At 54.4% G+C, this 57,671-nt stretch carries 45 protein-coding genes and 1 other annotated feature (2 of these 46 only partly in view); of the genes, 25 read left to right on the top strand and 20 right to left on the bottom strand.

Going from position 1 to position 57,671, the window contains the following annotated elements:
• Together OB87_RS14790 and OB87_RS14785 are read right to left on the bottom strand one after the other, a co-directional pair.
• On the bottom strand, positions 1–305 hold the 5' end (the start) of the coding sequence (locus OB87_RS14790) for an efflux RND transporter permease subunit (RefSeq protein WP_033570180.1). 2,842 nt of this gene lie to the left of the window's left edge; only the first 305 of its 3,147 coding nucleotides appear in the window; its start codon is at positions 303–305; its stop codon lies beyond the left edge, outside the window.
• A 16-nt stretch (positions 306–321) separates the two neighbouring features.
• A complete protein-coding gene (locus tag OB87_RS14785; protein ID WP_033570179.1) occupies positions 322–1,515 on the bottom strand; it encodes an efflux RND transporter periplasmic adaptor subunit in 1,194 nt (397 codons plus the stop codon).
• A gap of 142 nt (positions 1,516–1,657) precedes the next feature.
• Between OB87_RS14785 and acrR the strand changes: the two genes are divergently transcribed.
• Positions 1,658–2,308, top strand: coding sequence for a multidrug efflux transporter transcriptional repressor AcrR (gene acrR / locus OB87_RS14780; protein ID WP_033570178.1), 651 nt, complete (start codon positions 1,658–1,660; stop codon positions 2,306–2,308).
• 82 nt (positions 2,309–2,390) lie between these two features.
• On the top strand, positions 2,391–5,774 hold the full coding sequence (mscK, locus tag OB87_RS14775) for a mechanosensitive channel MscK (protein WP_033570177.1): 3,384 nt from the start codon (positions 2,391–2,393) through the stop codon (positions 5,772–5,774).
• Between the two features lie 47 nt (positions 5,775–5,821).
• On the opposite strand, the gene rsmS is transcribed toward mscK, so the two are convergent.
• The 3 genes from rsmS to miaE form a co-directional block, all read right to left on the bottom strand.
• Positions 5,822–5,986, bottom strand: a complete 165-nt coding sequence (rsmS, locus tag OB87_RS20000) for a pleiotropic regulatory protein RsmS (protein ID WP_072025485.1) — start codon at positions 5,984–5,986, stop codon at positions 5,822–5,824.
• Positions 5,987–6,063: 77 nt separating this feature from the next.
• On the bottom strand, positions 6,064–6,597 hold the full coding sequence (gene priC, locus OB87_RS14770) for a primosomal replication protein PriC (protein ID WP_033570176.1): 534 nt from the start codon (positions 6,595–6,597) through the stop codon (positions 6,064–6,066).
• A gap of 67 nt (positions 6,598–6,664) precedes the next feature.
• Positions 6,665–7,435, bottom strand: coding sequence for a tRNA isopentenyl-2-thiomethyl-A-37 hydroxylase MiaE (gene miaE, locus OB87_RS14765; RefSeq protein ID WP_033570175.1), 771 nt, complete (start codon positions 7,433–7,435; stop codon positions 6,665–6,667).
• A gap of 136 nt (positions 7,436–7,571) precedes the next feature.
• Here miaE and OB87_RS14760 point away from each other — a divergent pair, with 136 nt between their 5' ends.
• The 8 genes from OB87_RS14760 to hemH all read left to right on the top strand — a co-directional run bounded on the left by OB87_RS14760 (position 7,572) and on the right by hemH (position 15,872).
• Entirely contained in the window at positions 7,572–7,940 is a 369-nt protein-coding gene (locus OB87_RS14760) for a DUF454 family protein (RefSeq protein ID WP_033570174.1), read from the top strand.
• 181 nt (positions 7,941–8,121) lie between these two features.
• On the top strand, positions 8,122–8,670 hold the full coding sequence (gene apt / locus OB87_RS14755) for an adenine phosphoribosyltransferase (RefSeq protein WP_033570173.1): 549 nt from the start codon (positions 8,122–8,124) through the stop codon (positions 8,668–8,670).
• Between the two features lie 74 nt (positions 8,671–8,744).
• Positions 8,745–10,754: a DNA polymerase III subunit gamma/tau gene (dnaX, locus tag OB87_RS14750; protein ID WP_033570172.1), complete on the top strand. Its 2,010-nt coding sequence runs from the start codon at positions 8,745–8,747 to the stop codon at positions 10,752–10,754.
• Positions 10,081–10,145: a sequence feature (DnaX frameshifting element), on the top strand. Its footprint overlaps the gene before it by 65 nt.
• Positions 10,755–10,794: 40 nt before the next feature.
• Positions 10,795–11,124 carry a YbaB/EbfC family nucleoid-associated protein gene (locus OB87_RS14745; RefSeq protein WP_033570171.1) on the top strand — a complete coding sequence of 110 codons (330 nt, stop codon included), beginning with the start codon at positions 10,795–10,797 and terminating at the stop codon, positions 11,122–11,124.
• Complete coding sequence (gene recR / locus OB87_RS14740) at positions 11,124–11,729, top strand: recombination mediator RecR (RefSeq protein ID WP_033570170.1); 606 nt, start codon at positions 11,124–11,126, stop codon at positions 11,727–11,729. Before OB87_RS14745 ends, recR begins: the two co-directional genes overlap by 1 nt.
• Before the next feature lie 164 nt (positions 11,730–11,893).
• Positions 11,894–13,777 carry a molecular chaperone HtpG gene (gene htpG, locus OB87_RS14735; protein WP_161783620.1) on the top strand — a complete coding sequence of 628 codons (1,884 nt, stop codon included), beginning with the start codon at positions 11,894–11,896 and terminating at the stop codon, positions 13,775–13,777.
• Positions 13,778–14,058: 281 nt separating this feature from the next.
• Positions 14,059–14,703 carry an adenylate kinase gene (gene adk / locus OB87_RS14730; RefSeq protein ID WP_033570168.1) on the top strand — a complete coding sequence of 215 codons (645 nt, stop codon included), beginning with the start codon at positions 14,059–14,061 and terminating at the stop codon, positions 14,701–14,703.
• A 206-nt stretch (positions 14,704–14,909) separates the two neighbouring features.
• The gene (gene hemH / locus OB87_RS14725; RefSeq protein ID WP_033570167.1) at positions 14,910–15,872 is read left to right on the top strand and encodes a ferrochelatase; all 963 of its coding nucleotides are present in this window, start codon (positions 14,910–14,912) and stop codon (positions 15,870–15,872) included.
• A 62-nt stretch (positions 15,873–15,934) separates the two neighbouring features.
• Here hemH and ybaL read toward each other — a convergent pair whose 3' ends face one another.
• The gene (ybaL, locus tag OB87_RS14720) at positions 15,935–17,620 is read right to left on the bottom strand and encodes a YbaL family putative K(+) efflux transporter (protein ID WP_033570166.1); all 1,686 of its coding nucleotides are present in this window, start codon (positions 17,618–17,620) and stop codon (positions 15,935–15,937) included.
• A 481-nt stretch (positions 17,621–18,101) separates the two neighbouring features.
• Here ybaL and ushA point away from each other — a divergent pair, with 481 nt between their 5' ends.
• From ushA to OB87_RS14705, 4 genes are all read left to right on the top strand, one after another.
• Positions 18,102–19,754: a bifunctional UDP-sugar hydrolase/5'-nucleotidase UshA gene (gene ushA, locus OB87_RS14715; RefSeq protein WP_033570165.1), complete on the top strand. Its 1,653-nt coding sequence runs from the start codon at positions 18,102–18,104 to the stop codon at positions 19,752–19,754.
• Positions 19,755–20,280: 526 nt separating this feature from the next.
• Positions 20,281–20,679, top strand: a complete 399-nt coding sequence (locus tag OB87_RS19995) for a hypothetical protein (protein WP_072025484.1) — start codon at positions 20,281–20,283, stop codon at positions 20,677–20,679.
• A gap of 602 nt (positions 20,680–21,281) precedes the next feature.
• Positions 21,282–22,871 (top strand): methyl-accepting chemotaxis protein, encoded by a 1,590-nt coding sequence (locus OB87_RS14710; RefSeq protein WP_033570164.1) that lies wholly within the window; start codon positions 21,282–21,284, stop codon positions 22,869–22,871.
• A 292-nt stretch (positions 22,872–23,163) separates the two neighbouring features.
• The gene (locus OB87_RS14705) at positions 23,164–24,537 is read left to right on the top strand and encodes a glycoside hydrolase family 28 protein (protein WP_033570278.1); all 1,374 of its coding nucleotides are present in this window, start codon (positions 23,164–23,166) and stop codon (positions 24,535–24,537) included.
• A gap of 104 nt (positions 24,538–24,641) precedes the next feature.
• Here OB87_RS14705 and ybaK read toward each other — a convergent pair whose 3' ends face one another.
• From ybaK to copA, 3 genes are all read right to left on the bottom strand, one after another.
• A complete protein-coding gene (gene ybaK / locus OB87_RS14700; RefSeq protein WP_033570163.1) occupies positions 24,642–25,121 on the bottom strand; it encodes a Cys-tRNA(Pro)/Cys-tRNA(Cys) deacylase YbaK in 480 nt (159 codons plus the stop codon).
• Positions 25,122–25,138: 17 nt separating this feature from the next.
• A complete protein-coding gene (locus OB87_RS14695) occupies positions 25,139–25,951 on the bottom strand; it encodes a TraB/GumN family protein (protein WP_033570162.1) in 813 nt (270 codons plus the stop codon).
• Positions 25,952–26,182: 231 nt separating this feature from the next.
• A complete protein-coding gene (copA, locus tag OB87_RS14690) occupies positions 26,183–28,999 on the bottom strand; it encodes a copper-exporting P-type ATPase CopA (protein ID WP_033570161.1) in 2,817 nt (938 codons plus the stop codon).
• Positions 29,000–29,122: 123 nt separating this feature from the next.
• On the opposite strand from copA, the gene cueR reads away from it, so the two are divergent.
• Positions 29,123–29,545 carry a Cu(I)-responsive transcriptional regulator gene (gene cueR, locus OB87_RS14685; RefSeq protein ID WP_033570160.1) on the top strand — a complete coding sequence of 141 codons (423 nt, stop codon included), beginning with the start codon at positions 29,123–29,125 and terminating at the stop codon, positions 29,543–29,545.
• 69 nt (positions 29,546–29,614) lie between these two features.
• Here cueR and OB87_RS14680 read toward each other — a convergent pair whose 3' ends face one another.
• The 6 genes from OB87_RS14680 to ubiG all read right to left on the bottom strand — a co-directional run bounded on the left by OB87_RS14680 (position 29,615) and on the right by ubiG (position 36,298).
• Entirely contained in the window at positions 29,615–30,067 is a 453-nt protein-coding gene (locus OB87_RS14680) for an NfeD family protein (protein WP_200884309.1), read from the bottom strand.
• 5 nt (positions 30,068–30,072) lie between these two features.
• Positions 30,073–30,987 carry an SPFH domain-containing protein gene (locus OB87_RS14675; RefSeq protein WP_033570158.1) on the bottom strand — a complete coding sequence of 305 codons (915 nt, stop codon included), beginning with the start codon at positions 30,985–30,987 and terminating at the stop codon, positions 30,073–30,075.
• A 133-nt stretch (positions 30,988–31,120) separates the two neighbouring features.
• Positions 31,121–31,381 (bottom strand): class I ribonucleotide reductase maintenance protein YfaE, encoded by a 261-nt coding sequence (yfaE, locus tag OB87_RS14670; protein ID WP_033570157.1) that lies wholly within the window; start codon positions 31,379–31,381, stop codon positions 31,121–31,123.
• A gap of 5 nt (positions 31,382–31,386) precedes the next feature.
• Positions 31,387–32,517: a class Ia ribonucleoside-diphosphate reductase subunit beta gene (nrdB, locus tag OB87_RS14665; RefSeq protein WP_033570156.1), complete on the bottom strand. Its 1,131-nt coding sequence runs from the start codon at positions 32,515–32,517 to the stop codon at positions 31,387–31,389.
• A 176-nt stretch (positions 32,518–32,693) separates the two neighbouring features.
• Positions 32,694–34,982: a class 1a ribonucleoside-diphosphate reductase subunit alpha gene (gene nrdA / locus OB87_RS14660; RefSeq protein WP_033570155.1), complete on the bottom strand. Its 2,289-nt coding sequence runs from the start codon at positions 34,980–34,982 to the stop codon at positions 32,694–32,696.
• Between the two features lie 539 nt (positions 34,983–35,521).
• A complete protein-coding gene (gene ubiG, locus OB87_RS14655; RefSeq protein WP_395856997.1) occupies positions 35,522–36,298 on the bottom strand; it encodes a bifunctional 2-polyprenyl-6-hydroxyphenol methylase/3-demethylubiquinol 3-O-methyltransferase UbiG in 777 nt (258 codons plus the stop codon).
• Positions 36,299–36,634: 336 nt separating this feature from the next.
• On the opposite strand from ubiG, the gene gyrA reads away from it, so the two are divergent.
• On the top strand, positions 36,635–39,307 hold the full coding sequence (gene gyrA / locus OB87_RS14650) for a DNA topoisomerase (ATP-hydrolyzing) subunit A (protein ID WP_033570154.1): 2,673 nt from the start codon (positions 36,635–36,637) through the stop codon (positions 39,305–39,307).
• Between the two features lie 124 nt (positions 39,308–39,431).
• The gene (gene rcsC / locus OB87_RS14645; RefSeq protein WP_072025482.1) at positions 39,432–42,296 is read left to right on the top strand and encodes a two-component system sensor histidine kinase RcsC; all 2,865 of its coding nucleotides are present in this window, start codon (positions 39,432–39,434) and stop codon (positions 42,294–42,296) included.
• A 57-nt stretch (positions 42,297–42,353) separates the two neighbouring features.
• On the opposite strand, the gene rcsB is transcribed toward rcsC, so the two are convergent.
• Both rcsB and rcsD read right to left on the bottom strand, forming a co-directional pair.
• Complete coding sequence (rcsB, locus tag OB87_RS14640) at positions 42,354–43,004, bottom strand: response regulator transcription factor RcsB (protein WP_013316908.1); 651 nt, start codon at positions 43,002–43,004, stop codon at positions 42,354–42,356.
• 6 nt (positions 43,005–43,010) lie between these two features.
• On the bottom strand, positions 43,011–45,680 hold the full coding sequence (gene rcsD, locus OB87_RS14635) for a phosphotransferase RcsD (RefSeq protein WP_033570152.1): 2,670 nt from the start codon (positions 45,678–45,680) through the stop codon (positions 43,011–43,013).
• Between the two features lie 794 nt (positions 45,681–46,474).
• Here rcsD and menF point away from each other — a divergent pair.
• The 8 genes from menF (at position 46,475) to OB87_RS14595 (ending at position 55,668) form a co-directional block, all read left to right on the top strand.
• Positions 46,475–47,803 (top strand): isochorismate synthase MenF, encoded by a 1,329-nt coding sequence (gene menF, locus OB87_RS14630; RefSeq protein WP_050515724.1) that lies wholly within the window; start codon positions 46,475–46,477, stop codon positions 47,801–47,803.
• 98 nt (positions 47,804–47,901) lie between these two features.
• Positions 47,902–49,578, top strand: a complete 1,677-nt coding sequence (gene menD / locus OB87_RS14625; RefSeq protein WP_033570150.1) for a 2-succinyl-5-enolpyruvyl-6-hydroxy-3-cyclohexene-1-carboxylic-acid synthase — start codon at positions 47,902–47,904, stop codon at positions 49,576–49,578.
• A gap of 2 nt (positions 49,579–49,580) precedes the next feature.
• Positions 49,581–50,372: a 2-succinyl-6-hydroxy-2,4-cyclohexadiene-1-carboxylate synthase gene (gene menH, locus OB87_RS14620; protein ID WP_033570149.1), complete on the top strand. Its 792-nt coding sequence runs from the start codon at positions 49,581–49,583 to the stop codon at positions 50,370–50,372.
• Positions 50,356–51,213 (top strand): 1,4-dihydroxy-2-naphthoyl-CoA synthase, encoded by an 858-nt coding sequence (gene menB / locus OB87_RS14615; protein WP_033570148.1) that lies wholly within the window; start codon positions 50,356–50,358, stop codon positions 51,211–51,213. The genes menH and menB overlap by 17 nt, the downstream gene beginning before the upstream one ends.
• Positions 51,213–52,181, top strand: coding sequence for an o-succinylbenzoate synthase (gene menC / locus OB87_RS14610; RefSeq protein WP_033570147.1), 969 nt, complete (start codon positions 51,213–51,215; stop codon positions 52,179–52,181). The genes menB and menC overlap by 1 nt, the downstream gene beginning before the upstream one ends.
• Positions 52,169–53,557, top strand: a complete 1,389-nt coding sequence (menE, locus tag OB87_RS14605) for an o-succinylbenzoate--CoA ligase (RefSeq protein WP_033570146.1) — start codon at positions 52,169–52,171, stop codon at positions 53,555–53,557. Before menC ends, menE begins: the two co-directional genes overlap by 13 nt.
• A 199-nt stretch (positions 53,558–53,756) precedes the next feature.
• Positions 53,757–54,302, top strand: coding sequence for a YfaZ family outer membrane protein (locus OB87_RS14600; protein WP_033570145.1), 546 nt, complete (start codon positions 53,757–53,759; stop codon positions 54,300–54,302).
• A 172-nt stretch (positions 54,303–54,474) separates the two neighbouring features.
• On the top strand, positions 54,475–55,668 hold the full coding sequence (locus tag OB87_RS14595; RefSeq protein ID WP_033570144.1) for a nicotinamide mononucleotide deamidase-related protein YfaY: 1,194 nt from the start codon (positions 54,475–54,477) through the stop codon (positions 55,666–55,668).
• Positions 55,669–55,725: 57 nt separating this feature from the next.
• On the opposite strand, the gene OB87_RS14590 is transcribed toward OB87_RS14595, so the two are convergent.
• The 3 genes from OB87_RS14590 to tesA all read right to left on the bottom strand — a co-directional run.
• Positions 55,726–56,586 carry a co-chaperone YbbN gene (locus tag OB87_RS14590; protein WP_033570143.1) on the bottom strand — a complete coding sequence of 287 codons (861 nt, stop codon included), beginning with the start codon at positions 56,584–56,586 and terminating at the stop codon, positions 55,726–55,728.
• A 62-nt stretch (positions 56,587–56,648) separates the two neighbouring features.
• Positions 56,649–57,425 carry an SDR family oxidoreductase gene (locus tag OB87_RS14585; protein WP_033570142.1) on the bottom strand — a complete coding sequence of 259 codons (777 nt, stop codon included), beginning with the start codon at positions 57,423–57,425 and terminating at the stop codon, positions 56,649–56,651.
• A gap of 63 nt (positions 57,426–57,488) precedes the next feature.
• A protein-coding gene (gene tesA, locus OB87_RS14580; RefSeq protein WP_081977403.1) for a multifunctional acyl-CoA thioesterase I/protease I/lysophospholipase L1 crosses the window boundary here: on the bottom strand, positions 57,489–57,671 show its end. 459 nt of this gene lie beyond the right edge of the window; 183 of the gene's 642 nt are visible here — the last part of the coding sequence; the start codon falls outside the window, past its right edge — the gene reads right to left on this strand; its stop codon occupies positions 57,489–57,491.

Here is a 57,671-nt window from a genome sequence, read left to right as displayed (position 1 = left end):
ATATCCGGGTCGGCATCGGCATCAAATGTCAGCGTGATTTGCACGGTGCCCGACGAGTCACTGTTGGAGGACATATACAGTAACTTGTCGATCCCGTTCATGTTCTGCTCGATAACCTGCGTGACGGTATCTTGCAGGGTTTTCGCATCCGCACCTGGGTAGTTAGCGGTAATCTGAACCGCGGGAGGGGCGATGGTTGGGTACTGCGCAATAGGCAACTTCAGGATTGCCAGTGTCCCGGTGAGCATCACCATAATGGCGATGACCCAGGCAAAAATCGGGCGATCTATGAAAAACTTGGCCATGGATTACCGGCTCCTGTTAAGACTTAGCGGGTTGGGACTGCGGTTGCTGCTGTTGCGCGTTACCTGCGGCCACTTCCTGCGCTTTTACCTGCATACCCGGTCTGATTTTTTGCAGGCCTGTCACGATGATACGGTCACCCGGTTTGACGCCAGATGTCACCATCCATTGGTCGCCGATGGCCTGGCCAGTGGTGATTGGGTGGACTTCCACTTTATCGCCTTCACCGACTACCATCACGGTAGCATCGCCACGTGGTGTGCGGCTCACGCCTTGCTGAGGCACCAGAATCGCGTTGGGCGTGACGCCGGAATCCATCTGTGCACGGACAAACATCCCCGGCAGCAGATTGTGATCCGGATTAGGGAACACCGCGCGCAGTGTGATGGAACCGGTGGTTTCATCTACTGTGACGTCGGAGAATTCCAGTGTCCCAGGCTGGTTATAACGAGTGCCGTTATCCAGCGTCAGCTGAACCTTGGCCTTGCCATTGGTCTGTTGCAGGGTGCCGTTTTCCAATTCCTTTTTCAGACGCAGGAAATCGTTGGTGGACTGAGTAACGTCTACATAGATTGGATCCAGTTGCTGGATAGTCGTCAGCGCTGTCGTCTGCGCATTGGACACCAGCGCACCTTCCGTCACGGTGGATTTACCGACACGACCGGTAATCGGGGCCGTCACACGCGTATAGTTCAGGCTAATCTGGGCGTTGTCGAGAGTGGCTTTCGCTGCCGCTGCTGCCGCCTCGGTCTGGCGTGCGGTAGCCACTGCCTGATCGTAATCCTGCTTGCTGACATAGTTAGTGCCGAGCAGCGGTTTGTAGCGGTTAACGGTCAGCCGTGCGATCTCTGCGTTGGCCTGAGCCTGGGCCAGCGCCGCTTTGGCATTGTTATACTGTGCCTGATAGGTGGCCGGATCAATCTGATACAGCGATGTACCCGCTTTGACGTCACTCCCTTCCACAAAGTTACGCTTCAGAATAATACCGTTCACCTGAGGGCGTACTTCGGCAATACGATAGGCGCTTGTGCGTCCCGGCAGCTCGGTGACGATATTCAGATTTTGTGATTTTATCGTAACGATACCGACTTCCGGAGCGCCTCCCTGGTGGGCTCCGCCTTGAGAAGCCTGGTTGTCACATCCTGTGAGTACGAGGCCGCCAGAAAGCATCAACATAGCCGCCAGAGGCGTAAGCCTTCTGTTTTTATTCATAGATAAACCCCAAGTATCCGATTTTTAATTGACCAATGGATCACAAGCTTTTAAACCCATTGCTGCGATAAATTCAGGCTCGTGCTATGTTACATACATCCGTGAATGTATGTAAATCTCGCTTCCCTTGAAAGTCGGCGCTATGGCACGAAAAACCAAACAACAGGCTCATGAAACCAAACTTCAGATTATGGACGCAGCATTACGTCTGTTTTCCGAGCATGGCGTTTCTTCAACATCATTGTCCGATATCGCGACTGCCGCTGGCGTGACCCGCGGTGCTATTTATTGGCACTTCAAAAACAAAGCTGAACTGTTTGATGAGATATGGGCGCGATCAGAAGCTAAAGTTTCTGATTTCGAAACAGAGTATCAGGCAAAATTTCCTGATGATCCACTGCATGTACTCAGAGAGTTGCTGATTTATATATTGAGATTAACCGAGTCAGATATCCAGTGGCGCTCAATGATGGAGATCATATTCCATAAATGTGAGTTTGTCGGTGAAATGTTGCCGACATTCAATGGCCGCAGAGATCTGTATCTTGACTGCTACGAGCAAATAGAGGCCTCGTTGATGAACTGCATTCGGCAGGGAATGTTGCCGATGGACGTGAATCCCCGACGCGCTGCCGTGGTGATGCGTGCTTATCTATCCGGTATCATGGAGAACTGGCTGTTTCTGCCGACAAGCTTCGACCTGAAAAATGAAGCACCCTATCTGGTTGATGGGCTTATCGATATGTTGCGCAGCAGCCCGGCTTTACGTCAGACCAGTCGTTCAGATGCCTGATATGTATAAATACAGCCAGGCATACCTTGTCTTCCGGCAGACGTGATAAACTGCGCCATCTCTGTAAAACCGATGATGCATCATGAGCCGCCGTTCTGCCATTTCTGGTTCGTTTACCGTTTTGTTCCGTTCTTTCTTTTATCATTCTGCTCGCCGTAGCCTGCCTTATCTTTGGGTGTTTCTGCTCGGGTTGATGCCACAGTGGTCGGCGTTTGCCGCCGGTGGTGATTTACCGACCCGAACTGAGATTCAGAATCGACTTGATACCCTTAGCAAACAAAAAAGTCTGACCTCAGTAGACAAACTGACCGAGCAGGATTTAACCCAAACGCTGGATGTACTGGACTCTATTGATCGAGTCAGGCAGGAAACCAGCCAGTTGAAGCAGCAGGCGGCACAGGCACCGGCCAAACTGAAGCAAGTGAATGAAGATTTGGTGTCGCTGGGGAGTGCTGCACCGGTGTCTCAGCCATCACTGGAGTCGCTGTCGCTTAAACAGCTGGAAAATCGTCTAAATCAAACGTTGGATGATTTACAGTCCTCCCAGGAAAACCTGTCTACCTACAATAGCCAGTTGATCTCACTGCAGACCCAGCCGGAGCGGGTGCAAAGCGCGTTATATGCTGCTTCGCAACGCAGCCAGCAACTGCGTACCCAGCTCAGTGGGCTTGACCCGTCGCAGGAGCCGCTGCGGCCAAGTCAGCAGATTTTGTTGCAGGCGGAGCAGACACTGGTCGGGTTGCAAATGGACCAGCAGCGCAAAAGTCTGGAAGTGAACACCACCATGCAGGATCTGTTGCAAAAACAGCGGGATTATACCGCCGCGCAGATCGGTCAATTGGAGCACATGGTGCAGACGTTGCAGGGCGTTATCAACAACAAGCGCCTCAACCTGTCGGAGAAAACTGCCAAGGAAGCGCAGAATTCGGATGAGTTGCAGCGTATTCAGGAAAATCCGCTGGTCAAAGCGGAGATGGATACCAATCGTCAGCTCAGCCAACGTCTGATCAAAGCGACTGAAGCAGGCAATACGCTGGTTCAGGAGAGCATTCAGGTAAAAAACTGGCTGGATCGTGCTACGCAGTCGGAACGCAACCTGAAAGAACAGATTACGGTGCTGAAAGGTAGTCTGTTGCTGTCGCGCATTCTTTATCAACAACAGCAAAACCTGCCATCGGCTGATGCGATGGGCAACATCAGCACCCAAATCGCCGATTTGCGGCTGGAACAGTTTGATATCAACCAGCAACGTGATGTGCTGTTCCGTGGCGATGAATACATCCAGCAACTGGTTGTTCACAGCAATGCCACGGTAGACGCCGAAGTCACCGATGCGCTGGAGCAGATTCTGGACATGCGCCGCGAACTGCTTGACCAGCTCAATAAGCAGCTTGGCAATCAACTGATGTTGGCGATTAACCTGCAAATCAGCCGTCAGCAACTGATGAGCGTGAATGACTCGCTGCAACGGACGTTAACGCAGCAAATCTTCTGGGTCAGCAGCAATAAACCGATGGATTGGAGTTGGCTAAAGGATCTACCTTCTACGCTGAAACAGCAGATAAAAAACCTGCATTTCAACCTGAAAGGCGTGCCGCTGGGTCAGGGGTTCATGAACTCGCTGTTGCTGATCATCCCGGCGCTGATAATCGTCAGCCTGCTGTTGTGGCGGCGAAAAAGCATCGACACGTCTATGAGCACGTTGGCGGACGATGTTGGGCAACTCAAGCGTGATAGCCAGTTACATACGCCGAAAGCCATTCTGTTGTTGATTTTGCGCACATTGCCGGGCGTACTGATAATTTTGTCGCTGGGGCTATGGTTGAAGCGGACGGAGAGCCAGATCAGCAGCTTCGTCTGGCTGCTTAGCGAAAATCTGGCGTTGTTCTGGATGGTGTTCGCCACCGCCTGGTTTAGTCTCAAGCCGGGTAGCCTGAGCGAGCGTCATTTCAATATTCCAGCCTCTCGCTGCGCGCATTATCGGCGTCAGACGTTACGGCTTGGTGGCGCGCTGCTGCCGCTGATGTTCTGGTCGGTGGTGGGTGAGAAAGCGCCGTTGTACCTGGTGGATGACGCCATCGGGCAGATCATTATCGTCTGTAACCTGCTGTTGCTGACCATTCTGGTGTTCCCGGTATGCCGTGACTGTTGGCGGGAGAAGGAGCGTCACACGGTGCAGTTGATCGTGGTGACCATGATGGCCGCCATGCCGCTGTTTCTGATTGGGCTGATGTTGAACGGGTTTTTCTATACCACGTTACGACTGGCTAGCCGCTGGATTGACAGCCTGTATTTGTTGATCGTCTGGAATATCGTCTATTTCGCCACTATTCGTGGTTTAAGCGTCGCGGCCCGCCGTCTGGCGTATCGCCGCGCGGTGGCACGACGCCAGAATCTGGTCAAAGAAGGGGCGGAAGGTAGCGAGCCGGTGCCGGAAGTACCGCTGGCACTGGAGCAGATAAGCCAGCAGTCTTTACGTCTGACTACCATGGTGCTGTTTCTGGCATTTTCCGGCGCGTTTTACTGGATCTGGGCTGATCTGGTGACCGTGTTCTCTTATCTGGACAGCATCACGCTGTGGCACTACAGCACAACGAATGCCAGCGGTGCCGTATTGCAGCCGGTTACGCTAGGCAACCTGTTGGTGGCGATGGTGATTGGCGGCGTAGCCTATGTGATGACCCGCAACCTGCCGGGTTTGCTGGAAGTTCTGGTGCTGTCTCGCCTGCAACTGCGGCAAGGCACGTCTTATGCCATCACTACCGTGCTGACCTATCTGATCACTGCGGTCGGGGCCGTCTCGTCACTCAGCTCGCTCGGGGTTTCCTGGGACAAGTTGCAATGGCTGGTGGCGGCGTTATCGGTGGGGTTGGGCTTTGGTTTGCAGGAGATTTTCGCTAACTTTGTATCGGGCCTGATTATCCTGTTCGAACGGCCGGTGCGTATTGGCGATACTATCACCATCGGCTCGTTCTCCGGTTCGGTCAGCAAAATCCGTATCCGCGCCACCACGATTACCGATTTTGACCGCAAGGAAGTGATCATTCCCAACAAGGCGTTTGTGACCGAGCGTTTGATCAACTGGTCGCTGTCGGACACCATCACGCGTGTCCTGATTCGTATCGGCGTCGCCTACGGTTCTGATTTGGATAAAGTGAAAGAGGTGTTGCTGCAGGCGGCACGCGATAATCCACGCGTGATGACCGACCCGGAACCCCAGGTGTTTTTCCTGTCGTTCGGCCCAAGCTCACTGGATCACGAATTGCGCTTGTACGTGCGAGAACTGCGAGATCGTAGCTACACCGTCGATGAACTGAACCGCACCATCGATCGTCTGTGCCGTGAAAATAATATCGACATTGCCTTCAATCAGTTGGAAGTCCGCTTGCATAACGCGCAGGGCAACGAGATACAGGAAGTGTCTCGTGTACTGACGCCACCGCAGGATGGAATGGAAACCCGCTAAATCACGTTGTGAGGATATGCGCCGGAGCGGGAATACCTGCCCCGGTGTCAGGCGGGCGTCTGGTGAGAGGCGGCATCGGCCTTTAACTGGTAATCCCGCTGTACGATTTCCAGCGCCGCCAGCACCACCTTTGGTGCTATTTGGTTGTCTTCCAACAGCATAATGAGATCGACCGCCAGTTTGATTTCTGGTGTTTCATTTTCCAGCGACATGATTTTTCTACCTCGCTCCATCCTGTTCTGTTTTTTCTAAAACATAGCAGAGAATAGTGAACGAGGATCACGAAAGGTCAAAATCCCTGCTCCTGACGTTCAATCTGGCGCTCCAGCCGTGTTAGCGCCTGGCGGCAACGGGCCAGTCGGCCTTCCAGTGCCGCCAGCTCACGTTGCAGGCGTTGCTGCTCGCTGAGTTGGTTTTGGGTCGCCAGCAAACTTTCCCGATCCTGAATCATCGCCAGTAATCGACGCTCATAACCCTGATATTCCGCCAGTTTCTGATATCTGTCTTGTGGTGTCGGCGTCGCGGGTTCTTGTTCTCGCAACGGTTGGGTTGCCAGTTCCCGTTGCAGTGCCGTCACTTGCATCAGCAATTTTTCCGCCATGAACGCGACTCTGTCCTGACGTCGTTCCTGTACATATTGTTGCAGGTGTTGGTAGTTATGGCGGATCTCGTCGAGATAATCGGCCAGCCGGGTGCCGTAACAACTGAACAACTGGCGGTCAAAACGCGACCGGGGTGCCTGTCGTGCGGCGATCGGCTCGACATCTCGCGCCAGCGTATCAATCTGACGTGCCAGTACAGCCAGCAGTGCCTGTGTTTCCATGATGGCGTGTCCTCTGTCGGTCAACCGCGACATACGTCAGGCGCGGTATGTGGAATCACGGGCCGGTTCAGTGGGTGTTGAACGTCGGTTTGCCGCTGTGGAATTTGAAATCGTTGTCCGGGCTGGTGATCAGCTGTGCTTCTGTTTGCGCAAAAAAAGCGATGCGCGCGGTAATATCCTTACCCGCAATCTGCTCTGCCAGTGCCAGATAATCCTGATAGTGGCGGGCTTCGGAACGCAGCAAAGAAACGTAGAATTTGCGCACGTCTTCTTCCAGATGCGGTGCCAGCCTGGCAAAACGCTCGCAGGAGCGCGCTTCGATAAACGCGCCGATGATCAGTTTGTCTACCAACGCATCCGGCTCATGCGTTTTCATATGCTGTGTCATACCGCGGGCATAGCGGCTGGCGGGAATATTCTGATAAGAAATGCCTCTTTGCTCCATGACCTCCAACACCTGATAGAAATGGTGTAGCTCTTCTCGGATCAACATCACCATTTTATCAATCATGTCCTGACTATAGTGGCAGTTGGCCTTGGCGGTGATTTGACGGGTAACTTGTCCGCCTGCTTTCAGTGTCTGCATGTCGCCTATTTGCCGGAAAGCGAAATGCTCGAACGGAGCAATCCAGTCCTGCAATTGATGCCGACTCTCCTGATCTACCGCGTAGCGCCGGATTAGAAACAGCGCGCTCTGAGCGGCTTTCAGTTCGCATAGCAGATGATCACACAGTAATATCGGCAAATTTTCCGGTTTACGCGCTTCGTCGATCCACTCATTTGGTGTAGCAGCGGTCAGGAAAGCATGAATGGGGTCGAGAATGGAATGATCAAACATGTACGGCGGACGGATTGAGTTAACGTGGCGGTATGATACAACGATTCCTGTGGATTGCGATCGTGTCTGTTGTGGCCCGGCTCGGGTGAGCGGCAGGGAAATGAACGTTCGTGTGGAAACGCAATAGGAGGGCGAGATGTATCGAGTGGTGCTGATAACGGTGGGGTGGCTGGCGGTTGTGCTGGCTGCGTTGGGCGTGGTGTTGCCGTTGTTGCCGACTACACCGTTTCTGCTGCTGGCCGCCTGGTGCTTTGCCCGCTCATCACCGCGCTTCCACTACTGGTTGCTGTACCGCTCCTGGTTTGGCGGCTATTTGCGCCATTGGCAGCAGCATCGTGCGCTGCCGCCGGGCGTCAAAACCAAGGCGGTGCTGGTGATTATCGCGACGTTTGCCTTGTCATTGTGGCTGGTGGATATTAACTGGGTCAGGGGTCTGCTGCTGGTGATACTGGTCGCGTTACTCACCTTTATGCTGCGTTTACCGGTTATTGATCCGAAGCAATAGCCTGCGATAAAAAACACGCAGATCTGCGTGGGCTGGTTGCATTTGCCGGTCAGTTTGACTAGATTTGAGCGTTTTCGTGCGCGAGCCGCCACCGTATTTTTTATCATCAACGCCTGTAAGCGTCATGGTGACGGGCCGCGGCGGTGTTCAGTGAATATAAGGTTTTATCAGGCACAACATTATGACCGCAACTCAGCAGCCAGAATTGATTAAAAACAGTATCAAGAGTATTCCGGATTACCCTAAGCCGGGCATACTGTTTCGTGATGTGACCAGCCTGCTGGAAAATCCGCAGGCCTATTCGGCGAGCATCGACATGCTGGTTAAGCGCTATCAGGACACCGGCATTACCAAGGTGGTCGGTACTGAAGCGCGTGGTTTCCTGTTTGGCGCACCGGTAGCATTGGCGCTGGGCGTCGGATTTGTTCCGGTGCGTAAGCCGGGCAAACTGCCACGTGCAACGCTGAGCGAAAGCTATGAACTGGAATACGGCAGCGATACGCTGGAAATTCACGCTGATTCCATTACCGCCAGCGACAAAGTGCTGGTAGTGGATGACTTGCTGGCGACCGGTGGTACGATCGAAGCGACCGTGAAATTGATTCGTCGTCTCGGCGGTCAGGTGACCGACGCTGCTTTTATTATCAATCTCTTTGATCTGGGTGGGCAGCAGCGCCTCGAAAGCATGGGTATCGCCTGCTACAGCCTGGTCGATTTCCCTGGTCATTGATGACAGCAGTCTCGCCGATGGCGGCGAGACTGTGTTAGCATCACCTCCTCAATAACTCAACTGCTGCGGTATTGATGAGCTATCAGGTTCTTGCCCGTAAGTGGCGTCCCCAAACCTTTGCTGACGTGGTAGGACAGGAACATGTCCTGACGGCGTTAGCCAATGGTCTTTCGTTAGGCCGTATCCATCATGCTTACCTGTTTTCCGGTACTCGGGGTGTAGGCAAAACGACTATCGCCCGTTTACTGGCGAAAGGGCTGAATTGCGAAACCGGGATCACGGCTACGCCTTGCGGCCAATGCGACACCTGTCGGGAAATCGAGCAGGGGCGGTTCGTCGATCTGATCGAAATTGACGCGGCATCCCGCACCAAAGTGGAAGATACCCGCGACCTGCTGGATAACGTGCAATATGCTCCGGCCCGTGGCCGCTTCAAGGTTTACCTGATCGACGAAGTGCACATGCTCTCCCGCCACAGCTTCAACGCGTTGCTGAAAACGCTGGAAGAGCCGCCGTCGCATGTGAAATTCCTGTTGGCGACTACCGATCCGCAAAAACTGCCGGTGACGATTCTGTCCCGCTGTTTGCAGTTTCATCTCAAAGCGCTTGATGCCGATCAGATTCGCCAGCATTTGCAGCATGTGCTGGAGCAGGAACAACTGGCCTCGGAACCGCGTGCGCTACAATTGCTGGCCCGTGCCGCTGATGGCAGCTTGCGTGATGCATTGAGCCTGACCGATCAGGCTATCGCGATGGGCCAAGGGCAGGTCACCGCTGATGCTGTCAGCCAAATGCTGGGTACACTGGATGATGAGCAGCCGCTGGCGTTGATTGAAGCGCTGGTGAAAGGTGACGGCACCGGTGTCATGGCGTTGATGGGGCAGGCGGCGTCGCGCGGTATCGATTGGGAAGCGCTGCTGGTGGAAACTCTGACGCTGCTGCACCGGATTGCCATGTTGCAGTTGCTGCCTTCCGCATTGGGTGAAGAATACAATCAGGTCGCGCCCCGGTTGCGTGAACTGGCGCGGGTGATCCCACCTGCTGAGGTGCAGCTCTACTATCAGACGCTGCTGGTGGGGCGCAAAGAGTTGCCATACGCGCCAGATCGCCGTATGGGTGTGGAAATGACCTTGTTGCGGGCGCTGGCGTTTCATCCCAGCCAGACGATCGCTGACCCGGCTCCGGTCAGTACACCATCCGTGACGCCTGCGGTGAGTGCGCCGTTACCCGTCGAGCCGACGCGTGTGCCACCGCCAGTCAGATCCAGCGCGATGCCTGCTGCATCCGTTGATGAACCGGCGGCCAGCGCTATTCCGGCCACGGACAGCGAACCGGCACCACCAACGCCAGACAACAATTTGCCGGATGCGACCGCTCAGTTGCTACAGGCGCGTAGCCAGTTGCTGAGCCGACAGGGAAATACCCCGACAAAAAAGACTGAACCGGCGGCGTCAGGAAAAACGCGGCCGGTAAACTCGGCGCTGGAGCGGTTGGCTTCAGTGAGCGAACGAGGTCAGCAACAAATGGCGGCGAAAGCCGTGGCGCAGGAAGAGCAAAAAAAGCAGGAGGCTTATCGCTGGCGGGCGCAGAAGAAAGCCGAGCAGACTGAGAAGACGCCGGTAACGACGCCGAAGGCACTACGTTCAGCGCTGGAATATGAAAAGACACCGGAGCTGGCAGCAAGGCTGGCGGTGGAAGCCACTGAACGCGATGCCTGGGCCGCGGAAATCGATCGTCTGACGTTGCCGAAGCTGGTACAACAACTGGCGCTCAATGCGTTTAAAGAGACGCCGGAGGAGGGGATCATTCACCTGCATTTGCGTTCTTCCCAGCGCCATCTGAATTCGGCAGCAGCACAGAAAACATTGTCGGAGGCGCTGGCGACGCACTATGGGCGTCCGATTAGCCTGACGGTTACTGAAGACGATACACCGGCGGTTCGTACACCGCTGGAGTGGCGTCAGGCCATTTATGAAGAGAAGCTGGCGCAGGCGCGCCAGTCCATCATGGCTGATAATAATATTCAAACGCTACGGCGTTTCTTTGATGCGGAACTGGACGAAGAAAGTATCCGCCCCGTTTAACCTGCTGCCTGCGGCAGCCCGAAGTGGTAGAGAGAACGATATGTTTGGTAAAGGCGGTTTAGGCAATCTGATGAAGCAAGCTCAGCAGATGCAGGAAAAAATGCAAAAGGCGCAGGAAGAGATCGCTAATCTGGAAGTCACCGGAGAATCGGGCGCTGGGTTGGTGAAGGTGACCATCAATGGGGCTCACAACTGCCGTCGTGTTGAAATCGACCCCAGTCTGATGGAAGACGATAAGGACATGCTGGAAGACCTGATTGCGGCGGCCTTCAATGATGCGGCGCGTCGTATCGCCGAGGTTCAGCAGGAAAAAATGGCGTCGGTTTCCAGTGGTATTCCGCTGCCGCCTGGCTTCAAGATGCCGTTCTGATGCAAACCAGCCCGCTTCTTGAATCGCTGATGGAGGCGCTGCGCTGTTTACCCGGCGTGGGGCCAAAGTCGGCGCAGCGTATGGCATTTCATCTGTTGCAGCGTGACCGCAGTGGCGGTATGCGCCTGGCGCAGGCGCTCACCCGCGCGATGTCAGAAATCGGCCACTGTGCCGACTGCCGGACCTTTACCGAGCAAGAGGTCTGCACCATCTGCGCTAATCCGCGTCGTCAGCAGAACGGCCAGATTTGTGTGGTGGAAAGTCCGGCGGATATTCATGCTATCGAGCAGACCGGGCAGTTCGCGGGTCGTTACTTTGTGCTGATGGGACACCTGTCGCCGCTGGATGGCATCGGTCCCGGTGATATTGGTCTGGATCGGCTGGAAGAGCGGCTAGCGGCGGAAACCATCAGTGAAGTGATTCTGGCGACCAACCCGACGGTAGAAGGTGATGCAACGGCCAACTACATCGCCGAGCTGTGCGCCGAACATGGTGTGATGGCCAGCCGTATCGCGCACGGTGTACCGGTGGGCGGCGAGCTGGAAATGGTGGACGGCACCACGCTGTCTCACTCGCTAGCCGGGCGACACCCTATTCGGTTCTGATTTCTGCGGCCGTCTGTTGGCGGCCGACACATCGCTCTGGGCAAGTTGTCGGTGTGGTCAATTGCAATTCCCCCCTTGAAACCCCATCGGGTTATCCCCATTTGTTGCTTATCCTCCGTTGAATCAGCCTGAATAAATACGTATTGAGGGAAGTAATAATGAGTATGAAAGGCCAAGAAACCCGTGGCTTCCAGTCTGAAGTGAAGCAACTGCTGCACCTGATGATCCATTCGCTGTATTCCAATAAAGAAGTATTTCTGCGCGAATTGATCTCCAACGCATCCGATGCAGCGGATAAGTTGCGTTTTCGCGCGCTGTCTGCGCCGGACCTGTATGAAGGCGACGGTGAGTTGCGTGTTCGGGTATCGATCAATAAAGAACAGCGGACGCTGACCATTAGCGATAACGGCATCGGTATGAGCCGTGATGACGTGATTGACAACCTGGGTACAATCGCTAAATCCGGCACCAAGGCGTTTCTGGAGTCTCTTGGCTCCGATCAGGCGAAAGACAGCCAGTTGATCGGCCAGTTTGGGGTCGGTTTTTATTCCGCGTTTATTGTTGCCGATAAGGTGACGGTGAAAACCCGCGTGGCGGGTGCCAGCGCTGATCAAGGCGTGTTCTGGGAATCTGCCGGTGAAGGCGAATACACCATCGCTGATATCGCCAGAGCGGAACGCGGCACCGAAATCACTCTGCATCTGCGCGAAGGCGAGGATGAGTTCCTCGACAACTGGCGTGTACGCTCGGTGATCAGTAAGTATTCTGATCACATCGCCTTACCGGTGGAAATCGAATCTCGCACTGAAAGCGAAGAAGAGGGTGGGGAAGAGACGGTTACCTGGGAGAAGATCAACAAAGCCCAGGCACTGTGGACCCGCAGCAAATCTGAAATCAGTGATGACGAGTACCACGAGTTTTACAAGCACATCGCCCATGACTTTACCGACCCATTGAGCTGGAGCCACAACCGGGTAGAAGGGAAGCAGGAATACACCAGCCTGCTGTACATTCCTTCTCAGGCACCGTGGGACATGTGGAACCGCGATCACAAACATGGTCTGAAACTGTACGTGCAGCGCGTGTTCATTATGGACGACGCCGAACAGTTTATGCCGACCTACCTGCGCTTTGTTCGTGGCCTGATCGATTCTAACGACCTGCCGCTCAACGTCTCCCGTGAAATTCTGCAGGATAACCGCGTAACGCAGAGCCTGCGTACCGCGTTGACCAAGCGCGTGCTGCAAATGCTGGAGAAACTGGCCAAAGACGACAGCGAAAAATACCAGACCTTCTGGCGCCAGTTCGGTCTGGTGTTGAAGGAAGGCCCGGCGGAAGACGGTGGCAACCGTGAAGCCATCGCCAAACTGCTGCGTTTTGCCACCACCCATACCGACAGCGATGAGCAGAACGTGTCGCTGGACGATTACATCAGCCGCATGGTGGATGGTCAGGACAAGATCTATTACATCACCGCTGACAGCTATGCCGCTGCCAAGAGCAGCCCGCATCTGGAGCTGTTCCGCAAGAAAGGCATCGAAGTGCTGTTGCTCTCTGACCGCATCGACGAATGGATGATGAGCTACCTGACAGAGTTCGACGGTAAATCCTTCCAGTCGGTCAGCAAGGCCGACGAATCGCTGGACAAACTGGCGGATGAGGCTGACGAGTCGCAGAAAGAAGCAGAGAAGGCGCTGGAGCCGTTTGTTGATCGCGTCAAGACGCTGCTGGGTGAACGAGTGAAGGATGTCCGCCTGACGCACCGCCTGACCGACACGCCAGCGATCGTGACCACCGACGCCAGTGACATGAGTACCCAAATGGCGAAGTTGTTCGCCGCTGCGGGCCAGCAAGCGCCGGAAGTGAAGTACATTTTCGAACTGAACCCGGAACATGCACTGGTAAAACGTGCCGCCGATACACAGGATGACGGGCAGTTCGGTGAATGGGTCGAACTGTTGCTGGAGCAGGCACTGTTTGCTGAACGCGGCACGCTGGAAGATCCTAACCAGTTTATCCGCCGCATGAACCAATTGCTGACTGCTTGATTCTGCTTATCATGACGAGACTGAACGCTCCGGCTTGCCGGGGCGTTTTTTACACCGCGTCTGCATATATTTGCCCCAATGTTAATGGTTGGTAACTCACAGGTTGCCAATTCGTCGTCTACACTCTCAGAGTCGGCTGAAAAGTCATACGCCATCACAGATTCAGTAGTACCGCGCTCGCTGAACCGAGCCCGTTCCTTGAGGAAGCGCCTCTGGAATGGTATGGTTTAGCGTTTTTCAAATTTTTTTTAAAAAAACTACATAGCAAGGGGAATTACGCAATGCGTATTATTCTGCTGGGCGCTCCGGGCGCAGGCAAAGGTACTCAGGCTCAGTTCATTATGGAGAAGTATGGCATTCCGCAAATTTCCACCGGCGATATGCTGCGTGCGGCGGTAAAGGCCGGTAGTGAACTGGGCAAGCAGGCAAAAGAAATCATGGATGCGGGTAAGCTGGTGACAGACGAACTGGTGATTGCCCTGGTCAAAGAGCGCATCGCCCAAGATGACTGCCGCAATGGTTTCCTGCTGGATGGTTTCCCGCGTACCATTCCTCAGGCTGATGCGATGAAAGAAGCCGGTATCAATGTTGATCACGTGATCGAGTTTGACGTGGCTGACGAGTTGATCGTCGAGCGTATCATCGGCCGTCGCGTACATGCGGCTTCCGGTCGTGTGTATCACGTGAAGTTCAATCCGCCTAAAGTGGAAGGCAAAGATGATGTTACTGGTGAAGAGCTGACCATCCGTAAAGATGATCAGGAAGACACCGTACGCAAACGTCTGGTGGAATACCATCAGCAGACCGCACCACTGGTGGATTACTATCAGCAGGAAGCTGCGGCTAACCACACCCGTTACCACAAGATTGACGGCACCCGTCCGGTCAGCGACGTCAGCGCAGAGCTGGCTCGTATCCTCGGCTGATTTCGTCTTTCGGATGCGCCATCTGACTGATGGCGCTTCTTCCGGCATTCTCCCTCTGTTTTCTTCCCCTTGTATTACTTCCGACAATTGCTGGTATCGGCGTTAACCTCGCTGTCAGCCGGTTTTTCACGGCGCTGTTTCCGCTACAATGACACTCCATTCCCGTCCAAACGATGATGCCGCAGCGGCAGCAGAGGAAAACGTTGATGAAAAAAGAAAAACGCGGTGTGTTGATGGTGAATCTAGGCACACCGGATGCACCGACACCGCAGGCAGTAAAACGTTATCTGGCTGAATTTCTAAGTGATAAACGCGTTGTGGATCTGAACCGCTTACTGTGGTGTGCCATCCTGCGTGGCATTATTTTACCGACCCGTTCACCACGGGTGGCGAAGCTCTATCAGTCAGTGTGGATGGAGGCGGGATCGCCGCTGCTGGTTTATAGCCGCCGACAGCAGCAGGCGCTGGCGGCGAGCCTACCGGATATGCCGGTGGAGTTGGGCATGAGCTATGGTTCGCCGAGTTTGCAGTCCGCGCTGGATGCGCTGCTGGCACAGGGTGTCACCGAGGTGACGGTGTTGCCGATGTACCCGCAATACTCCTGCTCTACTACCGCCGCCGTGTGGGATGGGTTGGCGAAGCTGCTGAGTACCCGGCGGCAGGTGCCGGGTATTCGCTTTATCCGTGACTATGCGGAACATCCGGCCTATATCGCGGCGCTGAAACACCGCGTTGAGCAGTCATTTGCGGAGCATGGTGTGCCGGATAAATTGATTATTTCATTCCATGGCATTCCACAGCGTTATGCTGATGAAGGCGATGATTATCCTGAGCGCTGTGCCGCTACGGCTCAGGCGTTGACTGCTGCGCTCGGTTTGCCAACGGAGCAGGTGATGATGACCTTCCAGTCCCGCTTCGGTCGTGAAGCCTGGTTGACACCTTACACCGATGAAACCATGCAAGCGCTACCGAAACAGGGGGTGAAACGGGTTCAGGTCATCTGTCCCGGTTTTGCCGCTGATTGTCTGGAAACGCTGGAAGAGATCAAAGAACAAAATCGGGAGATTTTCCTGGATGCTGGTGGCGAGTCTTTCGATTATATCCCCGCGTTGAACGATGACCCGCTGCATATTGCGTTGCTGGCGCAATTGGTGAACGCATCGGCGTAAAGGCGGATGGTAGCGGTGCGGTTCGTAACGTCAGGTGCCAGTGGCACCTGACGAGCGATGGTTTAGATAGGGCTGGCTTTGGCGGCGACGATCTCGTCGACATTCAGCATGGTGATCATGGTTTCGGCGATTTCCCGCTCGCCCATGACCACGTGATCAGCACCGTGATCGGTGATGTAAGCTACTTCATCGTCATAGTGAGCCCGAGCGATGATTTTCAGGTCCGGGCGACGCGCTCTCGCCGCCGCCACAATTTCCCCGGCTTCATAGCCATTAGGAATGGTCAGCAGCAGCCAACTGGCGCAGTCAAGACGGGCAATGTCCATGATATCGGGTCGCGTGGCGTTGCCTAGCACGGTCTTGATACCCTGTTCTCTGAGTGTATCGACGCGTGTACGCGAGGTTTCAATGACTACCATCGGGACATCTGCCTGATGTAACCGGGCTCCGATCAGGCTACCTACGCGTCCATACCCCACCAGCAACGCATGATTGCACAGCTCGACCGGGATCTGTTTTTCCTCTTCTATCGCTTCTTCAACGATCTGCTCTTCAATCGTTTCATGTTTTGCCAGATAGCGTTCCAGCATGGCGAATAGCAGCGGGTTGAGCATGATCGACAAAATTGCACCCGCCAACACCAGGTTGCGGCCATTTTCCGACAACATGCCAAGGGAAATGCCCAGACCAGCCAGAATAAAAGCGAACTCGCCAATTTGCGCCAGGCTGACGGAAATGGTCAATGCCGTGCGTTTGGAATGCCCAAACAGATGTACCAGCAAAAAGGCAGCCATCGACTTGCCGATCACGATAATCAGCAGTGTACCCAGCACCGCCAGCGGTTCACTCACCAGAATCATGGGGTCGAACAGCATTCCGACGGAAACGAAGAACAGCACCGCGAACGCATCGCGCAGCGGCAGGGTATCGTGGGCGGCGCGTTGGCTCAGTTCCGACTCGTTCAGCACCATACCGGCGAAAAACGCACCCAGTGCAAACGAGACATCAAACAGTTTGACCGCGCCGAATGCAATGCCGAGCGCCATCGCCAGCACCGACAGCGTAAACAGCTCGCGTGAACCGGTACTGGCGCTTTTCGCCAGCACCCAGGGCACGACTCGTCGTCCCACCACCACCATCAGCGTAATGAACGCCACCACTTTACCCAGCGTCATCGCCAGGTCTTGTAGCAGCTTACTGGTGTTAGTGGTATCGGTTTTCAGCATGTCAGCAAAGGCTGGCAGCAGCACCAGCGTTAGTACCATTGCCAGATCTTCGACAATCAACCAGCCAATGGCAATTTGCCCTCGCTGGCTGTCGATCAACTGGCGTTCTTCCAGTGCACGCAGCAGCACCACGGTACTGGCGGTAGACAAACACAAACCAAATACCAACCCCTCCGGCAGGCTCCATCCCAGCAGCGCGGACAGTCCGGCACCCAACAGGGTCGCCATCATGATTTGCGCCACCGCGCCGGGAATAGCGATCGACTTTACTGCCATCAAATCCCGCAGCGAGAAATGCAGACCAACGCCAAACATCAGCAAAATCACGCCCAGTTCGGCAATTTCCGGTGCCAGTTGGGTATCGGCGACAAAACCCGGCGTGAAAGGGCCGACCAGCACACCGGCGACCAGATAGCCGACCAGCGGGGAAATACGCAGTCGGTTGGCGAGGATGCCGAGCAGAAAAGCCAGCACCAGACCAACGGCCATCGTGGAGATTAAGGGGGTGGTATTATCATGCATTCCGACTCCTTTGCCATGCGTAACGAGAATGAGCGGATATCCCTGAGCCACCAGTGAATTGCGGCTCCTGAATGCTTATGTACCCTGCCGACCCAAACCGTTCCCTATCCGTATACCGATGGCATTATTCAACGTCAGAGGGGGAAAACCGTCAGGAAAACGGCAGAGTGAGACATAAAATGGTGTCTTTCATTCATTTAAACAGTGTAACACATGTTTTCAGTTAAATTATTGCTTTCATCGTTGATATATAGGGCTAATTCAATCTCTTTTTGCAGAAAAATCTTGCCTGCCGCATTCGCACGCATTCCTGTCATGATTCAACTTACGGATTATCAGACTGATAGTATGGCTGCTTTGCGATAACACGAGGCATCGCAGGTTCATCATAACGTCAACCATCCCGCCCTGATTTGTGTTAGTTTGTGCGAGTCACAACAGGTTTAATGTAACAATTCTATAAGGGATGCGGGGAGTGGTTATGTATTTTTCTGTCAAAAATCTGGGATGCCTGATGGCGGTAACACTGGCGCTGTCGTCACCTTATGCACTGGCATGGGAAAAAGATAAAACTTACAACATCACGATTTTGCACACCAATGACCATCATGGTCATTTCTGGCATAACGATTACGGTGAATACGGTTTGGCAGCGCAGAAAACGCTGGTGGACCAGATTCGTCAGGATGTGGCGAGCAAAGGGGGCAGCGTACTGCTGCTGTCGGGCGGCGATATCAACACTGGGGTGCCGGAATCCGACCTACAGGATGCCGAGCCAGACTTTCGCGGCATGAACCTGGTGGGTTATGACGCGATGGCTATCGGTAACCATGAATTTGACAACCCACTCACGGTATTGCGCCAGCAGGAAAAGTGGGCGCATTTCCCGCTGCTTTCCGCCAATATCTACCAGAAAAGCACCAAAAAGCGGCTGTTCAAGCCATACACGCTGTTTGACCGTCAGGGGATTAAGATTGCCGTTATTGGCCTGACGACTGACGACACCGCTAAAATTGGCAATCCGGAATATTTTCACGACATTGAGTTTCGTAAACCGGCCGATGAAGCGAAAAAGGTCGTGGAACAACTGCGTAAAAAAGAGAAGCCGGATGTCATCATCGCGGCCACCCACATGGGGCACTACGATAACGGCGATCACGGCTCCAACGCGCCGGGTGATGTAGAAATGGCGCGCAGCCTGCCTGCGGGATACCTCGACATGATCGTCGGCGGTCATTCTCAGGACCCGGTATGCATGGCCAGCGAGAATAAAAAACAGGTGGATTATGTGCCCGGCACCCCCTGCGCGCCAGATCGCCAAAATGGCACCTGGATTGTGCAGGCGCATGAGTGGGGCAAATACGTCGGGCGCGCTGATTTTACGTTCCGCAACGGTGAGCTGACCCTGGCGCACTACCAACTGATTCCCGTCAACCTGAAGAAGAAAGTCGAGAAGGCCGACGGCAGCAGCGAGCGCGTGTACTACACCCAGGAAATCGGCCAGAATCCGGAGATGATGAAACTGCTGACGCCGTTCCAGGATAAGGGCAAGGCACAGCTGGATGTGAAAGTAGGCAGCGTGAATGGTCGACTGGAAGGCGACCGCAACAAGGTTCGTTTCGTGCAAACCAACCTGTCGCGGGTACTGTTGTCTGCCCAACTGGAGCGGGCCAAGGCGGATTTCGGGGTCATGAGCGGCGGCGGCGTGCGGGATTCGATTGAACCCGGCGACATCACCTACAAGACCCTGCTCAAGGTACAACCGTTCGGCAACACGCTGGTATACGCTGACCTGAAAGGCAGCGAGGTGGAAAAATACCTGGCGGTGGTCGCCAATAAGAAGGTGGATTCCGGCGCGTATGCGCAGTTCCTGAATGTCAGCCTGGAGGCGGATGGCACCGGCGTGAAGAATGTGAAGATCAAAGGTGAACCGCTGCAAGCGGACAAGATCTACCGCATTTCCACCCTGAGCTTTAACGCCACTGGCGGTGACGGCTACCCGAAACTGAGCGACCTACCGAGCTACGTCAATACCGGCTTTGTGGACGCGGAAGTATTGCGTCAGTACGTCGAAAAACACTCTCCATTGCAGGCGGCAGATTACGAGCCGAAAGGCGAGATTGTTTATAAATAATTGATGCGTATGGCGGTTTCTGTTCTGTTTTTTGAGAGTGGAAACCGCTATTTTCTCGGCTAAAAAACTTTTGCGATATAGCCTTGTACATGAGTACTTCACTCTTGCTCACGTAATAGAACATCAACGATATTACAGTCACTTTATCAGACGGTGTTTCGTAAAGAATGATGGTCATCCAGAAACATTGCAGGGTAATTGTTAATTGACGATATTATCCGATGGTGTTGGTGATTCGTGAATAATAAATATTTTGTAGCTGGGTTCCGAAGGGGATATTGTTTGATAAAAGACAGTGTGGGCTAAGGAAATTTAAGTTAGAGTAATCTTTCGGTGCCGGTTTAAATAATTTTGAGCTATTGACCTGTTTCTTAAGATGTGGTTTGGCAAGATGCTGAATATTGACATTTTTCTATTGAATGGATTAGCATAAAATACACGCATTATGTGTGGTTTTTATAAAGTAAATTTTTTTCAATGAAATGGAATTGCATTAATTTATCAATAATTTTAAGGAGATTTAATCATGCGTAATACCTCTATTGGCATATTCATGCTGGCATGTATTCCTTTTGTCAGTGAAGCGGCGACAAGCATAACTATTGATCCTCAAAGGAATTGTCTGACAGCGCCTGCTCTTGATACTCTGGCTGGTACGTCAGCTAAGTTTTCTTTAGAGCCAGGGAGATATGTTTTATCTCTTGTGTCCAATAGTATGAATTGTAATCGCTCTTCAGGTAATAGCTGTATTATTGATGCCGTCATGGTGCAAGGTGGATTTAAAAACGCACGTTGGGGTGTCTCTGTTACCAGCAATCCGATAGTTGTTGATACATCCGGTTCTCCATTTATAGCCTATATTAGTGACGATAACTGTAATGATAATATTGGTAAGGCAACGTTGCTGATACAAAAGGCAGAGTGACTCTGCGCTCGGTAATTTAATTTATACGAGCGGTTTTTGAATATTTATCCAGAACTATACCCTAAATAATTCGAGTTGCAGGACAACACGTTTTGCGTTTTGAATGCAGCCAACATACCTGCAACTTGAAGTATGACGGGTATGATTATTACTACCGTTAATAGGCTTTCTCGGTAGCGGATGAATGATATTTTTCTGCAAATAGCGCCCATCGGTATTTTCTGGTGTGGGCGCGATACTGCTTTTTCCAACGCCGAGCAGGTGTTGTGCCCATGTCTCCTCTTTTAGTAAATCAGTGATGCCTGCATCAAATTTATAACATTCTGCGAGAAGGCTACCTTAGCCTTGTGATAGTGTTGAATCTCAACGACTAAGGAGGATGCCTCTGTTCTTCACTGTGCCAAATTCGGTTGATTCAGGCAGCGGGTAAACCGGGTTTATTAATGGATAATCTTTTTTATGCTTAAAAAACGTATAAGTAAAATTGATGTTTTCTGCTATCTAAAAAGGTAATGCATTACTGGTTTTATTCGAGATAGTGTCATAAATAATAGTTGTGGCATAAAAGTTGATAACATAATCTCATAAAAGGTGATCAGCCAATGAAGATATCTCTCGCCAGGAGGCTTTGGTTTCCACTTATTATTAGTTTGCTGTGTTTAGCTGGAACGCTGTTTTATGGTTCGATAAAAATTAAGCAGGATCAGCTATCGCTAAGAAAAAGTGAGCTAATGCATGTTACGCAACTGGCGTTGGGGGTAGTAAAAACCAATGCCGAACAAGCCAGTAATGGGTTGATTTCTGAGAGTGAAGCACAGCAGCGTGCAATGAAAGCCATAAAAGACCTGCGTTATGGTGATTCAGGATATTTCACAATACTGAGCTTTCAGACCAAGGTGTTAATGCATCCCATAAATGAAAAGCTTGTTGGGCAAGGTGAGGACTTTAAGGATGCGAATGGCGTCTATCTGTTCAGAGAGATGGTTCAGGTAACAAGAAACAATCAGTCTGCTTATACAGAGTACGCATTCCCTCGTCCTGGCTCCACAGTGGCGCAACCTAAAGTGGCTTATAACTCACCTTATACTCCCTGGGGTTGGATAATTACCACTGGTCTTTATGTTGATGATATTAATGAGGCCTTTATTTATTCTTTATATCAGAATGTGATTGTCTTTGTATTAATTAGCGCTGTGCTTCTCTTTTTTGCTTACTATATCAATCGCAGTATCTTGCGCGTTCTTGGTGGCGAGCCTACTTATGCTGTGGAAGTGGCTGCACGTATCGCTGCCGGTAATTTATCTTACCCGGTCACGACATTACCGGGTGACAAAATGAGTCTACTGCATGAGATGGGGTTGATGCGGGAACAGCTCATCACCGTTATTGAAGATATCCGTTCCGGCGCAGAGGCGATTAATGCCTGCACTGGTGAAATTATCGCCGGTAATGTAGAGCTGTCGTCACACACGGAACGGCAGGCCACTTCTCTGGAGAAAACGTCGGCGAGTATGGAGGAGATTACCTCCACCGTTAAACAGAATGCTGATAATACCGAGCAAGCCCGTCAACTGGCGCATTCTGCACTGGAGATAGCCTCACGGGGCGGGGCGGTGATGCAGGAAGTTAACGACACGATGAATGGTATTTCTGAGAGCTCCGACAAGATCGCCAATATTACCGAGGTGGTAAATAATATTGCCTTTCAAACCAATATTCTTGCCCTGAACGCGGCGGTGGAGGCGGCTCGTGCTGGTGAGCAAGGTCGTGGTTTTGCTGTTGTGGCCGGTGAGGTCCGAGGCCTGGCCTTACGTAGTGCAGAGGCGGCCAGAGAGATAAAAAGCCTGATAGAAGAATCGGTTTCTCGCGTGAATAGCGGCTCGGCGAAAATCAAAGTGGCTGACGGCAGTATCAAAGAGGTGGTCAGCGCTGTGCAGCATGTCGCTGATATTATGGTAGAAATCTCTACAGCGACCAGCGAGCAAGGAAAAGGCATTAGTTATATCAATGAATCGATCGTGCAGATTGATTCGATCACCCATCAGAATACCGCTCTGGTTCAACAGGCGGTAGCCGCAGCAAGTGAACTGGAACGCCAGACACAGCGGTTGAAAGAGTCTGTCGCTTATTTTAATACCGATGGTGCCGATTATAACCGCGATACGTTGAGGATTGGTCATTCAGGGTCATAGCGAATTGAAGAAAACAGGCGGCGGAAGGAATGTGGTGCTCCGGATAATTCGGACGCCGCATTCCTGATGTCGCAATCAATCATAGCCACCCCGGCATACGTGATGTTCCCAATCTGATTCAGCACTGCTTCGTTTATCCCGTTGTTCAATTCCCCGATACTGTGCCAGTAAAACTGGGCAGATCCCCAAAACCTTGTTTCGCAAGCCAAATCGTGATCACTACAACCGTTTTGGGAAGCAGGCGGTGATACATTCTTCATAAATGAAACGTTGTTTTACTTATGAGGTGATTATGCATAAAGGTGTGGCGTTCTCGCTACTGGCGTCCTGCGCATTGGCAAGTGTGGCAGCTCAGGCGGCTGAAACGGTGGCGTTTCCGGACCGGGTATGTAATGTGACGCGTTATGGTGCCGAAGGGCACCGCTTGCAGATTGCACTGAATACGGAATCTTTTCAGAAAGCGATCGATGAATGCGCCGCCGCTGGTGGCGGCACCGTGCTGGTGCCAGCGGGTAACTATCTGGTGGAACCGCTGTTCCTGAAAAGCAATGTCCGCCTGCATCTGGAAAAGAACGCTACGCTGGTGGCTTCGACCGGAGAAAATGCCTACCGTGCCACCGATAGCACCCGCTACGCTGAAGCGGAAAATGGCTGGTTACCGTTTATCAGCATTGCTGATGCGAAAAACGTCGCCATTACCGGCGAAGGCACCATTGATGGACAAGGTGCGGTGTGGTGGGAACGCTGGCGCGCGGCGATTCGCGCCACCGGCAAGAAAGGCGGCACCGACCGTCCACGGCTGATTTACGTCACTCGCTCCAGTCAGGTGCTGATTGATGGCGTGACCCTGACTAACTCCCCCAGTTTCCATGTGGTGATGCGCTATGCCCATGATGTTACGGTGAATGGCACCAACATTATTGCCCCCTGGCACGCGCCTAACACGGACGCTATCGACCCGATCGATAGTCAAAATATCCGTATCACCAATAATGTCATCGACTGCAACGATGATCATATCGCCATCAAGGCGGAAAAACCGGACAGCCGTTTCCCGAATGGTGTCGTGGACAATATTTATATTGCTAACAACGTATTAAAACAGGGGCGCGGCATTTCTATCGGCAGCGAAACCTCCGGTGGTGTTAACAATGTGCTGGTGGAAAATAACCGCTTTGAGGGGTCGATGTACGGCATTCGCATCAAGTCACTGCGCGGCAAAGGTGGTGAGGTGAAGAATGTCACCTATCGTCATACCCGGATGGTGGATGTCGACGTACCGCTGGTGTTCTCCGGTTACTACCAGGCCGCGCCGATCGTACAGGCTGAGGTGGATAAATTGCTGCAAGCAGGTGGGTTCACGTTAGGTGAACAGATTTACCCGCCGGATACCGAGCCAGCCCAGCCGTTCGACAAGGTGAAAACGCCACATTTCAGCCAGGTCACTATCGTCGATTTGGAATCAACTGGTCACAGCAAAGCTGCCGGGTACATTATCGGCGTACCGGAAGCGCCGTTAAGTGGCTTCCATTTTGAACAGGTGCGGATTGACGCTGAAAAAGGGCTGCGGGTACGCAACGCGGAACTGGCTACCAAGGGGCTGACCGTTAACGTCAAACAAGGCGAGGCGTTGCTACTAGATAAAGGGGCCAACGTCACCCGATAACACACGGGAAAGCGATCGTACTTTTCTGAGGATAACGATTATGAAGCGGTGGTAGAGGGCAACACTGGCCGTGGAACCCTCTGCTGCCGTCTTCATTTTTACGGTCAATCACGCTTGGCGATATCGGCGAACTGCGCTTTTAGCAACCGAGCCAGATCGGTGGCGGCCAGTTCGAGGTCCAGTCCCCGTTTACCACCAGAGATAAAAATAGTGCCGAATTGCTGTGCTCCGTCGTCGATCACGGTAGGCAGCAGTTTCTTCTGCCCCAGCGGGCTGATGCCGCCGACCAGATAGCCCGTTACTCGCTGGGCGAGTTGCGGGTCCGCCATATCAGCTTTTTTGGCAGCCAGCGCTTTGGCCACTTTTTTCAGGTCTAACTGGCTGGCGACCGGGGTAACCGCCACTGCCAACTGCTTGGCATCGCCATTGAGCGATACCAGCAGGGTTTTATAAACCTGCTGTTTATCCAGCCCCAGTTTGCGGGCGGCTTCTTCGCCGAAGTTGGTTTCATCTGCGTCGTGATGGTAGCTGTGAAGCGTAAACGCGACTTTTTGCTTCTCAAGCAGTTTTACTGCGGGCGTCATAATGTACTGTCCTTGCTTCAAAAGGTAGCCGTATCGGCCTGTAACAAGTCGGGCAGGTTGTTTTCACCGTATAAATGCAGTGCGCCGACAGACACCACATAATTCCCCTGCGGCAGCGCCGCCAGTTGCTGTTGCCAGCGCTGATTCCGATGATTCATCAACATTTCTGTTATCTCGTTGCTGAAGGTGGTCGGTATGTTATCCGCCCAGGTTGGTTTATAGCTAAGCCACCAACTGACCATCGTCTGTAACAGTCGTGCGTTGGTATGCCAGTGGGTCAGAGTATCCTCCAGCAACGACAGGCCACCTTGCGGTAGTTGCAGCAGTATGTCGATTTGCGCCTGTTGACCTTCCAGTTCGATGATATTTACCCCTTTGTCACGGGCAGCGTTAATCAATTGATAATCAATGCCATAATCCGGACGCAACCCCAACATTATGGCCTGACGTGCCTGTAACATCAGCGCTGCCTGCCAGGCTGGCAACCGGTCGATGTTGTCGTAATTGAACGACAATTCTCGGCATAGTTGTTGTAAGCGTTGCAGCGTGTCACTGTCCAGACGTTCGGCTAGCGGCGGTTCGGCGCTTACTGCGTCAAAAGGGGAGTCGCCGCCGGAAATGTCGGCCTCTACGATCAACGCCGTCGCCTGCTCCAGTCGTGCCAGCAATTCAGTTGGCAGGGGAAACATGTCTACCGTGCCCATATGAATACTTCCCACCAAATGGAACCGGCGTTTGTTGACGATCTCGACGTCCAACGCCGGGTAACGGTAACCCGCGGGCGAGAGAAGGCCGAGGAACGTTGCAATTTGGCGTATCAGCCGTTTCATATCGACGTCTCCGGTAGTGGCGACTTAGGACGTTACCCCACAATCAGGCGTCGTGCTGTTGCAGGATGTGTGCTTTCACGTCGTCAGGCCTCTATGCTAAACGGTTCAGCAGACAAGTTGTATCGCTAATTCGGAATACGTTCGCTGTGCGTGTACCGGATATATGCAGAGGAAAGAAAACGGCGCGATGTTCAGGAGAGAACCGCGCGCCGTGGTTGAAAGCCGGAATCATCAGTCGCGTCTGACGGGGGCATCGGCAGGGGTGAAACGCAACAACCGGTTGGCGTTGCTCACCACAGTAATCGATGACAACGCCATCGCAGCGCCTGCGACGACTGGGCTGAGCAGAGTACCGGTCAACGGGTAGAGCACACCGGCGGCAATCGGAATGCCGAGCGTGTTGTAGACAAAAGCCCCCAGCAGGTTCTGCTTCATGTTGCCCAACGTGGCCTGGGACAGCGCCAGCGCATCGGCGACACCGTGCAAACTGTGGCGCATCAGCGTCATGGCGGCGGTTTCCACCGCGATATCGCTACCGCCGCCCATAGCGATCCCCACGTCGGCCTGCGCCAGCGCCGGTGCGTCGTTGATGCCGTCGCCAATCATGGCAACCCGTTTTCCCTGCGATTGCAGATGGCGAATGGCGTCCGCTTTGCCGTCCGGCAGTACCCCGGCGATAACCTGGTCGATGCCAGCGTCGAGGGCGATGGCCTGAGCTGTCGTCGGGTTATCACCGGTCAGCATTACCAATTGGTAGCCCTGGCGATGCAGCCGTTGTAATGCGCTAACGCTGTCCTGACGCAGCGCGTCCTGCACGGAAAACAGCGCCGCTACCTGGCCGTTCGCCACCAATAGCACCGGCGTCATGCCGAGCGCCGACTGCTTATCCAGCCAGTCACGGGGTGAATTATTGCCGTTAGCCAGTGGAATCTGGCTCTGCATCAACAGGGCTGGATTACCCAGCAGCAGCGAGGTGCCGTCGACCTGACCACTGACGCCCAGGCCGGGCAGGGTACGGAATTGTGTGACGTCGCCCAGTTCTATGCCATCAGCCCGCAGAACAATCGCTTGTGCCAGCGGGTGGCTGGCCCCCTGTTCCAACGATGCGGCCCAGCGCAGCGCCTGCGACTCGCTGATATCGCCAAAGGTATGGATTGCCACTACCCGCGGCTTGCCTTCCGTCAACGTTCCGGTTTTGTCGAACACCAGCACATCCAGCTGGCTGGCCTGTTGCAGTGCATCGGCATCCCTTACCAGTACGCCTAATTCTGCGGCCCGTCCGACACCGGAGATAATTGACATCGGTGTTGCCAGTCCCAGCGCACAAGGGCAGGCGATGATCAACACGGTGGTGACAATTACCAGCGTATACACGATATGGGGTGCCGGGCCGACAACGTACCAGATGGCACCGCTCAGCAAGGCTATCGCCACTACAACCGGTACAAAGACGGCAGAAATTCGGTCGGCCAACTGGCCTATTGCTGGTTTACTGCTCTGCGCCTGACGCACCAGATGAATGATGCGCGCCAGCGTGGTCTGGTTACCGATAGCGCCTGCGCGTAACGTGGCGCTGCCGTCCTGCACCTGCGTTCCAGCATGTACTTTATCGCCGGTTGCTTTCTGTTGCGGGATAGGCTCACCGGTGAGCATGGCTTCGTCAATCCACAGCTCGCCCTGTTCAAGCAGGCCGTCTACTGGTATACGGTCGCCGGTGGTCAGGCGCAGTGTCATACCGGTTTGTACGTCTGCCAGTGGGATGATGCGATCGCCTTGCGGTGTGACCAGCCGCGCGGTCGGCGGCGTCAAATCCAGCAAACGTTCCAGCGCCTGAGAAGAGCGCTGCCGAGCGCGTTGCTCCATAGCGTGACCAAGGTTGATCAGGCCAATAATCATGGCGCTGGCTTCGTAATAAAGATGGCGTGCTTCCATCGGGAACCACGTCGGCCATAAGTTGACGGTAATGGAGTAAAGCCAGGCTGCACCGGTGCCAAGCGCCACCAGCGTATCCATGGTCGCGCTGCCGTTCATCAGGCTACGCCAGGCATTGCGATAGAAATGCCCACCAGCGGCAATCATGACCGCCAGCGTCAGCCCGCCGACCAGCAACCACCCGGAGCGGTTGTCGTCGGTCAGCATCATGTTATCGCCGAACATGCCCCAGACCATCAACGGGATGCCGAGCGCCAGCCCTAGTGCAGCCTGCCAGCGAAAACGCTGGATGGCCTGACGAGACGTATGCTCTTGTCGGGCGCGTCGCTCAGCGTCATCAAGGATGATTTCTGCACCGTAACCCGCATTCTGCACGGCATCGATCAGCGCCTGATGAGACGTATTGCCGCTGACCAGCGCACTGCGCTCGGCCAGATTAACGCGCGCCTGCGTAACGCCGGGGACACTTTGCAGCGCCTGCTGCACCCGGTTAACGCAACTGGCGCAGCTCATACCGCTCAATAACAGCTGGACGCTGTCGTTATCATGAATGCTGTCGTTGTCATGAACACTGTCATTACTCTGAATACGGCTGCCTTCATGGGCGACCGTGCTATCAAGAACGGTGTTTGCCGGAACCGAGTCGAAAGCCGCTGACAGCCTGTCCGGCGAGGAGGCGTGGGGTGTCAGCGGCTCAGATTTTGGGTGGAGGTTCTCCTGCGCCAGCGTGGCATGAAAACCGGCTTGTTCGATAGCTTGCACCAGCGCCTGCGGTTCAGCATCACCATACACCGCCGCCTGTTGCAGGGTAATATCCAGCGCTGCTACGCCTGGCACCGCTTCCAATGCTTTGCGGGTTGACGCAACACAATGCTGGCAGTTGAGGCCGGAGAGCTGCAAGGTGACATTTGGCACGCTAGCCGGGCTGGCTTCATAACCCGCAGCTTCAATGGTGGCGACCAGCGACTGGCTATCGGCTTCACCAGTGATGTTGGCGTATTTTAGCGATACCTCAGCCTGTTCCACGTCCGGGCGGGATTCCAGGGCTTTCTTTACCCTTCCGACGCAGTGTTCGCAGGAGAGTCCCTGCAATGAAAGCAGTATGGTTTGCGACATAATAATATCCCTCAGTGATCACAGCCGAAGGTCAAATACATTGACCGCAAGCGTGATTTTGATTAGTTCTAAGCACTACCTGAAGCGTAAACCTTCCAGCAAGGGAAGGGTCAAGGGGGAATCATGAATATCAGCGATGTGGCGAAAAAAACCGGACTGACCAGCAAGACCATCCGTTTCTATGAAGAAAAAGGGCTGATGACGGCGCCACTGCGATGTGAAAATGGTTACCGCAGTTATGATCTCCACCATATTGAGGAACTGACTTTGCTGCGTCAGGCTCGTCAGGTGGGGTTCACGCTGGAAGAGTGCCGGGAATTGGTGACGTTGTTCAATGACCCACTGCGACACAGCGCCGATGTTAAGGCGCGTACATTGCAGAAAGTGGACGATATCGAACAGCAGATCGAAGAGCTCAAGGCGATGCGCCAGCGTTTGCTGACGCTGGCGGAGTCTTGCCCCGGTGACAGCAGCGCTGAATGCCCGATCATTACTCAACTGGCGGGCTGCTGCCATGCTCCGTCAGGAGAGCATGGCAAGCACTAACCGTCATAACCGTCATGCCATCGGATAGCGGTAACGTCGCCGCCTTGACGTGAAATTTGTTGCGGCGTGTTAGTGATGCGGTCGCACTCGCAGCGTAATGCTTTCCACGGCGATAATCTCCACCACTGTACCGGCGGGTAAATCCTGTTCCGCCTGTACCCGCCAACTGCTGTCGCCGATGCTTACCCGACCGAAGCCGTTTACCAGCGGTTCGGTCAGTGTCGTATGCAGGCCAATCAATTGCTGGCCGCGCTGGTTGAGCACCACCGGTGGCGGTTGCTTTTCGGTGCGTCGGCGTAGCCATTGCCACCACAACAGCGCCGCCGCCACCGTCAGCACGGCGAAGGCGATGCATTGCCAGGTCCAGTCCAGCGGGAACAACCAGGCGAGTATCCCGGTAAGCAGGGCGGCGATGCCGCTCCACAGCAGGTAACCGCCGACGCCCAGCATTTCAGCCGCCAGCAGCAATCCACCAAGAGACAGCCAGAACCAGTGGGCGTTTTCCAGCACCAGCAGCGCCATCATGATTATTTTCTCCGGTCCGCCTGGCTTTCTTTAATCAATTCACTGATGCCGCCAATAGTGCCCATCAGATTACTGGCATCCAGCGGCATCATGATGACTTTGCTGTTGCTGGCGCTGCCAATGGTTTGTAGCGCGTCGGTGTATTTCTGCGCCACAAAGTAGTTGATCGCCTGAATGTTGCCAGCGGCAATGGCTTCGGACACCATTTGAGTGGCACGGGCTTCGGCCTCGGCAGCACGTTCGCGCGCCTCGGCTTCAAGGAAGGCGGATTGCCGTTCCCCTTCGGCCTTGAGGATTTGTGACTGCTTTTCACCTTCGGCTTTCAGAATGGCGGCCTGTCTAACCCCTTCTGCCTCCAGAATATCAGCGCGCTTGGTTCGTTCCGCTTTCATCTGGGCGTTCATTGAGGCGATCAGCTCGGCGGGCGGGCGCACGTCGCGAATTTCAATACGGGTGACCTTGATGCCCCAGGGACTGGTGGCTTCATCCACGATATGCAGCAATCGGGTGTTGATGCTGTCACGTTGGGACAGCATTTCGTCCAACTCCATCGAACCCAGTACGGTACGAATGTTGGTCATGGTCAGGTTGATGATAGCCAGTTCGAGATTGCTCACTTCATAGGCAGCACGCGGCGCGTCCACTACCTGAATAAAGCAAACCGCATCAATGGTGACGTTAGCATTGTCTTTGGAAATGATCTCCTGCGAAGGAATTTCCAACACCTGTTCCATCATATTGATCTTGCGGCCAATGCGGTCCATGAACGGCACCACCAGATTCAGGCCAGGCATCAGCGTGCGGGTGTAACGGCCAAAACGCTCCACCGTCCACTGGTAACCCTGGGGTACGATTTTGATGCCGGACCAGACGATAACCAGTGCGACAACGATCAGAACCGGGATAAATGTCAGCATGTACTTTGCTCTCCATGGTTTTTTCCTGTGGAGAGTGTAACGCAGGATAGTGTTGTCGGCGTAATAAAGTTGCGGATGAACAAGGGATTATGCGAGCCCGTAGGAAAAGCGGGCTGCAATGATAGACGAGCAATTACATATCCAGCTCGATGTCGTTCAGCGGCATACAGCAGCAGGGCAGAATCTCATCCTGTTGCAGACAGGCCAGCGGTGTTTGCCGGTAGGCAACCTTACCTTTGGTCAGCCGTAATCGGCAGGCACCGCAATAGCCGGAGCGACACTGATATTCGACTGGCACTCGCTGGGATTCGAGTACTTCCAGTAAGGAGGTGTGTTCGTCGGAGCAGAACAACTGCGCCCCGGAGAGGCGCAGCGTCACGGTAGCAGCGGTCATCGTGGTTACAGTTGGAAGTCGCTAAGGTCGTCGGTGTTGATTTCCGAGTCAATCTGGCCGACCAGATAGGAGCTGACTTCCACTTCCTGCGGCGCCACCTGCACGTTGTCCGATACCAGCCAGGCGTTAATCCAGGGAATCGGGTTGGTGCGGGTTTCAAATGGTAACGGCAAGCCAACCGCCTGCATACGGATATTGGTGATGTACTCCACGTACTGGCACAGGATGTCCTTGTTCAGGCCAATCATCGAGCCGTCGCGGAACAGGTATTCCGCCCACTCTTTTTCTTGCTGTGCGGCCAGTACGAACAGGTCGTAACAGGCTTGCTGGCACTCTTCGGCGATTTGCGCCATTTCCGGGTCGTCCTGACCGGCTCGCATCAGGTTAAGCATGTGTTGGGTGCCGGTAAGGTGCAGCGCTTCGTCACGGGCGATAAGCTTGATGATCTTGGCGTTGCCTTCCATCAGTTCGCGTTCGGCGAAAGCGAAGGAGCAGGCGAAGCTGACATAGAAACGGATCGCTTCCAGCGCGTTGACGCTCATCAGGCACAGGTAAAGTTTTTTCTTCAACTCATACAGGTTGACGTCCACGGTTTTGCCGTTGACCTGATGGGTGCCTTCCCCCAGCAAATGGTAGTAGCTGGTCAGTTCGATCAGCTCATCGTAGAACCCGGAAATGTCCTTCGCCCGTTTGAGGATCTCCTCATTGGTCACGATGTCGTCAAAGACGATGGACGGATCGTTGACGATGTTGCGGATAATGTGGGTATAGGAACGGGAGTGGATCGTTTCCGAGAACGCCCAGGTTTCCACCCAGGTTTCCAGCTCCGGGATGGAGATGAGTGGCAGCAACGCCACGTTCGGGCTGCGTCCCTGAATGGAGTCCAGCAGCGTCTGGTACTTCAGGTTGCTGATAAAAATGTGTTTTTCGTGCTCAGGCAGCGCTTGATAGTCGATACGATCGCGGGAGACATCGACTTCTTCCGGACGCCAGAAGAACGACAGCTGTTTTTCGATCAGCTTTTCGAAAATTTCATATTTTTGCTGATCGTAACGCGCCACGTTAACCGGCTGGCCGAAAAACATCGGTTCCAGCAATTGATCGTTTTTATTCTGTGAAAAAGTGGTATAGGCCATGATTTCTCCAAGCAAGCCAACAGCGCGACCCGGTAAGGCGGCGCTGTTGAACTTTTGGCAACCCGAGCGGGTTGCGTCGTCGTTGCACCAGGCGCTATCGGCAGGGCAGTGGCGACAGGATTAGGAATATCGTCATGCCGGGGAATCCACAGTCATGGATTTCCCCGGCGTTGTACTTAGATCTTACAAGCGCCGCTTTCGCAGCCGTCATCCTGCGGCGCGGTATCGAGCAGGTCATCCTGCACGTCTTCGGCACCGTCACGGGTGTTTTGGTAATAGAGGGTTTTCACCCCGAACTTATACGCCGTAAGCAGATCTTTGAGCAACTGGGTCATCGGCACTTTTCCTGACGGGAAACGCGCTGGATCGTAGTTGGTGTTGGAGGAAATAGCCTGATCGATAAATTTCTGCATCAGGCCCACCAGTTGCAGGTAACCGTCGTTGGACGGCATATCCCACAGCAGCTCGTAGGCGTCTTTCAGCGTTTCGTACTCTGGCACGACCTGACGCAGAATGCCGTCTTTCGACGCTTTGACGCTGATATGACCGCGCGGTGGCTCAATGCCGTTGGTGGCATTGGAAATCTGCGACGAGGTTTCAGACGGCATCAGCGCCGACAGCGTAGAGTTGCGCAGGCCATAAGTCTGGATGTCTTTACGCAGCGCTTCCCAGTCATGATGCAGTGGTTCGTTGCAAATGCTGTCCAGATCGCGCTTGTAGCTGTCGATCGGCAAAATACCCTGCGAATAGGTGGTTTCGTTAAACCACGGGCAGGCACCTTGTTCGCGCGCCAACTGGTTCGAGGCTTTCAGCAGGTAGTACTGAATGGCTTCGAAGGTGCGGTGCGTCAGGTTATTGGCGCTACCGTCGGAGTAGCGGACGCCGTGTTTCGCCAGATAGTAGGCGAAGTTGATCACGCCGATACCCAGTGTACGACGGCCCATCGCCCCGCGTTTGGCGGCCGGAATCGGGTAGTCCTGATAGTCGAGCAGGGCATCCAGCGCGCGTACCGCCAGCGTCGCCAGCTCTTCCAATTCGTGCAGCGAACTGATTGCACCCAGGTTGAAAGCCGACAACGTACAGAGCGCGATTTCGCCGCTTTCATCGTTAACGTCTTCCAGCGGTTTGGTCGGCAACGCGATTTCCAGACACAAGTTGGACTGGCGGACCGGCGCAACCAGCGGATCAAACGGGCTGTGCGTGTTGCAGTGGTCGACGTTTTGAATATAGATACGGCCGGTGGAGGCGCGTTCCTGCATCATCAGCGAGAACAGCTCTGCGGCTTTGAGCTGCTTCTTGCGAATGCTGTCGTCCTGCTCGTATTTTACGTACAGGCGTTCGAACTCATCCTGATTGTTGAAGAAGGCGTCGTACAACCCCGGTACGTCGGACGGGCTGAACAGCGTGATGTCCTCACCTTTGACCAGACGCTGGTACATCAGCTTGTTGAGCTGCACGCCGTAGTCGAGGTGACGCACGCGGTTGCCTTCCACACCGCGGTTGTTTTTCAGCACCAGCAGGCTTTCCACTTCCAGATGCCACAGTGGGTAGAACAGCGTGGCCGCTCCGCCGCGCACCCCGCCCTGAGAGCAGGATTTCACCGCGGTCTGGAAATGTTTGTAGAACGGAATACAGCCGGTGTGGAACGCTTCACCACCGCGGATCGGACTGCCCAGTGCACGAATACGACCCGCGTTGATGCCGATACCGGCACGCTGGGAAACGTATTTCACGATCGCGCTAGAGGTCGCGTTGATGGAATCCAGGCTGTCGCCGCACTCGATCAGCACACAAGAGCTGAACTGGCGGGTTGGGGTGCGCACGCCGGACATAATTGGCGTTGGCAGCGAAATTTTGAATGTCGACACCGCGTCATAGAAGCGTTTTACATAATCCAGGCGGGTGTCACGCGGGTAACCGGAGAACAGACAGGCGGCGACCAGAATATACAGGAACTGGGCGCTTTCGTAGATGTCACCGGTCACGCGGTTTTGGACCAGATATTTCCCTTCCAGCTGTTTTACCGCTGCGTAGGAGAAATTCATGTCACGCCAGTGATCGATGAAAGCGTCCATCTGAGCAAATTCGTCTTCCGTGTAATCTTCCAGCAAGTGGCGATCGTATTTTCCCATTTCGACCATTTTCACAACATGGTCGTACAATTTCGGCGGTTCGAACTGGCCGTAGGCCTTCTTGCGCAGATGGAAGATGGCCAGACGCGCAGCCAGGTACTGATAGTCTGGGCTTTCGCGGGAGATCAGGTCGGCAGCGGCCTTGATGATGGTTTCGTGGATATCGGCGGTCTTGATGCCGTCGTAGAACTGGATGTGGGAACGTAGTTCTACCTGAGAAACCGAGACATTGTGTAACCCTTCTGCTGCCCAGGTGATTACCCGGTGGATTTTGTCCAGGTTGATGCGTTCTTTACTGCCATCGCGTTTGGTAACAAGCAGACTCTGGTTCATGTGGCGTAGCACCTGTTTTTCTGACACGTATTTTGTTTTGCTTGACTCACCCGCCTTTTTATTTACAAAAAACGCAAACAAAAAAATAGTGTTTTCTGTCAGAAGTAAACACTATATATAGGGGGTGGGGCGGTTTTTGATAACAAGATAATGTGAAAATTTCCGTATTGCAAGTGAGCAAAACGGCTTCCTCTTGTGGATAACATAGGGAATAAATGTTACAAGCACGCTAAATCCCAGCCACTGCGCGGCTTCCTTTTTTGTCAACCGCAGGGGGAGAAAAAATAAAAAAATTGATCAACCGCCGGTTTCTTATCCGGTAGTCAAATTATCAGTCTGATCAAAACCGTGTTTCAGACAAGTCATTAAGAGTTATCTGAGATTGATATGTCGTCAGGGGATGAATATGGCGTGGTTTATGCCTAAAAACTTATTCTCTGTCGATAAAAAAGCCGGTGGTTTTATCCACCGGCTGGGGTATTGGGAAACCGTGATGTTATGGCGGGCATCACCGGCTTAGCCAGGGCTCATGGCATGGTTCATTTGCGTATGGTATGGAGCATATAATTGACGTCAACATTTGCACCGAGCTTGAAGCTGTCCAGCAGCGGGTTGTAGTGCAGGCCGATCATATGGCGTTCACGCAGCGGCGTCTGATCCACCCAGTTCAACAGTTCCGCCGGGCGGATGAACTTTTTGATGTCGTGTGTACCGCGCGGCACCATGTTGGTCAGGTATTCTGCACCGACAATCAGCATCAGCCAGGCTTTGGCATTACGATTAATGGTGGAGAAAAAGACATGTCCACCGGGTTTGACCAACCGGGCGCAGGCCAGCACCACTGAGCGTGGGTCTGGTACATGTTCCAGCATTTCCATGCAGGTTACGACGTCGTAGGCACCGGCATGGGTATCTGCATGAGCTTCCACCGTTTCCTGAACGTAGCTGACCTGTACACCGCTTTCCAGCGCGTGCAGCCGGGCTACCTGTAATGGCTCGCCGCCCATATCCAACCCGGTGACGTGTGCACCTTCCCGAGCCATGCTTTCGGCCAGAATGCCACCACCACAGCCGACATCCAGCACCTGCTTGCCGAAAATACCGTCGGCGCGTTCGAGAATGTAATTCAGGCGTAACGGGTTGATACGGTGCAACGGTTTGAATTCGCCGTCCAAATCCCACCAGCGTGAGGCGACGGCTTCAAATTTGGCAATTTCATCGTGGTCGACGTTCTGGGTCGGAACGGATGTTTTCAGCGTATCAGGATTAGCGGCGCTTGCATGTGTGGCGTCGGTATTCGCTGAGCCTGTGTTCATGGCATCTGTGTTCATGCAGAGTGATCACCTTTCATCAATATTGACTGGTGGCGAGTATAACGAGCGCAAGGCGGTTGTTGTAGTCGCTAACACGTGCTGTCGATAATGCTTGTTGCTGATCATGCTTGTTGTTGATAACGCTTGCTCTTGATAACGAACGACAGTCGCGCGGTTTTCGCGCCTTGTGATGGCCGTAACGCTGCGGCAGAAAAATGCGAAGCGCTCCATAAAGACGCGTCAGGAATCTGGCGCGAAGTTTCCCCTGAAACCCCGGTTTATGATATGATTTTCCACCTTTTAAAATCGGGTAGATGTGAATAGAGGGATAGCGGCTCCATGAGCGACCTTGCCAGAGAAATTACACCGGTCAACATCGAGGAAGAGCTGAAAAGTTCATATCTGGATTACGCCATGTCCGTTATCGTCGGACGTGCGTTACCGGACGTTCGCGATGGTCTTAAGCCGGTACACCGCCGCGTGCTGTACGCGATGAGTGTGCTGGGTAACGACTGGAACAAGCCTTATAAAAAATCGGCCCGTGTAGTCGGGGACGTTATCGGTAAATATCACCCGCATGGTGATAGCGCGGTATACGACACTATCGTGCGTATGGCCCAGCCGTTCTCGCTGCGTTATATGCTGGTGGATGGTCAGGGCAACTTCGGTTCCATCGACGGCGACTCCGCCGCAGCGATGCGTTATACCGAAGTGCGCATGTCGAAAATCGCCCACGAACTGCTTTCCGATCTGGATAAAGAAACTGTGGATTTTGTGCCTAACTACGACGGCACAGAGCAGATCCCGGACGTAATGCCCACCCGTATCCCCAACTTGCTGGTCAACGGTTCTTCCGGGATCGCGGTAGGGATGGCGACCAACATTCCGCCCCATAACCTGACGGAAGTGATTGACGGCTGTCTGGCCTATATCGACGATGAAAACATCAGCGTCGAAGGGCTGATGACCCACATCCCGGGGCCAGACTTTCCGACCGCCGCCATCATCAACGGCAAGCGTGGCATTGAAGAAGCCTATCGCACCGGTCGCGGCAAAGTGTATATCCGCGCCCGTGCTGAAGTCGAAGCGGACCCCAAATCCGGCCGTGAAACCATCATCGTGCATGAAATCCCTTATCAGGTGAATAAGGCGCGATTGATTGAAAAGATCGCCGAACTGGTAAAAGACAAGCGCATTGAAGGCATCAGCGCGCTGCGCGACGAGTCCGATAAAGACGGTATGCGCATCGTCATTGAGATTAAGCGTGATGCGGTAGGTGAGGTGGTGCTCAACCGCCTGTACTCCCAAACCCAGATGCAGGTGTCGTTCGGTATCAACATGGTGGCGCTGCATCAGGGCCAGCCGAAGCTGATGACCCTCAAGGAGATTCTGGCGGCATTTGTCCGTCACCGCCGCGAAGTGGTGACGCGTCGTACTATTTTCGAACTGCGTAAAGCGCGCGAACGCGCCCATATCCTGGAAGGTTTGGCGATTGCGCTGGCGAATATCGACCCGATCATCGAACTGATCCGTCATGCTGCTACCCCTGCCGAAGCCAAAAGCGCGCTGGTGGCGCAAGCGTGGGCGCTGGGCAGCGTGGCTGCGATGCTGGAGCGTGCAGGTGATGATGCTGCACGTCCGGAATGGCTGGAGCCGGAGTTCGGTATCCATGAGGGCAAATATCACCTAACCGAACAGCAAGCGCAGGCGATTCTGGATCTGCGTCTGCAGAAACTGACCGGTCTGGAACATGAAAAACTGCTGGATGAATACAAGGAACTGCTGGCGCAGATCGCTGAGCTGCTGTTCATCCTGCGCAGTCCTGAGCGTTTGATGGAAGTGATCCGCGAAGAGCTGATGGCGATTCGTGAGCAGTACAACGACGCGCGTCGTACCGAGATCACCCATAACAGCGCTGACATCAATATTGAAGATCTGATTTCCGAAGAGAACGTGGTGGTAACCCTGTCGCATCAGGGGTACGTCAAGTATCAACCGTTGAGCGACTATGAAGCTCAGCGCCGTGGTGGCAAAGGCAAATCCGCCGCTCGCATCAAGGAAGAGGACTTTATCGATCGGCTGCTGGTGGCGAATACCCACGACACCATTTTGTGTTTCTCCAGCCGTGGTCGTCTCTACTGGCTGAAAGTGTATCAATTGCCAGAAGCAAGCCGCGGTGCGCGTGGTCGCCCGATTATCAACCTGTTGCCGCTGGAGCAGGATGAACGCATTACCGCCATTCTGCCGGTGCGCGAGTATGAAGAGGGCATGAACGTGTTCATGGCCACGGCCAGCGGTACGGTGAAGAAAACCGCGCTGACCGAGTTTAGCCGTCCGCGCAGCGCCGGTATCATCGCCGTTAATCTCAACGACGGCGACGAGCTGATTGGCGTCGACCTGACCGACGGCAGCAACGAAGTGATGCTGTTCTCCGCCGAAGGCAAGGTGGTGCGCTTCCTGGAGGAAGAGGAAGAGATTCAGGAAGACGGTTCGGTCAAAGTGAAGGGTGTTCGCCGCATGGGGCGTACCGCCTCAGGGGTGCGCGGCATCAATTTGCAGGCCGACGACCGCGTGGTGTCGTTGATTGTGCCGCGTGGCGAAGGCGATATCCTGACCGTGACGCAGAATGGTTTCGGTAAGCGTACTGCGGTAAGCGAATACCCAACCAAATCCCGTGCCACCAAAGGTGTTATCTCCATCAAGGTGAGCGAGCGCAACGGTAAGGTGGTCGGCGCAGTGCAGGTTGATTCCGCCGATCAGATCATGATGATCACCGATGCCGGTACGTTGGTGCGTACTCGTGTCTCTGAGGTCAGCATCGTTGGCCGTAATACTCAGGGCGTGACGCTGATCCGTACCGCTGAGGAAGAGCGCGTCGTTGGTTTGCAGCGTGTGGCTGAGCCGGTGGAAGATGATGAACTCGACAGCGTGGTGCCGGTTGACGGCGAACTGCTGGAAGAAGACATCGATGAACCGGAGAGTGATGACGATACGCCAGCAGACGATGAGTAACCTCTTTCTCTGTCGGTGGTAACCTACCTGAGCCAGCGCCTGACGCGCTGGCTTTTTTTATGCGGGATCGGTACTGTATCGACTGACCCCAACCTGATTTTCCAGTGCTGACAACCTTTACGGTATGCCTTTGAAAGTTATCGCTTCTTTTCAGACCACCCTTAAAGTCTCCCGGTATATGTTCCGGGCGCTGGCGACCACGCTGTGGATTCTGGGCGCGCTGATTTCGGTCTTTTACGTGAATAAGGAACTGAATCAACGTGAATCACATCTGCGGCAAATTTTCTCCCTCAATTTCGAGCAATCGCTGGGGTATATTCGGCACACCACTGATGTGGCGCGCGAGCTGCGATACATTGCCGCTAACCGATTTAGCACACCTGTCGCACCACGGGAACGCGGCGCTGCCGCTAAAAAGACGCCGTTCTCTATTTATCCACTGTCGTCCACCTTTGATTGTGCTGAGCAGTATGGGAAGAATCCCGCTCAATTGCAGACGTTGACGAGTTTTTTTGAACAATGGCACGATGATTTCTCGTCGGTTTATGACCTTAATCGCATCTTTTTTGTCGACAGCAGTCAGCAGTGTATTGTCGACTTCGGCATTCGCAATCAGTCGTTGGATAGCGATAGCCTGATGAAGAGCGTGCAAGAGTGGTTGCAGAACCAGAAATCCAACCGGGCGGGGAATCGTCGTGAGGAGAGCCTGTTTTGGGTGATGCCTGGCCCAACGCCGGACGCAGGATATTTGTACGCGCTGACGCCGGTCTATGTGGATAACCGCCTGGTGACCATGATGGGGATTGAGCAGAGCATCCGGCTGGATGACTTTATGTTGAATGGCGACCTGCCGTTCAGCGTCAGATTACTGGATCAGAATGATCGGGTTCTGCTGCAATTTACCGACAGTCAATCCGGCAACAGCCTCAGTCATTACCCGGATTCAAACAACTACTTTGGCTACAGCGATGGCTACGGGGCTTTATTGATGAAGAAGGCGTTGCCGCCTACGTCGATGTCCGTGGTGTATTCGCTACCGCTGGAAGTGATACTGATGTCGCTTAATACGCTGATCATCAATATGGCGTTGTTGAATCTGGCATCGGCTATCTGTCTGTTGTTACTGACCCGGCTGTTTGAGCGCAAAATTTTCCTGCCAGCGGAGCGCAATGCGTTCCAGTTGGAAGAAAATGAACAGTTTAACCGTAAGATTGTGGCGTCGGCACCGGTAGGCATCTGTATTCTTAGGATCAGCGACGGCACCAATATTATCAGTAACGAGTTGGCGCATAACTACCTCAGCCTGCTGACGTATGAAGACCGGGTGCGCATTGTGCGCATCATCTGCGAGCAACAATCCAAATCGCTGGATGTGGTGACCGGGCGTAATCACCATCTGCAAATCAGTTTTGTGCACTCGCGTTACCGTAACGAGAATGTGGCTATCTGTGTGTTGCTCGACGTCAGTGCCCGTGTGCGCATGGAAGAGTCGCTGCAGGAGATGGCCAACGCGGCTGAACAGGCCAGCCAGTCCAAGTCGATGTTCCTGGCGACAGTCAGTCATGAATTACGCACACCGCTGTATGGCATCATCGGTAATCTGGATTTGCTGCAAACGAAGTCGCTACCGTCGGATGCCAACCGGCTGGTAACAGCAATGCAAAACTCCTCGGCGCTGTTGCTGAAGATTATCAGCGACATTCTTGATTTCTCGAAGATAGAGTCGGAACAGCTGAAGATCGAACCCAGCGAATTCGCCCCACGTGAGGTGATAAACCATATTGTGAGTAACTACCTGCCGCTGGTGGTGAAAAAACGGCTGGTGTTGTATTGCTATATCGACCCTAATGTCCCCCTCCGGCTGATGGGTGATGCGGTGAGGTTGCAGCAGGTATTGAGCAACTTACTCAGTAACGCCATCAAGTTTACCGACACCGGCTGTATTCTGGTCCAGGTGATGTGTTGCGATGATGGTTATCTGGTGTTTAAGGTACGGGATACCGGTGTCGGTATCGATACCCGTGAGGTAATGAAGCTGTTTGATCCCTTCTTTCAGGCCGGAACTGGGGTTCAGCGCCACTTTCAGGGCACTGGGCTGGGGCTGGCGATCTGTGAAAAACTGGTCAGCCTGATGGATGGGGACATTACCATTGAATCTGAACCGGGGCTTGGCAGCGAGTTCGGCATTCGCATTCCTCTTTACCACGCTCATTATCCACAGACGTTGCAGGTGAGTGATTTACAGGGGAAAACCTGCTGGTTGCAGATTCGCAATGCGTTAATGGAGCGCTATCTGCTGGGCCTGATGGGTGCCTGTGGTCTGGATGCGCGTCGATACGACGAGGGGCAATCCGTCGGTGATGATGATGTGATGATCTGTGATCATGTGCCGGATACGTTGCCCAATGTGCACGCTTGCGTGGAAATTAGCGGAATGCAGGCGGGGGAGGCACAGGAGGTTCGGGCGGGGTACTGGTTGTACAGTACGGCCGCACTGCACGAGTTGCCGATGTTGCTGCAACGTATTTATCGGGGTGAGGACGAATTATCTGCGGCGGCGTTATCCCTGCCATCCGTCAGTTACAATCGTACCGAAAACGGTGACGTGCGTCTTTTGGTGGTGGATGATCATCCGATTAACCGGCGTTTACTGGCCGATCAACTTGGCTCACTGGGGTATCAGGTGATTACGGCCAATGACGGATTGGATGCGCTGGACGTGCTGGCGAAGAACCCGGTAGATATTATCCTTACCGACGTTAATATGCCGAATATGGACGGTTACCGCTTTACCCAACGGCTGCGGGAAATGGGGCAGACATTGCCGGTAATCGGCGTTACCGCCAATGCGCTAGCGGAAGAGCGGCAGCGTTGTTTGCAGGCTGGAATGGATAACTGTTTGTCCAAACCGGTGACGCTGGACACGTTGCAACAGTCGCTGTCGTATTACAGCAATCTGGTCAGGCAGAACACGGCGGTTCAGTCGTAATTCAGACGGGCTTGAGGAGAGGCCGACGAGCCGAACACGCGCTCGTCGGCAGGGGAATTACTCTTTGTCAGACGGCGAGACGCCGACCGAGGACAGGTAGTTCAGCAGAGCGATATCGTTATCCACACCGAGTTTGGTCATGGCCGATTTCTTCTGGCTGCTGATGGTCTTGATGCTACGGTTGAGTTTTCTGGCGATTTCAGTAACCAGGAACCCTTCGGCAAACAGGCGTAAAACCTCGCTTTCTTTGGGTGACAGGCGCTTGTCGCCGTAACCGCTGGCACTGATTTTTTCCAGCACTTTGCTAACGCTTTCCGGCGTAAATTTTTTGCCTTTCTGTAACGCAGCCAGTGCCTTGGGCAGGTCGGTTGGTGCGCCCTGTTTCAGGACAATCCCTTCAATATCCAGTTCCAGCACGGCGCTGAGAATGGCCGGATTATTGTTCATGGTCAGTACAATGATCGACAGGTGTGGGAAGTGGCGCTTGATGTATTTGATCAGGGTAATGCCGTCGCCGTATTTATCCCCCGGCATGGATAGATCGGTGATCAGGACATTAGCATCCAGTTTAGGAAGATTGTTAATCAGGGCTGTCGAGTCTTCGAATTCACCCACGACGTTAACCCATTCGATTTGTTCCAGCGACTTTTTAATGCCGAACAAAACAATAGGATGGTCGTCTGCAATAATTACGTTTAGATTGCTCATTGTTTTTTACTCATATTGTTGGCCACCAGGTTGCAGTAGTGCTGTGACAAACCCTTCGATTTGCTGAAGGTTGGTTTCTATCTGCGCACGATCCTGGGTGGTAATAAGCTTTTCCAGCGCTTCACATAACTGCTTGCCGGGATGAAGATTCAGCATGGCAAAGACACCTTTCAGACGGTGTGCTGTTTGCGCAAGTGACAAAAAATCGCCATCTTGGGTTTCAGTATATAGTCTCTTTAAGTCCTCCGGTACTGTGTCAACAAACAAGGAATAGTAGTCACTGTTGCGTAACTGACGGACATAGAAGCCAATATCGTCCTGTTCTTCAGGCAGGGCATCATCCGGAGAGGTATCCAGTTGCTGCTCAATCAGTTTCAGCAGACCTTCCAGCAGTAACTGGCTGATATTGTAGTTGGTACGCAGGCGGCGATGGCCCAGCGGCACCAATTGCGTGTCGTCACTGCTCACCAGCAAGGTATCGTCGTCCATCCGGTTTGGGTCGTCGGTAATGGTGATTTCCGCATCCTGATTCACCAGCCGTTCGTCATAGACCACAACATCCGCTCCCCAGTTACTCACCATGCGGCTAACAATGGTTCGTACCTCATCTGAGGTAATGTTCAGGAGTAGCGTGATATCGTCCAATAATTTCTCATCGTCTTCCGTAGGCAGCGGGTCCGGCTGCATTTTCACGGTCAGCACGTACTGCGTGCCGAGTCCTGGTCGACTGTTAATTTGCAGTTGACCCCCTAGTTTGTTGCAGAGTTGATTGCATAGAAATAGGGTTAATCCGGAATTGTGCCGGAAATGATCGGATAGCGGCGTGGTGGCAAATGGATGCACCAGATTGTCCCGTTCCATACCGGAAATATCAGTACCGGTATCGCTAATACGGACCAGTAACTGCTCGGGGGAATGCGTCGAAGGCTCGCAGGACAGGGTTATCTTGCCGTAGTCGGTATTGGTGATGGAGTAATCCAGCAGCAGCGATAGCGTTTTCTTCAGCAATTCGCTGTCGCCCAGATAGGTCTGGCGCGGGTCAAGCTTGTAATGATTGAACAGCTTCAGCCCTTTTTGCTGGATACGCGGCAGCAATTCCAGCATCAAATCGTCAATCAGCGTCAGCGGTGAGAAGGAATCATGGACCAGATGCCATTCCACCGTTTCCAGTCGTGCCTGCAGGGCAATGTTTTCCATCAACCGGATAGCGCCGCTGGTTTCGGCAATCAGCGCCTGAACCGTTTTTTGCTGCTCAGGCGGGTTGTCGGTTTTGCGTAGCGCCAGCGCCAACTGGTGTACGGCGGACAGCGGTTGCTTAAACTCCTGGCTCAGGTTGCGGAACAGGCGTTTGCGAACCGAAACGTTTTTGTCGAATTCCCGCTGCGCCAACTGCAATTTTTTGGTGATCAGGATTTCCTGATCCTGTTCGCGTAGCAGGAACAGGCATAGCGATGGCGTGTGCTGACTGTGGAAAACACGCACTTCGTACATTTCATTGTCCACCGTGGCCTGAATAACACCCTGGTGTTCCTCTGCCAGTGTGGAGATTTTTTTCAGGCTAAGGTGTGGGTAGAGGCGTTCCGCCAGCGCGTTCGCCACCATCACTTTGTTGTTGCTGAAATCGTAAACCAGCACCCCGATCGGGATGCGGTTGACTATCTCGCCGTACATTCGTTGCTGTTCTTTCAGGTGATGCGACAGGTCATCCTTCGGCCGAGCGTAGTAGCGCCGCAGCGCGTAGAACCCCATCAGCGAGAGAGCCAGCAATGCCAGATTCAGCACAATCACCCAGATATTGTTGCGCAGCATGTCGGCGACCAACCGACCCAGCGGAATGGCATAGACCAGCTTGATCGGTGAGTTCATCAACTGAGCCGAGATTTCCAGCAGTGCGCCTTCACGGTGAATATCAGTGGGGATTTCGTTATCCGTGCTGGCGTCGGCGTTGACCGGTGGTGTTTGCTGACGCAGCATGAAGCTGTCCCTCGCCATATTGCGCGGGATCAGATCGTTAATAGACAAATCGAACGCAATGACGGTCGCCAGATGTCCGGGCTGATTGAAGGTGGTACGCAGCGTAAAATAGTAATCGTTGTAAAAACGCAGCTTGCGTAAGGGGGAGAAACTTTCCCGTTCATCCAACGTATTCGCCTGCTGTAGCATTTCGGTTTTGCGCGACTCTACCATTGATGAGAGGTAGCTACCGCGAAACTGCGACGAAATATCTTTCAGCGGCTGAGTGGAAACCATCGTCAGGCTGTTGTCCTGCCCGTTGAGGTAGTACATCGAGTAAATATCGGTTTTCGCGCCCCACAAGACGTCGAGATATTGTGATATCCGCTGCATGGCACCGAGCGTGGTCTTGTCGTGCGGCCCGAAAATCAGAGCATCTGTTTTGTGACCGCTTTTTTCGACATAAAACACATTCGGCATCAGTGTAATCAGGTTGACGCTAGTGGCATCAGGTGGCGTCGGATCGTTGATCAGATTTTTGTAGATTTGATCCGTGAAGGCGCGGTAGGCGTCGATACGCTTTTGCATTCCTTCGGCGATGTCTGTCAGGGCGGATTTCTTCTCTGTCATCCAGCTGTTGACGTAGTTATAGCTGTAAGTGCCAGTCATCAGTAGCAGTAACAGAATAAACAGCAGGAAAAAACGCACGATAGCCGCAGGCATGAAATCAGGCTCCTGATGAACGGGTAAGAGAACAGATACTGAGGCTTGCGACCAGTCGCAGAACCTGACAGAGGGGTATTTTTACCACAATTGCGGCGTTTTATCGAAAGAGGATCTCTCTTGCCGACATAAAATGCGGGAAGGACTCCACAATAAGTACGGCAGATAAAAAATGCCGGGACAAGCCCGGCAGCAAGAAGGTAATTTATGATAAAGCGGAATGAAGAATTTGATGATAGCGGGAAAAATTCTAAAACTGTCGGTCGTAAGAATTTTGTCACTTAATGCTAATTTCATTAGGTTGCTTTTTCATTCTGTGCGGTGAGTGAAACCAGAAAATATAAACAAGATGACATTATCGTCGATGGCGGAATATGTCGAACGTTCAGGCGTGTTGTCCTGCAACTCGAAGTATGACGGGTATATATGACCATTGGTTAGTGCTAGTTATGGTTGAAAGCTGCAAATAAAAAAGCAGATTAAAGGATACTATAAACCCTCCTTTTATTATGGTTATGTGTGGTTATTTGCTATTGCAGTTATTCCGGATTGAAAATAGGAATTATCGTAATTTCGAGGTGATTTGAGGTAAGCCAGCATAAAATTGCCCCTATGTCTGGGTATCGTTATTTAACAATGGTCGTGTTTTGCTCGCTGATGAACGGTTGGGAAAAAGCCCATGCATGGAAATAGGGTGGCAGTAAGCCGGTTATTCCGGGGTAGGTATCAAGCTAATGACTTTTTTTTTGTAGGGATAGCCCCGTATAATTCCCTACTTTCCATTAGGCTATGGGGTGAATGTGCAGCAATTCTCTGACCTGCTGCGCCAGATGTATCAGGCGCTCAACGAACCCTTGCCGGAGCAGGCGGGCTTTCATGCAATCACGCTGACCATGCCGTTGCAAGATGACTCGCCGCTGCTGGCGTGGCTGGCCTCGCAGCCCATCTATCCGCAGTTTTACTGGCAGCATCGTCAGGACGATGAAGAAGCCGCGGTGTGTGGTCAGGTGCGTGTATTTGACGATATCGCACACGCTGAGGACTTTCTGCAACGCCATGATGTGGATGACAGCGTGCGTCTCTGGGGGCTGAATGCGTTTGAACAGCATCCGGTTACGCAGGGCAATGCCGCTGCGTTTCTGTTTCTGCCACGCATCGCTCTGTTGCGACAAGGGGGACGTCTTCGTCTGCGGGTCAATCTGTGCAGTGAAACCTCATTGCGTGATGATGCGCATGACGCGCAGGATTTTTTGCGCCAGCTATTGCCGTCGCAGCCGTTGCCGACGCTGCATACCCGTATAGAAACGACCCGTCATTGTCCTGATCGTCAGCAGTGGATCGACCTGTTGCATCTGGCGCTGGCAGACATTGCCGCCGGGCAGATGGAAAAAGTGGTGCCAGCTCGCGCGTCGATGCTGTCGCTCGATAAGCCATTACGGGCGACCACGCTGATGGCGGCCAGCCGGGCGGCTAATCACCGTTGTTATCATTTTATGCTGGCTTTCGCGCCACATCAGGCGTTTCTGGGGTCCAGCCCTGAACGGCTTTATCGGCGGCAGCATACCCGTCTGGAAACGGAAGCCTTGGCCGGAACGGTAGCCAGTAATGATGACGATAAAAAAGCTGCCGAGCTGGCAGACTGGTTAATGAATGACCTCAAGAACCAGTGTGAGAACATGCTGGTCGTCGACGATATCTGTCAGCGTTTGCATCAGGTAGCGTTGACGCTGGATGTGATGCCACCAGAGATTATCCGTTTGCGTAAGGTGCAACATTTGCGGCGAACGATTCAGGCCACCTTGCGCAGCGGTACGGATAGCGAGTGCCTGCATCTGTTGCAGCCGACGGCGGCGGTGGCTGGGTTGCCGCGTGCAACTGCACGGGCATTTCTGGCTCGGCATGAGCCGTTTCAACGTGGCTGGTACGCCGGTTCGGCGGGGTATTTGTCGCGTCAGCAGTCCGAATTCAGCGTGGCGTTGCGTTCCGCCAGCGTCGCGGACCGTCAGCTGACGCTGTATGCCGGAGCGGGCATTGTAGCGGGATCTGATCCAGAACAAGAATGGCTGGAGCTGGAAAACAAAGCTGCCGGGCTGAGGTCATTGCTGGAAGAGGCTATTTCATAGGGCGATTTATTGCCTGTTACTGGTTTACATCAAAGTTGGCCGGATGAAAAAAAATATAATTATTGCTACAACCCGCAACCGGAGTTGTTGAGTCGATCATGTCCACACATATTTTTAACCGCCGCTGGGCAACGGTTATCGTTGAGGCGCTCAGCCATCAGGGTGTTCGTCATATCTGTATTGCGCCGGGATCGCGCTCCACGCCACTGACGCTGGCGGCGGCTTCGCACCCGTTGCTGGTCTGTCATACCCATTTTGATGAACGCGGGCTGGGTCACCTGGCGCTGGGGCTGGCGAAAGCCTCTGGCGAAGCGGTGGCGGTGATAGTGACATCGGGTACGGCCGCAGCCAACCTTTACCCGGCGATTATCGAAGCCGGGCTGACCGGCGAGCGGCTGGTGATATTGACTGCGGATCGCCCACCAGAGCTTATCGACTGCGGTGCCAATCAGGCGATTCGGCAACCCGGCATGTTTGCTTCACACCCGACATTAACGCTGAATTTGCCGCGTCCCACCTGTGATATTCCGGCCCGCTGGCTGGTTTCTGCCCTTGATAACGCCCTGACCGAGTTGCGCCACGGCGCGCTGCATGTCAATTGCCCGTTTGCCGAGCCGTTATATGGCGAAGACGATCCGGCCGCATTTCAGGACTGGTTGCAGGCTCTGGGCGACTGGTGGCATCAACCGCAACCGTGGTTGCAGGGGGGGCACGCAATACCGGTAACAACAATGCAGCCGGACTGGCCGCAATGGCGGCAACGGCGCGGCGTGGTTATCGCCGGGCGGGTGCCCGCACAAGTTGGTGAACAGCTAGCTGCCTGGGCGAACCAGCTCGGCTGGCCGTTGATCGGCGATGTGCTGTCGCAGACCGGCCAACCGCTGGCCTGCGCTGATTTATGGCTTCAGCATCCGCAGGCGGAAATGCTGCGTCAGGCTGAGATTGTGGTGCAGTTCGGTGCCAGTCTGACGGGCAAGCGTCTGTTACAGTGGCAGGCGGCGGTCACGCCCGACCAATACTGGTTGGTTGATGATTTGCCGGGACGGCTTGATCCTGCGCAGCATCGTGGCCGCCGACTGGTGGCCGATGTTGCCGACTGGCTGACGGCGCATCCGGCCGTTGCTCAATCTGCCTGGGCACCTGACGTGGAAGCCTGTGCTGAGCGGGTTATTCGCCAGGTGGCTGCCCGCTTGTCTGACGGTTTCGGCGAAGCGCAACTGGCGCATCGCGTCACTGAGCTGTTGCCGCCGCAAGGGCAGTTTTTCGTCGGCAACAGTCTGACGGTGAGGTTGGTGGATGCGTTTGCCCGTCTGCCTGCGGGGTATCCGGTGTTCGCTAACCGTGGTGCCAGCGGCATTGACGGCCTGCTGTCGACGTTAGCGGGTGTGCAGCGCGCCAATGCCCGACCGACGCTTGCCATCGTGGGTGATCTGTCGGCGTTGTATGACCTTAACGGACTGGCGCTGCTGCGTCAGCCGCCTGCACCGCTGGTGTTGGTGGTGGTCAATAATGATGGCGGGCAGATTTTTTCATTATTGCCGACGCCAGAGGCGCAGCGTGAAGCTTTTTACTGTATGCCACAGCAGGTGGATTTTCGCCATGCGGCGGCGCTGTTCGGGCTACGTTACGCGCGAGCGCAGCAATGGTCTGACGTGCAGGACGCGGTAACCGCCGGGTGGCGGCAAGGCGGCACCACATTGCTGGAAGTGGTAGTGGAACCTAAAGTCGGCGCTGAAACATTGCAACGGTTGTCGGCCGAGGTCGCGTCGTGGTGACGATGAATTGCCGTCGGGTTGGGCAGCCGCAGTCGGGACAACCCTGGCTGGTGATGTTGCATGGTCTGCTCGGCAGCGGCGAAGACTGGCAACCGGTGTTGCCGTATCTGGCCGACTGGCCGTTACTGCTGGTGGATTTGCCGGGACACGGCGCATCCCGGTCGCTGTCTGCGGTGGATTTCGCCGATGTGAGTTGTCAACTGACCGTACTGTTGGCGCAACAGGCGGTGAACGACTACTGGCTGCTGGGGTATTCGCTGGGTGGGCGCATTGCTATGTATCACGCTTGCCTGTCCGGCGCAGCCGGTTTGCGGGGGCTGCTGGTAGAAGGCGGGCATCCGGGGCTGGTGTCGGCAGCCGAACGTGAGGCGCGACAGCGGCATGATGCCGATTGGGCGCGGCGTTTTCGCCATGAGACGCTGGATAGCGTACTGGCGGATTGGTATCAGCAGCCGGTTTTTGCTCGTCTGTCGTCGGCGCAGCGCGAGCGGTTGATTGCATTGCGGCGCGGCAATCATGGTGCAGCGGTTGCCGACATGCTGGAAGCGACTTCTTTATCTCGTCAACCCTCTCTGGTTGACGCCTTGCAGCAGCTACAGGTTCCGTTTGGTTACCTCTGTGGCTGTCAGGACACTAAATTTCAGGCGTTGGCCGCACAGCACGGTTTGCCGTTGCTGAGTGTGGACCTCGCCGGGCATAACGCTCATCAGGCGAATCCGGCAGCGTATGCCGAACGGATCCGCCAGTTTATTTCGCATCCCGAAAGGAAGATTCAATATGCTTTATCCCAGTGAAGAACTGCTTTACGCACCGGTAGCATGGCACGATTGCAGCGGGGATTTTGTCGATATCCTTTATCACAAGTCGACCGATGGCATTGCCAAAATCACCATCAATCGTCCGCAGGTGCGCAACGCGTTCCGCCCGCAAACGGTAAAAGAGATGATTCAGGCGCTGGACAACGCCCGTCATGATGATGGTATCGGCGTGATCATTCTGACCGGTGCCGGTGAGAAAGCATTCTGTTCTGGTGGTGACCAGAAAGTCCGTGGCGATTACGGCGGTTACCAAGACGACAGCGGCGTTCATCATCTCAACGTGCTGGATTTCCAGCGTCAAATCCGTACCTGCCCGAAACCGGTGGTGGCGATGGTGGCTGGGTATTCCATTGGTGGCGGCCATGTACTGCACATGATGTGCGACCTGACTATTGCGGCAGAAAACGCCATTTTCGGCCAGACTGGGCCGCGTGTTGGCTCGTTTGACGGCGGCTGGGGTGCCTCGTATATGGCACGCATCGTTGGTCAGAAAAAGGCGCGCGAAATTTGGTTCCTGTGCCGTCAGTATGACGCTCAGCAGGCATTGGATATGGGATTGGTCAACACCGTAGTGCCGTTGGCGGAGCTGGAACGCGAAACCGTGCGCTGGTGCCGTGAAATGCTGCAAAACAGCCCGATGGCGCTGCGCTGCCTGAAAGCTGCGCTGAATGCCGACTGCGACGGTCAGTCTGGATTGCAGGAGCTGGCTGGCAACGCCACCATGCTGTTCTACATGACGGAAGAAGGGCAGGAAGGCCGTAATGCCTTCAACGAAAAACGCCAGCCTGACTTCAGCAAATTCAAGCGGAACCCCTGATGCGTCAGGCTATCCTCTATCGTTATAGCGTGCCGATGGATGCTGGCGTCGTGCTGCGCAATCAGCGCCTGAAAACCCGTGATGGGCTGCTTATTCGCCTGCGTGACGGTAAGCAGGAAGGCTGGGGGGAAGTCGCGCCGCTGCCGCAATTCAGTGTGGAGACGTTGGAAGAGGCATCCAGCGCGGTACAGACGCAGCTGCAAGTCTGGTTGTCAGGGCGGGAGCCGGACGAGATCGGCCTGCCCTCGGTCGATTTCGGTGTTAGCTGCGCGCTGGCCGAATTGTCTGGTCAGTTGCCGGAGGAAGCGGACTACCGGAAGGCACCGCTGTGTAATGGCGATCCGGATGAATTGTTCGCCATGCTGCAAAGCCTGCCTGAACAGGTGGCGAAGGTGAAGGTCGGGCTGTATGAAGCGGTGCGCGACGGCATGGTTGTCAACCTGTTGCTGGACGCGCTGCCCGATTTGCGGCTGCGGCTGGACGCCAACCGCAGCTGGACGCGGGCTAAAGCCGATGGGTTTGCCCGCTATGTGACGCCAGCCTATCGCTCCCGCATTGCTTTTCTGGAAGAACCCTGCAAAACCCGCGACGAATCGCGTGATTTCGCTCGCGCTACCGGTATTGCCATCGCCTGGGACGAAAGCGTGCGCGAGCCTGGCTTCCGGGTTGAAGCAGAGCCGGGTGTAGCCGCCATTATTATCAAGCCTTCGCTGACCGGCAGCCTGAACCGCTGTCGCCAGTTGGCGGAACAGGCGCATCAGGCTGGCTTGACGGCGGTGCTCAGTTCCAGCATTGAGTCCAGTCTGGGGCTGACGCAACTGGCAAGGCTGGCGCGCTGGCTGACGCCAGGTGTGCTGCCGGGGCTGGATACGCTGGACCTGATGCAGGCGCAGGTGGTTCGCTCCTGGCCTGACAGCGCGTTGCCGCTGATCGCGGCGGACCGTCTGGAGCCGATATGGCAAGCCTGACCGACTGGCCCTGGCGAAGTTGGGCTGCCTCTCAACCAATGGCACCAGCGCTGATAGACGACGATGGGGTTTGGAGCTGGCAGCAACTGTCGGGCCATCTGAATAAACTGGCGTCCAACTTTGTTCGTCAGGGGGTGCAGCCAGGCATGGGGGTGGTGCTGCGCGGTAAAAACAGTACCGATATGTTGTTCTGTTATCTGGCGCTGTTGCAATGTGGGGCGCGCCTGCTGCCATTAAATCCTCAACTACCCGATACGTTGCTGGATGCGTTGTTACCTGCGCTGAATATTGAGTATGGGTTGAGTGTAGAGGAATATGCGTGGCCGCAAGATATCACCCCTCTGAACCTGTCGGCGTCATCGCAAGATGACGCGTTTCCTGTGCTGCCGTGGCAGGCGCAACGACTGGCAACCATGACGCTGACATCGGGCTCCAGCGGTATGCCGAAAGCGGCGGTACACACTTGTGAAGCCCATCTGGCTAGTGCTGATGGTGTACTGGCGCTGATGGCGTTCAGCGCGGGCGATCGCTGGTTGCTGTCGCTACCGCTGTTCCATGTATCCGGGCAAGGGATTGTCTGGCGCTGGTTGGCCGCCGGGGCGTCGCTGGTGGTCAAACCGGACCAGCCGTTGGATGTTGCCTTGCGAGTGTGTACTCACGCCTCTTTGGTTCCTACCCAGCTCTGGCGTCTTTTGTCGCAGAACCGCTCGCCGATCAGCCTGCGGGCGGTGTTGCTGGGCGGTGCGATGATTCCGGCGGAATTGACGCAACAGGCGGAGGCGCGGGGCATCCGTTGCTGGTGTGGGTATGGGCTGACAGAGCTGGCGTCTACAGTATGTGCTAAGCGCGCGAATGCCAGCGATGGCGTTGGGTTGCCATTAGCAGGGCGTGAGATACGCCTGGAAGGTGAAGAAATTCTGCTGCGCGGCAGCAGCCTGGCGGCAGGATATTGGCGTGAGGGTGGGCTTAGCCCGCTCACTGACGAGCAAGGTTGGTTTCATACCCGCGATCGCGGCCAGTGGGATGGACATGAATGGCGAATTCTGGGGCGGCTGGATAATCAGTTCTTCAGCGGCGGTGAGGGGATTCAGCCGGAAGATGTGGAAGCGGTTCTGTTGCAGCATCCGGATGTGACCTACGCCTGTGTGGTGCCGGTGGATGATCAGGAATTCGGGCAGCGTCCGGTGGCGGTTGTCGAAGTGGAAAATGCCTTGCCGTTGTCTCAGTTAGTGACATGGTGGCAATCCCGACTGGCTGGATTTCAGCGTCCGGTGGCGTGTTACCTGCTACCGGCAGCATTGAAAAACGGTGGGATAAAGGTGTCTCGCCGACAGGTGAAAGCGTGGGTGGAGCAGCAATCTCGCGGATTGGCGTGACGGAACGCTGTGTGAGCATGGTGAGGCAATCGGTCATCGTCGCATTCGGCTGGGAAGAGCAAAATGCCCTGTTTTTTGTTGCGACAGTATCATTCGTCGGTTATTTATGCTTTTGGCTGATAAAAGTTTAGGTAAAATGCGTGTTAACATTGCGGTGTTGTGCGCGCGTTTAACTTATTTGTCTTTAAGGATTATAGAAATGAAAAAGTGGGTTATTGCTTGTGCGGGAAGTTTGCTGCTGGCGACGGTTTCTGCTCATGCCGTCAGTATTTCCGGGGAAGCGGGTCGAAACTATACCGGTGTCGGTGCTGGTTTCGGTTTGGGCGTACCTGGACTGTCTGGCAATGCAGGCTGGGACCATAATGACAAACACAGCAATGACGTCTACAGCGCCGGTCTGGATTACACCTTTGCGCTGAGCAACGCGTCGCTTAAAGTGGGTGCCAAAGGGCTTTACCTGAACCAGAACCGTTTCAAAGATGGCTATGGCGTTGCGTTGGGTGGCGGTTTGCAAGTGCCGGTAACCCGTTCCATTTCCCTGTACGGCGAAGGTTATTACTCTCCAGATGCGTTCTCCAGCCATGTTGACCACTATGTGGAAGCCCGCGGTGGTGTGCGCTGGCAGCCGTTCCGTCCGTTGTCACTGGATGTTGGCTACCGCTACATCAACATGGCGTCCGGCGAAGAGGGCAACGACAACCGCGTAGCGGATACCGCTTATGTTGGCGTGGGACTGAATTTCTGATTCCCCGACATCGGTTGGCAGACAAAAACAAAAGGCGTGTTTATCACGCCTTTTGTTTTTTTACAGATCGTTTTTAGCGGACGGAGAGCGTCATTGTGTTTATGGCGTCGAGTTTCTAAAGTGGAGTGAAACCATTATCAGTGGTTTGAAACCATCATAAGGAGTAACGCGGATGCTTAGGGTTGAGATGTTATGTACCGGCGATGAAGTGCTGCACGGCCAAATCGTGGATACCAACGCCGCCTGGCTGGCAGATTATCTGTTTTCACAGGGCGTGCCGATGACCAGCCGCATGACGGTGGGTGATAAGCTGGAAGAGCTGGTGGCGGCATTGACCGAACGTAGTCAGATAGCCGATGTGCTGATCGTCAATGGTGGGCTGGGGCCAACCAGTGATGATCTTAGCTCGCTGGCAGCGGCCACCGCAGCCGGGGAAACGTTGGTCGAACATGCTGAATGGCTCACCCGCATGGAAGCTTTCTTCGTCGAACGTGGCCGGGTCATGGCCGATAGCAACCGCAAACAAGCCCAATTACCTGCCAGCGCTGAATTGGTGGATAACCCGGTCGGCACCGCCTGTGGTTTTGCGATGCAACTGAACAAGTGCCTGATGTTTTTCACCCCCGGCGTCCCTTCTGAATTCAAAGTGATGGTGGAGCAGCAGATTCTGCCGCGCCTGCGTCAGCGTTTTGCTGTTGGCGAACCGCCGCTGTGCCTGCGGTTGACCACGTTTGGCCGTTCTGAAAGCGATCTTGCCAGTCAGCTCGACAGCCTGCTGCTGCCGCCGGATGTGATGCTGGGGTATCGCTCCTCCATGCCGATTATCGAACTGAAGCTGACCGGTCCGGCCACACGGCGTGCAGAGATGGAAGCTGTATGGCAAACGGTGCGCGACGTTGCCGGTGAAAATGCGATTTTCGAAGGCACCGACGGGTTACCGCTACAACTGGCGCGCCGTCTTGCTGAACGCGGGTTACGTCTGACGGTGGGTGAGGACTTCACCGCTGGTCTGCTCAACTGGCAACTGCGTGAGGCGGATGTGCCGTTATCCGGTGGTGAATTGCGGGTGGAAGGCGAGGCGTTGACGCTGACGGCTGTCGCCAAGGCGACCCGAACGTTGGCGCAGCGTCAGCAAACGGAACTGGCGTTGTACGTTGGCCGTTCTGATGATGGCGTGCTGAGGCTGGCGTTGCATACCCCCGAAGGAACGTTCGCCCAGACGATTCAGATAAATGCGCGGCGCTACAGCCGTAAAACCCATCAGGATGTGGTGGCGATGCTGGCGATGAACATGCTGCGCCGCTGGCTCAATGGCTGGCCGGTGTATGGCGGTCATGGCTGGATAAGTGTGCTGGAGACGTTGTAAGCCACAGTTGGCTGGCGGAGAACGCGGGGGCAACGGCCCCCGTCGTTATGGTCGGGATCAGTACAGCAGTGAATACAACTGACGGCGATAGCGGGCAGCCAGTGCGTCGCCGGTGCCGAGTGCGGCCAGGATATCCATCAGTGTCTTACGGGCGTTGCCGTTCGCCGCTGTCAGATCTTTTTTCAGCATTCCCATCAGCAGTTCCAGCGCTTCTTCGTTGCGCCCGACCTGATGCAGTTGCAGGCTGAGCTGTACTGCCAGCTCCTGATTATCCGGCGAGGCCGCCAGTTGCTGTTGCAGTTGCTGAATTTCCGGCGTATCTGCTGCCTGTTTCATCAGCTCGATTTGCGCCACCAGCCCGTGGTAACGGGTGTCCTGATCTTGCAGCGGAATGGTGTCCAGTACCGCTTGCGCGTCATCGGAGCGGTTGAGCTGAATTTGCACTTCCGCCAGTAACAGTGCGATATCGCTGCGTTTGGCGTCCAGTTGCCAGGCATCTTTCAGCAGCACGGCGGCTTCTTTTAACTGGTTTTCCTCAATCAGTTGCTGAGCCTGTGCCAGCTTCAGGTCTTCGGCTTTCGGCAGCACTCGCTGCAGCAGGTCGCGGATTACCTCTTCCGGCTGCGGTCCCTGAAAACCATCCACTGGCTGGCCGTCTTTGAACAGATAGACGGTCGGAATGGCGCGCAGGCCGAACTGGGCTGCCACGCGCTGCTCGGTGTCGCAATCCACTTTAGCCAGAATAAACTGACCGGCGTATTCTGCTGCCAGTTTGTCCAGCACTGGTTCCAGTTGCTGACAATGGGCGCTGCGTTCGGACCAGAAATAGAACAGCACCGGGGCGCTCATGGACTGTTCCAGCACCTGATGCAGGTTGCTCTCGTTGATATCAATCACGTTGGCGTGTTGTTCTAACATGTCATTCTCTCTTAGCCGTTTCAGCCATTAATGGGGGCGATGTCCACCACTTCAACCCCGAATCAGGATTTTGTCCGCAACAGGTGATCAAGCGCGCAGCCCGGCAACAGACGGCGCAGTACGGTGATACCGTGGGCGAGCAGTGTCACCGGGTAGCGCAGTTTCGGGCGCGGGCTTTCCAGCGCGTGAATCAGTTTTGGCAGCACCGCTTCCGGCGGCAGGGTAAAGCGGCTGGCAATGCCGGGATTGGTGACCGGTCGATCCTGCTGCGCCTGATCCACATTGTGGGTGAAGTTGGTGCTGATAGGGCCAGGTTCGATCAACGATACAGACAAACCGCTGCCGTGCAGTTCCATGCGCAACGCGTCGGACCAGGCTTCCAGTGCGTATTTGCTGGCGGCGTAAGCACCTCGCCCTGGCGTGGAAATCAGCCCCATCACCGAACTGGTCTGGATAATTCGCCCTTCACCGTGAGGCAACATGGCGGGCAGCAACAGCTGGGTCAATTGATGTGTGCCAAACAGGTTGCTGGAAAACTGCTGTTCCAATTGCTGACGGGAAATGGTGTTGAGCGGCCCGTACAGCCCATAACCGGCGTTGTTGAACAGGCCGTAGAGTCGGTTGCCGGTCAACGTAATGACGACGTCGGCGGCCTGCCTGACGCTGGCACTGCTGTCGAGATCCAGGTCGATCCCCTCAAAGCCCAGCGAGTTCATGCGCGCCACATCCTGATGACGGCGGCAGGCCGCCAGTACGCGATAGCCGCGTTGTTGCAAACATTGGGCGGCAATCAGGCCAATACCGCTGGAGCAACCAGTAATCAAAACCGCTTTTTGCATAACTTTACCTAACGAAAACGCTTAAATATCAAGAGTCGTGGTTAACTGTTAGCCTTTGACGACTCAGTGTTGATTAATAACGGGGCCGAGCTGTTTTGCCATCCATTCGGCGATAAACGGCTGGGCATCGCGGTTGGGATGGATACCATCATCCTGCATCCATTCCGGTTTGAGATAAACCTGCTCCATGAAAAACGGCAGTAGCGGAATATCAAACGTTTTGGCGAGGCGTGGATAAACGGCGCT

It is taken from the genome of Dickeya undicola (assembly GCF_000784735.1).
Classification (GTDB): Bacteria; Pseudomonadota; Gammaproteobacteria; order Enterobacterales; family Enterobacteriaceae; genus Dickeya; species Dickeya undicola.
This window is presented reverse-complemented; position numbering and strand designations above follow the sequence as displayed.

Bases quoted from the DNA above. Each gene is read 5' to 3' on its own strand.
- OB87_RS14785 (WP_033570179.1), bottom strand. From the start codon at position 1,515: ATGAATAAAAACAGAAGGCTTACGCCTCTGGCGGCTATGTTGATGCTT.
- acrR (WP_033570178.1), top strand. From the start codon at position 1,658: ATGGCACGAAAAACCAAACAACAGGCTCATGAAACCAAACTTCAGATT.
- mscK (WP_033570177.1), top strand. From the start codon at position 2,391: ATGAGCCGCCGTTCTGCCATTTCTGGTTCGTTTACCGTTTTGTTCCGT.
- rsmS (WP_072025485.1), bottom strand. From the start codon at position 5,986: ATGTCGCTGGAAAATGAAACACCAGAAATCAAACTGGCGGTCGATCTC.
- priC (WP_033570176.1), bottom strand. From the start codon at position 6,597: ATGGAAACACAGGCACTGCTGGCTGTACTGGCACGTCAGATTGATACG.
- miaE (WP_033570175.1), bottom strand. From the start codon at position 7,435: ATGTTTGATCATTCCATTCTCGACCCCATTCATGCTTTCCTGACCGCT.
- OB87_RS14760 (WP_033570174.1), top strand. From the start codon at position 7,572: ATGTATCGAGTGGTGCTGATAACGGTGGGGTGGCTGGCGGTTGTGCTG.
- apt (WP_033570173.1), top strand. From the start codon at position 8,122: ATGACCGCAACTCAGCAGCCAGAATTGATTAAAAACAGTATCAAGAGT.
- dnaX (WP_033570172.1), top strand. From the start codon at position 8,745: ATGAGCTATCAGGTTCTTGCCCGTAAGTGGCGTCCCCAAACCTTTGCT.
- OB87_RS14745 (WP_033570171.1), top strand. From the start codon at position 10,795: ATGTTTGGTAAAGGCGGTTTAGGCAATCTGATGAAGCAAGCTCAGCAG.
- recR (WP_033570170.1), top strand. From the start codon at position 11,124: ATGCAAACCAGCCCGCTTCTTGAATCGCTGATGGAGGCGCTGCGCTGT.
- htpG (WP_161783620.1), top strand. From the start codon at position 11,894: ATGAAAGGCCAAGAAACCCGTGGCTTCCAGTCTGAAGTGAAGCAACTG.
- adk (WP_033570168.1), top strand. From the start codon at position 14,059: ATGCGTATTATTCTGCTGGGCGCTCCGGGCGCAGGCAAAGGTACTCAG.
- hemH (WP_033570167.1), top strand. From the start codon at position 14,910: ATGAAAAAAGAAAAACGCGGTGTGTTGATGGTGAATCTAGGCACACCG.
- ybaL (WP_033570166.1), bottom strand. From the start codon at position 17,620: ATGCATGATAATACCACCCCCTTAATCTCCACGATGGCCGTTGGTCTG.
- ushA (WP_033570165.1), top strand. From the start codon at position 18,102: ATGTATTTTTCTGTCAAAAATCTGGGATGCCTGATGGCGGTAACACTG.
- OB87_RS19995 (WP_072025484.1), top strand. From the start codon at position 20,281: ATGCGTAATACCTCTATTGGCATATTCATGCTGGCATGTATTCCTTTT.
- OB87_RS14710 (WP_033570164.1), top strand. From the start codon at position 21,282: ATGAAGATATCTCTCGCCAGGAGGCTTTGGTTTCCACTTATTATTAGT.
- OB87_RS14705 (WP_033570278.1), top strand. From the start codon at position 23,164: ATGCATAAAGGTGTGGCGTTCTCGCTACTGGCGTCCTGCGCATTGGCA.
- ybaK (WP_033570163.1), bottom strand. From the start codon at position 25,121: ATGACGCCCGCAGTAAAACTGCTTGAGAAGCAAAAAGTCGCGTTTACG.
- OB87_RS14695 (WP_033570162.1), bottom strand. From the start codon at position 25,951: ATGAAACGGCTGATACGCCAAATTGCAACGTTCCTCGGCCTTCTCTCG.
- copA (WP_033570161.1), bottom strand. From the start codon at position 28,999: ATGTCGCAAACCATACTGCTTTCATTGCAGGGACTCTCCTGCGAACAC.
- cueR (WP_033570160.1), top strand. From the start codon at position 29,123: ATGAATATCAGCGATGTGGCGAAAAAAACCGGACTGACCAGCAAGACC.
- OB87_RS14680 (WP_200884309.1), bottom strand. From the start codon at position 30,067: ATGGCGCTGCTGGTGCTGGAAAACGCCCACTGGTTCTGGCTGTCTCTT.
- OB87_RS14675 (WP_033570158.1), bottom strand. From the start codon at position 30,987: ATGCTGACATTTATCCCGGTTCTGATCGTTGTCGCACTGGTTATCGTC.
- yfaE (WP_033570157.1), bottom strand. From the start codon at position 31,381: ATGACCGCTGCTACCGTGACGCTGCGCCTCTCCGGGGCGCAGTTGTTC.
- nrdB (WP_033570156.1), bottom strand. From the start codon at position 32,517: ATGGCCTATACCACTTTTTCACAGAATAAAAACGATCAATTGCTGGAA.
- nrdA (WP_033570155.1), bottom strand. From the start codon at position 34,982: ATGAACCAGAGTCTGCTTGTTACCAAACGCGATGGCAGTAAAGAACGC.
- ubiG (WP_395856997.1), bottom strand. From the start codon at position 36,298: ATGAACACAGGCTCAGCGAATACCGACGCCACACATGCAAGCGCCGCT.
- gyrA (WP_033570154.1), top strand. From the start codon at position 36,635: ATGAGCGACCTTGCCAGAGAAATTACACCGGTCAACATCGAGGAAGAG.
- rcsC (WP_072025482.1), top strand. From the start codon at position 39,432: ATGCCTTTGAAAGTTATCGCTTCTTTTCAGACCACCCTTAAAGTCTCC.
- rcsB (WP_013316908.1), bottom strand. From the start codon at position 43,004: ATGAGCAATCTAAACGTAATTATTGCAGACGACCATCCTATTGTTTTG.
- rcsD (WP_033570152.1), bottom strand. From the start codon at position 45,680: ATGCCTGCGGCTATCGTGCGTTTTTTCCTGCTGTTTATTCTGTTACTG.
- menD (WP_033570150.1), top strand. From the start codon at position 47,902: ATGTCCACACATATTTTTAACCGCCGCTGGGCAACGGTTATCGTTGAG.
- menH (WP_033570149.1), top strand. From the start codon at position 49,581: ATGAATTGCCGTCGGGTTGGGCAGCCGCAGTCGGGACAACCCTGGCTG.
- menB (WP_033570148.1), top strand. From the start codon at position 50,356: ATGCTTTATCCCAGTGAAGAACTGCTTTACGCACCGGTAGCATGGCAC.
- menC (WP_033570147.1), top strand. From the start codon at position 51,213: ATGCGTCAGGCTATCCTCTATCGTTATAGCGTGCCGATGGATGCTGGC.
- menE (WP_033570146.1), top strand. From the start codon at position 52,169: ATGGCAAGCCTGACCGACTGGCCCTGGCGAAGTTGGGCTGCCTCTCAA.
- OB87_RS14600 (WP_033570145.1), top strand. From the start codon at position 53,757: ATGAAAAAGTGGGTTATTGCTTGTGCGGGAAGTTTGCTGCTGGCGACG.
- OB87_RS14595 (WP_033570144.1), top strand. From the start codon at position 54,475: ATGCTTAGGGTTGAGATGTTATGTACCGGCGATGAAGTGCTGCACGGC.
- OB87_RS14590 (WP_033570143.1), bottom strand. From the start codon at position 56,586: ATGTTAGAACAACACGCCAACGTGATTGATATCAACGAGAGCAACCTG.
- OB87_RS14585 (WP_033570142.1), bottom strand. From the start codon at position 57,425: ATGCAAAAAGCGGTTTTGATTACTGGTTGCTCCAGCGGTATTGGCCTG.